This window comes from Streptomyces yatensis (assembly GCF_018069625.1).
Taxonomy (GTDB): Bacteria; Actinomycetota; Actinomycetes; order Streptomycetales; family Streptomycetaceae; genus Streptomyces; species Streptomyces yatensis.
This window is the reverse complement of the sequence record NZ_CP072941.1, coordinates 1,723,649-1,777,845: the sequence shown is the minus strand read 5'-3', so window position 1 is coordinate 1,777,845 and position 54,197 is coordinate 1,723,649. Positions and strand designations below refer to the sequence as shown.

54 protein-coding genes and 6 pseudogenes (2 of these 60 running past the window's edge) are annotated in these 54,197 nt (G+C 69.3%); 28 read left to right on the top strand and 32 right to left on the bottom strand.

The window, feature by feature from the left end; genetic code table 11:
* The 3 genes and pseudogenes from J8403_RS06725 to J8403_RS06715 form a co-directional block, all read right to left on the bottom strand.
* Positions 1 to 659 carry the 5' portion of a hypothetical protein gene (locus J8403_RS06725; protein ID WP_211122335.1) on the bottom strand. Its footprint begins 25 nt before the window's first position, so only the first 659 of its 684 coding nucleotides appear in the window; it begins with the start codon at positions 657 to 659; its stop codon lies off the left edge, out of view.
* Positions 659 to 949, bottom strand: a complete 291-nt coding sequence (locus J8403_RS06720) for a DUF6112 family protein (protein ID WP_211128112.1) — start codon at positions 947 to 949, stop codon at positions 659 to 661. Before J8403_RS06720 ends, J8403_RS06725 begins: the two co-directional genes overlap by 1 nt.
* A gap of 102 nt (positions 950 to 1,051) precedes the next feature.
* A pseudogene (locus tag J8403_RS06715) lies at positions 1,052 to 2,135 on the bottom strand (C40 family peptidase).
* A gap of 675 nt (positions 2,136 to 2,810) precedes the next feature.
* Here J8403_RS06715 and J8403_RS06710 point away from each other — a divergent pair.
* The 4 genes and pseudogenes from J8403_RS06710 (at position 2,811) to J8403_RS06695 (ending at position 5,882) form a co-directional block, all read left to right on the top strand.
* Positions 2,811 to 3,572 carry a DNA-methyltransferase gene (locus J8403_RS06710; protein WP_211122334.1) on the top strand — a complete coding sequence of 254 codons (762 nt, stop codon included), beginning with the start codon at positions 2,811 to 2,813 and terminating at the stop codon, positions 3,570 to 3,572.
* 76 nt (positions 3,573 to 3,648) lie between these two features.
* Positions 3,649 to 4,941 (top strand): IS256 family transposase, encoded by a 1,293-nt coding sequence (locus tag J8403_RS06705; RefSeq protein WP_246585728.1) that lies wholly within the window; start codon positions 3,649 to 3,651, stop codon positions 4,939 to 4,941.
* A gap of 193 nt (positions 4,942 to 5,134) precedes the next feature.
* Positions 5,135 to 5,461, top strand: a pseudogene (locus J8403_RS06700) (arsenic resistance protein); the annotation flags it as partial.
* A gap of 16 nt (positions 5,462 to 5,477) precedes the next feature.
* Positions 5,478 to 5,882 carry an arsenate reductase ArsC gene (locus J8403_RS06695; RefSeq protein ID WP_211128109.1) on the top strand — a complete coding sequence of 135 codons (405 nt, stop codon included), beginning with the start codon at positions 5,478 to 5,480 and terminating at the stop codon, positions 5,880 to 5,882.
* A 493-nt stretch (positions 5,883 to 6,375) separates the two neighbouring features.
* Here the strand turns inward: J8403_RS06695 and J8403_RS06690 are convergent, their stop codons facing one another.
* The 4 genes from J8403_RS06690 to J8403_RS06675 all read right to left on the bottom strand — a co-directional run bounded on the left by J8403_RS06690 (position 6,376) and on the right by J8403_RS06675 (position 11,165).
* Entirely contained in the window at positions 6,376 to 7,302 is a 927-nt protein-coding gene (locus J8403_RS06690) for a DUF5655 domain-containing protein (protein WP_211122333.1), read from the bottom strand.
* Positions 7,303 to 7,427: 125 nt separating this feature from the next.
* Positions 7,428 to 8,588, bottom strand: coding sequence for an acyltransferase family protein (locus tag J8403_RS06685; protein ID WP_211122332.1), 1,161 nt, complete (start codon positions 8,586 to 8,588; stop codon positions 7,428 to 7,430).
* 151 nt (positions 8,589 to 8,739) lie between these two features.
* Positions 8,740 to 9,777: a hemolysin family protein gene (locus J8403_RS06680; protein ID WP_211122331.1), complete on the bottom strand. Its 1,038-nt coding sequence runs from the start codon at positions 9,775 to 9,777 to the stop codon at positions 8,740 to 8,742.
* Positions 9,774 to 11,165 (bottom strand): hemolysin family protein, encoded by a 1,392-nt coding sequence (locus J8403_RS06675; protein ID WP_211122330.1) that lies wholly within the window; start codon positions 11,163 to 11,165, stop codon positions 9,774 to 9,776. The genes J8403_RS06680 and J8403_RS06675 overlap by 4 nt, the downstream gene beginning before the upstream one ends.
* 535 nt (positions 11,166 to 11,700) lie before the next feature.
* Here J8403_RS06675 and J8403_RS06670 point away from each other — a divergent pair.
* Complete coding sequence (locus J8403_RS06670; RefSeq protein WP_211122329.1) at positions 11,701 to 12,708, top strand: sporulation protein; 1,008 nt, start codon at positions 11,701 to 11,703, stop codon at positions 12,706 to 12,708.
* 129 nt (positions 12,709 to 12,837) lie between these two features.
* On the opposite strand, the gene J8403_RS06665 is transcribed toward J8403_RS06670, so the two are convergent.
* The gene (locus J8403_RS06665) at positions 12,838 to 14,046 is read right to left on the bottom strand and encodes an acyltransferase family protein (RefSeq protein ID WP_211122328.1); all 1,209 of its coding nucleotides are present in this window, start codon (positions 14,044 to 14,046) and stop codon (positions 12,838 to 12,840) included.
* 41 nt (positions 14,047 to 14,087) lie between these two features.
* On the bottom strand, positions 14,088 to 14,702 hold the full coding sequence (locus J8403_RS06660) for a TetR/AcrR family transcriptional regulator (RefSeq protein ID WP_211122327.1): 615 nt from the start codon (positions 14,700 to 14,702) through the stop codon (positions 14,088 to 14,090).
* Positions 14,703 to 14,897: 195 nt separating this feature from the next.
* Between J8403_RS06660 and J8403_RS06655 the strand changes: the two genes are divergently transcribed.
* Positions 14,898 to 15,161, top strand: a complete 264-nt coding sequence (locus J8403_RS06655) for a twin-arginine translocase TatA/TatE family subunit (protein WP_425519755.1) — start codon at positions 14,898 to 14,900, stop codon at positions 15,159 to 15,161.
* 94 nt (positions 15,162 to 15,255) lie between these two features.
* On the opposite strand, the gene J8403_RS06650 is transcribed toward J8403_RS06655, so the two are convergent.
* The 3 genes and pseudogenes from J8403_RS06650 to J8403_RS06640 all read right to left on the bottom strand — a co-directional run.
* A complete protein-coding gene (locus J8403_RS06650; RefSeq protein WP_211122325.1) occupies positions 15,256 to 16,179 on the bottom strand; it encodes an ion transporter in 924 nt (307 codons plus the stop codon).
* Between the two features lie 115 nt (positions 16,180 to 16,294).
* Positions 16,295 to 16,906, bottom strand: coding sequence for an ATP-binding protein (locus tag J8403_RS06645; protein WP_246585727.1), 612 nt, complete (start codon positions 16,904 to 16,906; stop codon positions 16,295 to 16,297).
* A gap of 249 nt (positions 16,907 to 17,155) precedes the next feature.
* Positions 17,156 to 17,413 (bottom strand): annotated as a pseudogene (locus J8403_RS06640) (TerD family protein); the annotation flags it as partial.
* 255 nt (positions 17,414 to 17,668) lie between these two features.
* Between J8403_RS06640 and J8403_RS43495 the strand changes: the two are divergent.
* Both J8403_RS43495 and J8403_RS43490 read left to right on the top strand, forming a co-directional pair.
* A pseudogene (locus tag J8403_RS43495) lies at positions 17,669 to 18,176 on the top strand (tellurite resistance TerB family protein).
* A 79-nt stretch (positions 18,177 to 18,255) separates the two neighbouring features.
* Positions 18,256 to 18,555 (top strand): ArsR/SmtB family transcription factor, encoded by a 300-nt coding sequence (locus J8403_RS43490; protein WP_246585726.1) that lies wholly within the window; start codon positions 18,256 to 18,258, stop codon positions 18,553 to 18,555.
* Between the two features lie 86 nt (positions 18,556 to 18,641).
* Here the strand turns inward: J8403_RS43490 and J8403_RS06630 are convergent, their stop codons facing one another.
* The 4 genes from J8403_RS06630 to J8403_RS06615 form a co-directional block, all read right to left on the bottom strand.
* Positions 18,642 to 19,571, bottom strand: coding sequence for a M56 family metallopeptidase (locus J8403_RS06630; RefSeq protein ID WP_211122323.1), 930 nt, complete (start codon positions 19,569 to 19,571; stop codon positions 18,642 to 18,644).
* 8 nt (positions 19,572 to 19,579) lie between these two features.
* The gene (locus tag J8403_RS06625) at positions 19,580 to 19,963 is read right to left on the bottom strand and encodes a BlaI/MecI/CopY family transcriptional regulator (RefSeq protein WP_211122322.1); all 384 of its coding nucleotides are present in this window, start codon (positions 19,961 to 19,963) and stop codon (positions 19,580 to 19,582) included.
* Positions 19,964 to 19,997: 34 nt separating this feature from the next.
* On the bottom strand, positions 19,998 to 20,300 hold the full coding sequence (locus tag J8403_RS06620) for a hypothetical protein (protein ID WP_211122321.1): 303 nt from the start codon (positions 20,298 to 20,300) through the stop codon (positions 19,998 to 20,000).
* Between the two features lie 1,154 nt (positions 20,301 to 21,454).
* The gene (locus tag J8403_RS06615) at positions 21,455 to 23,113 is read right to left on the bottom strand and encodes a recombinase family protein (protein WP_211122320.1); all 1,659 of its coding nucleotides are present in this window, start codon (positions 23,111 to 23,113) and stop codon (positions 21,455 to 21,457) included.
* A 125-nt stretch (positions 23,114 to 23,238) separates the two neighbouring features.
* Here J8403_RS06615 and J8403_RS06610 point away from each other — a divergent pair, with 125 nt between their 5' ends.
* Both J8403_RS06610 and J8403_RS06605 read left to right on the top strand, forming a co-directional pair.
* Entirely contained in the window at positions 23,239 to 23,862 is a 624-nt protein-coding gene (locus J8403_RS06610; protein ID WP_211122319.1) for a flavin reductase family protein, read from the top strand.
* Between the two features lie 41 nt (positions 23,863 to 23,903).
* The gene (locus J8403_RS06605) at positions 23,904 to 24,551 is read left to right on the top strand and encodes an HAD family hydrolase (protein ID WP_211122318.1); all 648 of its coding nucleotides are present in this window, start codon (positions 23,904 to 23,906) and stop codon (positions 24,549 to 24,551) included.
* 345 nt (positions 24,552 to 24,896) lie between these two features.
* Here J8403_RS06605 and J8403_RS06600 read toward each other — a convergent pair whose 3' ends face one another.
* On the bottom strand, positions 24,897 to 25,769 hold the full coding sequence (locus J8403_RS06600; RefSeq protein ID WP_211122317.1) for an undecaprenyl-diphosphate phosphatase: 873 nt from the start codon (positions 25,767 to 25,769) through the stop codon (positions 24,897 to 24,899).
* A gap of 294 nt (positions 25,770 to 26,063) precedes the next feature.
* Here J8403_RS06600 and J8403_RS06595 point away from each other — a divergent pair, with 294 nt between their 5' ends.
* Complete coding sequence (locus J8403_RS06595) at positions 26,064 to 27,569, top strand: MFS transporter (RefSeq protein ID WP_211122316.1); 1,506 nt, start codon at positions 26,064 to 26,066, stop codon at positions 27,567 to 27,569.
* A gap of 30 nt (positions 27,570 to 27,599) precedes the next feature.
* On the opposite strand, the gene J8403_RS06590 is transcribed toward J8403_RS06595, so the two are convergent.
* Positions 27,600 to 28,358, bottom strand: a complete 759-nt coding sequence (locus J8403_RS06590; protein WP_211122315.1) for a TVP38/TMEM64 family protein — start codon at positions 28,356 to 28,358, stop codon at positions 27,600 to 27,602.
* Between the two features lie 559 nt (positions 28,359 to 28,917).
* Between J8403_RS06590 and tuf the strand changes: the two genes are divergently transcribed.
* A complete protein-coding gene (gene tuf, locus J8403_RS06585; protein WP_211122314.1) occupies positions 28,918 to 30,099 on the top strand; it encodes an elongation factor Tu in 1,182 nt (393 codons plus the stop codon).
* Between the two features lie 84 nt (positions 30,100 to 30,183).
* A complete protein-coding gene (locus J8403_RS06580; RefSeq protein ID WP_211122313.1) occupies positions 30,184 to 31,029 on the top strand; it encodes a spermidine synthase in 846 nt (281 codons plus the stop codon).
* Here the strand turns inward: J8403_RS06580 and J8403_RS06575 are convergent.
* Both J8403_RS06575 and J8403_RS06570 read right to left on the bottom strand, forming a co-directional pair.
* Positions 31,016 to 32,317 carry an MFS transporter gene (locus tag J8403_RS06575; RefSeq protein WP_211122312.1) on the bottom strand — a complete coding sequence of 434 codons (1,302 nt, stop codon included), beginning with the start codon at positions 32,315 to 32,317 and terminating at the stop codon, positions 31,016 to 31,018. The two genes, J8403_RS06580 and J8403_RS06575, sit on opposite strands and share 14 nt — an antisense overlap.
* A 75-nt stretch (positions 32,318 to 32,392) precedes the next feature.
* Entirely contained in the window at positions 32,393 to 33,547 is a 1,155-nt protein-coding gene (locus J8403_RS06570) for a DUF8017 domain-containing protein (protein WP_211122311.1), read from the bottom strand.
* A 95-nt stretch (positions 33,548 to 33,642) separates the two neighbouring features.
* Between J8403_RS06570 and J8403_RS06565 the strand changes: the two genes are divergently transcribed.
* From J8403_RS06565 to J8403_RS06550, 4 genes are all read left to right on the top strand, one after another.
* A complete protein-coding gene (locus tag J8403_RS06565; RefSeq protein ID WP_211122310.1) occupies positions 33,643 to 34,095 on the top strand; it encodes a DUF4442 domain-containing protein in 453 nt (150 codons plus the stop codon).
* A gap of 150 nt (positions 34,096 to 34,245) precedes the next feature.
* Complete coding sequence (locus J8403_RS06560; protein WP_211122309.1) at positions 34,246 to 34,917, top strand: DedA family protein; 672 nt, start codon at positions 34,246 to 34,248, stop codon at positions 34,915 to 34,917.
* Positions 34,918 to 34,977: 60 nt separating this feature from the next.
* Complete coding sequence (locus J8403_RS06555) at positions 34,978 to 35,523, top strand: gamma carbonic anhydrase family protein (protein WP_425519754.1); 546 nt, start codon at positions 34,978 to 34,980, stop codon at positions 35,521 to 35,523.
* 23 nt (positions 35,524 to 35,546) lie between these two features.
* Complete coding sequence (locus tag J8403_RS06550) at positions 35,547 to 36,239, top strand: GAF and ANTAR domain-containing protein (RefSeq protein ID WP_211122308.1); 693 nt, start codon at positions 35,547 to 35,549, stop codon at positions 36,237 to 36,239.
* A 184-nt stretch (positions 36,240 to 36,423) separates the two neighbouring features.
* On the opposite strand, the gene J8403_RS06545 is transcribed toward J8403_RS06550, so the two are convergent.
* The 6 genes from J8403_RS06545 to J8403_RS06520 form a co-directional block, all read right to left on the bottom strand.
* Positions 36,424 to 36,705, bottom strand: coding sequence for a glutaredoxin domain-containing protein (locus J8403_RS06545; protein WP_211122307.1), 282 nt, complete (start codon positions 36,703 to 36,705; stop codon positions 36,424 to 36,426).
* Entirely contained in the window at positions 36,692 to 37,567 is an 876-nt protein-coding gene (locus tag J8403_RS06540; RefSeq protein ID WP_211122306.1) for a cytochrome c oxidase assembly protein, read from the bottom strand. Before J8403_RS06540 ends, J8403_RS06545 begins: the two co-directional genes overlap by 14 nt.
* Positions 37,567 to 38,121 (bottom strand): DUF2243 domain-containing protein, encoded by a 555-nt coding sequence (locus J8403_RS06535; protein ID WP_211122305.1) that lies wholly within the window; start codon positions 38,119 to 38,121, stop codon positions 37,567 to 37,569. Before J8403_RS06535 ends, J8403_RS06540 begins: the two co-directional genes overlap by 1 nt.
* 196 nt (positions 38,122 to 38,317) lie before the next feature.
* Complete coding sequence (locus J8403_RS06530; protein ID WP_211122304.1) at positions 38,318 to 39,091, bottom strand: VOC family protein; 774 nt, start codon at positions 39,089 to 39,091, stop codon at positions 38,318 to 38,320.
* A 71-nt stretch (positions 39,092 to 39,162) separates the two neighbouring features.
* Positions 39,163 to 40,350 carry an FUSC family protein gene (locus J8403_RS06525; protein ID WP_246585725.1) on the bottom strand — a complete coding sequence of 396 codons (1,188 nt, stop codon included), beginning with the start codon at positions 40,348 to 40,350 and terminating at the stop codon, positions 39,163 to 39,165.
* A 184-nt stretch (positions 40,351 to 40,534) separates the two neighbouring features.
* Positions 40,535 to 41,401, bottom strand: coding sequence for an EamA family transporter (locus J8403_RS06520; RefSeq protein ID WP_211122303.1), 867 nt, complete (start codon positions 41,399 to 41,401; stop codon positions 40,535 to 40,537).
* A 99-nt stretch (positions 41,402 to 41,500) separates the two neighbouring features.
* Here J8403_RS06520 and J8403_RS06515 point away from each other — a divergent pair, with 99 nt between their 5' ends.
* Together J8403_RS06515 and J8403_RS06510 are read left to right on the top strand one after the other, a co-directional pair.
* Complete coding sequence (locus J8403_RS06515; RefSeq protein ID WP_211122302.1) at positions 41,501 to 42,073, top strand: helix-turn-helix domain-containing protein; 573 nt, start codon at positions 41,501 to 41,503, stop codon at positions 42,071 to 42,073.
* A gap of 46 nt (positions 42,074 to 42,119) precedes the next feature.
* Positions 42,120 to 42,692, top strand: coding sequence for a YbaK/EbsC family protein (locus tag J8403_RS06510; protein ID WP_211122301.1), 573 nt, complete (start codon positions 42,120 to 42,122; stop codon positions 42,690 to 42,692).
* Between the two features lie 102 nt (positions 42,693 to 42,794).
* Here the strand turns inward: J8403_RS06510 and J8403_RS06505 are convergent, their stop codons facing one another.
* Positions 42,795 to 43,352 carry a TetR/AcrR family transcriptional regulator gene (locus tag J8403_RS06505; protein ID WP_211122300.1) on the bottom strand — a complete coding sequence of 186 codons (558 nt, stop codon included), beginning with the start codon at positions 43,350 to 43,352 and terminating at the stop codon, positions 42,795 to 42,797.
* Between the two features lie 93 nt (positions 43,353 to 43,445).
* Here J8403_RS06505 and J8403_RS06500 point away from each other — a divergent pair, with 93 nt between their 5' ends.
* The 3 genes and pseudogenes from J8403_RS06500 to J8403_RS06490 form a co-directional block, all read left to right on the top strand.
* Positions 43,446 to 44,495, top strand: coding sequence for a zinc-binding dehydrogenase (locus J8403_RS06500; protein WP_211122299.1), 1,050 nt, complete (start codon positions 43,446 to 43,448; stop codon positions 44,493 to 44,495).
* A 240-nt stretch (positions 44,496 to 44,735) separates the two neighbouring features.
* Complete coding sequence (locus J8403_RS06495) at positions 44,736 to 45,101, top strand: hypothetical protein (protein ID WP_211122298.1); 366 nt, start codon at positions 44,736 to 44,738, stop codon at positions 45,099 to 45,101.
* A gap of 162 nt (positions 45,102 to 45,263) precedes the next feature.
* Positions 45,264 to 45,512, top strand: a pseudogene (locus J8403_RS06490) (IS5/IS1182 family transposase); the annotation flags it as partial.
* An 18-nt stretch (positions 45,513 to 45,530) separates the two neighbouring features.
* On the opposite strand, the gene J8403_RS06485 reads toward J8403_RS06490, so the two are convergent.
* Positions 45,531 to 46,712, bottom strand: a complete 1,182-nt coding sequence (locus tag J8403_RS06485; RefSeq protein WP_211122297.1) for a helix-turn-helix domain-containing protein — start codon at positions 46,710 to 46,712, stop codon at positions 45,531 to 45,533.
* Positions 46,713 to 46,855: 143 nt separating this feature from the next.
* Here J8403_RS06485 and J8403_RS06480 point away from each other — a divergent pair, with 143 nt between their 5' ends.
* The 4 genes from J8403_RS06480 to J8403_RS06465 all read left to right on the top strand — a co-directional run bounded on the left by J8403_RS06480 (position 46,856) and on the right by J8403_RS06465 (position 49,787).
* Positions 46,856 to 47,275 (top strand): recombinase family protein, encoded by a 420-nt coding sequence (locus J8403_RS06480; protein WP_211122296.1) that lies wholly within the window; start codon positions 46,856 to 46,858, stop codon positions 47,273 to 47,275.
* A gap of 244 nt (positions 47,276 to 47,519) precedes the next feature.
* The gene (locus J8403_RS06475; RefSeq protein WP_211122295.1) at positions 47,520 to 47,996 is read left to right on the top strand and encodes a glycine-rich domain-containing protein; all 477 of its coding nucleotides are present in this window, start codon (positions 47,520 to 47,522) and stop codon (positions 47,994 to 47,996) included.
* Between the two features lie 403 nt (positions 47,997 to 48,399).
* Positions 48,400 to 48,852, top strand: coding sequence for a MarR family winged helix-turn-helix transcriptional regulator (locus tag J8403_RS06470; protein ID WP_211122294.1), 453 nt, complete (start codon positions 48,400 to 48,402; stop codon positions 48,850 to 48,852).
* A 113-nt stretch (positions 48,853 to 48,965) separates the two neighbouring features.
* Positions 48,966 to 49,787, top strand: a complete 822-nt coding sequence (locus J8403_RS06465; RefSeq protein WP_211122293.1) for a class I SAM-dependent methyltransferase — start codon at positions 48,966 to 48,968, stop codon at positions 49,785 to 49,787.
* A gap of 54 nt (positions 49,788 to 49,841) precedes the next feature.
* On the opposite strand, the gene J8403_RS06460 is transcribed toward J8403_RS06465, so the two are convergent.
* The 4 genes from J8403_RS06460 to J8403_RS06445 form a co-directional block, all read right to left on the bottom strand.
* Positions 49,842 to 50,249, bottom strand: a complete 408-nt coding sequence (locus tag J8403_RS06460) for a CoA-binding protein (protein WP_211122292.1) — start codon at positions 50,247 to 50,249, stop codon at positions 49,842 to 49,844.
* Positions 50,250 to 50,381: 132 nt separating this feature from the next.
* The gene (locus J8403_RS06455) at positions 50,382 to 51,233 is read right to left on the bottom strand and encodes a class I SAM-dependent methyltransferase (RefSeq protein ID WP_281427903.1); all 852 of its coding nucleotides are present in this window, start codon (positions 51,231 to 51,233) and stop codon (positions 50,382 to 50,384) included.
* A gap of 260 nt (positions 51,234 to 51,493) precedes the next feature.
* The gene (locus J8403_RS06450) at positions 51,494 to 52,429 is read right to left on the bottom strand and encodes a M56 family metallopeptidase (protein WP_211122291.1); all 936 of its coding nucleotides are present in this window, start codon (positions 52,427 to 52,429) and stop codon (positions 51,494 to 51,496) included.
* Between the two features lie 15 nt (positions 52,430 to 52,444).
* Positions 52,445 to 52,822 (bottom strand): BlaI/MecI/CopY family transcriptional regulator, encoded by a 378-nt coding sequence (locus J8403_RS06445; protein WP_211122290.1) that lies wholly within the window; start codon positions 52,820 to 52,822, stop codon positions 52,445 to 52,447.
* Positions 52,823 to 52,887: 65 nt separating this feature from the next.
* On the opposite strand from J8403_RS06445, the pseudogene J8403_RS06440 reads away from it, so the two are divergent.
* Positions 52,888 to 53,292: pseudogene (locus tag J8403_RS06440) on the top strand (DedA family protein); the annotation flags it as partial.
* A 77-nt stretch (positions 53,293 to 53,369) separates the two neighbouring features.
* A protein-coding gene (locus J8403_RS06435; RefSeq protein ID WP_211122289.1) for a glycosyltransferase family 4 protein crosses the window boundary here: on the top strand, positions 53,370 to 54,197 show its 5' portion. Its footprint extends 390 nt past the window's final position; the window shows 828 of its 1,218 coding nt (coding positions 1-828); the start codon lies at positions 53,370 to 53,372; its stop codon lies beyond the right edge, outside the window.

The following is a 54,197-nucleotide window of genomic DNA, read 5'->3' as shown; positions in this document are numbered from 1 at the left end:
CCGGAGAGAGCGCAGTCGTGGTCGGGTCGGCACTGGACGGCGAGCGTGGTCGACCGCGGCTCGGCCCCGGCTCCGGAGCCCTTCCAGGCAATGGACTGCTTGCCGGTGACGGTGACGGCGTAGACATACGCCTGAGTGATCGCGCCAGGGTCCTGGGACATGGCGCTCTTGAACGCTTCCGGCAGATGTCCCTCGTCCACCGATGCCGCCGCATGCTGCTGGTTGTCGTGCATCCGTGACCACAGCTGCTTGCTCGGTACCTGGTCGCTCACTGACTTCCAGTCGCGGTATCGCTTCTCGCCGGTCATCCACTCCTGGAGCCCGGTCAGATGCTCGGTGCGGGAGAAGTCTCGGGTGTCGTACGCCCACAGCGCGGTAGTCGCGGCCTTCGCGAAGGTGACCGGGTCGCTGGTGTGCGGCGGCCTCGCGACAGCGTCCTTCGCACCGGGATGCGGTGTCGCGCGCGGCATCGAGGACACGGGTTTCGAGCCGGATGGGGCGGGCTGCTCCGGGGCCCCGGGCCGGGTGAGGTAGCCGACCAGGCCGGCGACGGCCGCCAGCACGGCCAGGACGATGCCGACCATCGCCGTACGTAGCAGCGTCGACGGGGACTCGCCGACGGACTGCTTCGGCTGAGAGGAGAGTCGTTTCGTCGACATCAGTGGACCTGCGTCCCCATTGCCGAGAAGAACGTCACGATCCCGTTTGCCGCCCCCAGCAGCAGGGCGCATCCCGCCGCGACGACCGTGCCCTTCTTGCCGTTCTGCTCGGCCTGGTGGCCCCCGCTGTGGTGACCCCAGGCCCAGATCAGGGCCGAGAGGGCAAGGGCGCCGACGGTGGCGATGATGCCGAAGAGATTGATCGAGCCCATGACGTTCTTCAGTACGTCGAGGCCGGGCAGACCACCCCCCTTGGGGTGGACACCTGGGTTGTAGGCCAGGTTCTGCATGTGACGTGCGAGCTTCAAGGAAACTCCTGTTCGGGTTCGGGCATGCGAGAGCCCGGAGGTCGTGCGAGGGAGGGGAAGGAAGGGGAGAGAGCGGAACGCGCCTCAGACGATGCGGCGCGCGGCGAGGATGGAAGGGCGCCAGTCGGCGAGCCGGGTGATCTTCACAACGTCACCGGTGCGCGGTGCCTGCAGAATCAGGTCACGGCCGATGTACATGCCGACGTGCTCCGGCCGGGCGGCCGTCCCGCGGGTGAACAGCAGATCTCCGGCCCTCAGCCGGTCCAGACTGACTGCCTTGCCTTCCTTGACCTGGGTGTACGTGGTCCGCGAGAGGCGGATGCCGCCGGCCTTGTAAGACGCCTGCACCAAGCCGGAGCAGTCACACCGGCCCATCGGGTCCTTGCCGTGCGCGTGCGCGCACGACCCGCCCCACTGGTACGGCGTTCCGAGCTGGCCCAGGCCCCACCGAATGGACTTGCGCACCGGCTCGGGCACCGAGGCCGGGATCGTGTAGCCCTTCGGAACGGCCCCTTTCGGGTTCGGACCGAACAACGATCCCTCGTTCCCACACTCGCCGACAGCGGAAGCGCCGTCTTTGCCGCCCTTGTCGGTGCCATTGCCAGAACCTCCGCCGTTCTTGAGGGACTTGGCGAGGGCCTTCTGCAGGGTGTTGGCCAGCGGCTCCCACTTCGCATACGCGTCGGGATAGGCGCTCACCTGAACGGCCTGGGCGGCCTGGGCGGCGGTCATCGACTGCCACCCCGAGACCTCCTGTAGGTGTTCGTAGAACGAGGTCGAGGCGTGCACCGGGTCCCGCACCTGCTGGTTCGTGCCCCAGCCCTGGCTCGGCCGCTGCTGGAACAACCCGAACGAGTCACGATCGCCGTAGTTGAGGTTCCGCAGACCCGACTCCTGCAAGGCGGTGGCCAAGGCGACCACCTGTCCCCGGGGCGGGATCTTCATTGTGATGCCAGTGGCCTGGATCTTCTTGGCGTTCGGGACCTGCTCCTCCGGAGCATCGAGTCCGGCCACATGGACAGAGCTACTCTTGCTGCCTTTGAGGATTGATCGCACCTGCTTCGCGACCGCCGCAACTGCAACGTCACCTGCGGCGGAGTCTTTTGCAGGCCGTCTGGGAATCGTGCGCACCGGCCACCGTCATTGCCAGTGGAGCGATCAGCAGCATCGGCGTGGTCACCACCGTGCCGACGACCAACAAGGACTTGTTCACGAACGCGGATCGGTCGCAGGACGGTGAGCACGTCGCGTGCCCGGCCACGGAGATGGGTGTGAGAGAGAATGCCGCATTGGCAACTCCTTACGAGTAGGCGGTGGGCGCGGGGCACTCTCGTCGAAAAGGTCACCCGCACCACACTGGTCGAGGATCGAATACCCCGGGACAGGGGGGTGGCGGAACCGGTGCCCGGGACCGATAAGCCTCGAGCACCGGACCGCTCAGCCAAGAGCGGCAGCAAGCCGCTCAGGTAATCTCACACGCCACATATGAGCAATCTCTTTCTCCAGCCCGGAGGAGTCCCACAACACGCTGATTCGGATGGCAGCTTGAAAAATAAGGCAGCACGCATCGACACAGCCCAGATGGGTCAGAGATGTGTCCTGCCTGTCGAGCACACCGAGACTGTAGGCACGAAATCCGGCCGCACCAAACGAGCGGACGCGGCCGCCATAGGACGCCTTGTCATGGCTTGGTGCGGCCGGAATCACTCATTACTCTCCAGCGAATCAACAGCCCTCGATCTCGTCGAATCCGGTCAAGAGGGCTGAGCTTCCCCTGGCGCGCGCATACCTTTTGTGGATCGAAAAATGTGAGCGCCCGCTTGCTGAGAGAGAGCTTGCTGACATGCCCTACACCCTGCACCGAGGCGATGCACTTACCGTGCTGTCCGAACTCCCGGACGCCAGCGTCGACGCCTTGATTACCGACCCGCCCTACAACTCCGGCGGGCGCACCAGCTCGGAGCGGACCGGACGGACCGCACGAGCGAAGTACACCGCTGCGTCGGCTGAGCACAATCTCGCCAACTTTCCCGGAGAGAACCGCGACCAGCATTCCTACGGGTTCTGGCTCACCCTGTTGCTGACCGAGTCCTACCGGGCCACCGTCGAGTCCGGCACCGCCCTCGTCTTCACCGACTGGCGGCAACTTCCCACCACCACTGACGCCTTGCAGGCCGCCGGGTGGACCTGGCGTGGCATCGCCTCCTGGCACAAGCCGGTCTCCCGACCGCAGAAGGGCCGCCTCAAGCAATCCTGCGAGTACATCGTGTGGGGTACCAAGGGCCCGGTCGACGCCAACCGCAACCCCGTCTACCTCCCCGGTCTCTATACGGCGAGTCAGCCGAGGAAGGACCGGGTGCACATCACCCAGAAGCCCGTTGAGGTGATGCAGGAGCTGGTAAAGATCTGCCCGCCAGCGGGCACCGTCCTCGACCCATTCGCCGGGTCCGGCAGCACCGGTGTGGCCGCGCTGCGGGAGGGACGGCAGTTCATCGGCGTTGAGCTGTCCGACCATTACGCCGACATCGCCGAAGCTCGGCTTTTGGAAACGATGCAACAGACTGCACGGCGCGAGGACTTCATTCTTGCTGGTCCCGAGGAATAGTGACGTCCTGAGCGAGGCGAGTCCGGAGGGGACTGTAAGACGTTCGGTGTAACTCCCGATCATGGAAGATGCATCGATGACCAGTGAGAACGTGTCCGAGTCCGAGGCTGTCGAGCCAACGAAAGCTGCGTCGGCGAAGGCCGTGGACGACCAGCTGATCGAGGAGCTGGTGGGTCGGGCTCAGGCCGAGGGCCTGCAACTGACCGGCGAGGGCGGGCTGTTGCAGCAGCTGACCAAGCGGCTGCTGGAGTCCGCCCTGGAAGGCGAGATCACCGACCATCTCGGCTACGACAAGCACGATGCGGCCGGGAAGAACGGCGGCAACTCCCGCAACGGCAAACGCTCCAAGACCGTCTTGACCGACGTCGGCCCGGTGGAGATAACCGTGCCCCGCGACCGTGACGGCTCCTTCGAACCGAAGATCGTCAAGAAGCGGCAGAAGCGCCTGACCGGCGTCGACGAGATGGTCATCTCGCTGGCCGCGAAAGGCCTGACCACCGGCGAGGTCCAGGCTCACCTGGCGGAGGTCTATGGCGCCGACGTCTCCCGCCAGACCATCTCCACCATCACCGACAAGGTGCTGGAGGGCATGGCCGAATGGCAGAGCCGTCCCCTCGACGCCGTCTATCCGGTCGTCTTCATCGACGCCATCCACGTGAAGATCCGTGACGGCGCGGTGGCCAATCGGCCTATCTATGTGGCTCTGGCCGTCACCACCGAGGGCCGGCGCGAGATCCTGGGGCTGTGGGCCGGCGACGGCGGCGAGGGCGCCAAGCACTGGCTGCACATCCTCACCGAGATCAAGAATCGCGGCGTCACCGACGTGCTCATGCTGGTCTGCGACGGGCTGAAGGGCCTGCCCGAAGCGGTGGAGACCGTCTGGCCGAAGACGATCGTGCAGACCTGCGTGGTCCACCTGCTGCGGAACTCCTTCCGCTACGCGGCACGCCAGGACTGGGACAAGATCGCCAAACTGCTCAAGCCGGTCTACACCGCCCCGACCGAGGAGGCCGCCCTGGACCGGTTCGCCGAGTTCGCCGATGCCTGGGGCCGGAAGTATCCGGCCATCGTGAAACTCTGGGAGAACGCCTGGGAGGAGTTCGCCCCATTCCTGCGATTCGACACCGAGATCCGCCGCATCGTCTGCACCACGAATGCGATCGAGTCGGTGAACGCGCGGATCCGTCGGGCAGTGAAAGCCCGCGGGCACTTCCCCAACGAGCAGTCCGCGTTGAAGTGCGTCTACATGGCGATCATGTCCCTCGACCCCACCGGCAAAGGTCAGGCCCGCTGGACCATGCGCTGGAAGACCGCCCTGAACGCCTTCGACATCACCTTCGACGGCCGCCTCTCAGCGGCCCGTCAGTAATCCCAACTACCCAGTTACACCACTCGTTTGACAGTCCCGTCCGGAGCATTCGGTCAGGGGACTTACCGCTCACGCACCGGAGTGCAACAACGTTGCGTTGTATGCATCATCCGGAGTGGGTGGTGGGCGTGATCGAGGCTCCGGGCTCGGCGCTGCTCGTGTTGGTGGACGGTGTCGTGCCGTTGGACCCGGAATCGCGCTGCCGCTGCTGGTCTACTTCGCCGTGATGTGGACCGGGTCCATGGCACTGGGCAAGGCGGTGGGCCTGGACTATCCGCGCTCCACGACGCTGGCGTTCACCGCTGCGGGCAACAACTTCGAACTCGCCATCGCCGTCGCCATCGCGACCTTCGGCGCCTCCTCCGGACAGGCCCTGGCCGGAGTCGTCGGCCCGCTCATCGAGGTTCCCGTACTGATCGGCCTCGTCTACGTGGCCCTCGCCGCCCGCCGCTACTTCCCCCAGCCCACCCCCATGGCCGCCGAACAGGCTCCCGCCCAGGAAGGTTCCGCCCGTGTCTGACCCCCAGACCGCCGAGATGCCGTCCGTGCTGTTCGTCTGCGTCCACAACGCGGGCCGCTCCCAGATGGCCGCCGCCTTCCTCACCCACCTCGCGGGCGACCGCGTCGCAGTCCGCTCCGCCGGTTCGGCACCCGCCGAGCACGTCAACCCCGCCGTGGTGGAGGCCATGGCGGAAGTCGGCATCGACATCGCCGCAGAGATCCCGAAGGTGCTGACCGCCGAAGCCGTGCAAGCCTCGGACGTGGTCATCACCATGGGCTGCGGCGACGCCTGCCCCTACTTCCCCGGCAAGACCTACCTGGACTGGAAGCTCGATGATCCGGCCGGGCAGGGTGTTGCGGCGGTACGGCCCATCCGCGACGAGATCCGGGCCCGCATTCAGGGCCTCGTCGGTGAACTCACGGCTGGAGGCCACGGGTGACCCTTCACGCCGGAGACGGTCCGCATCACCGGCCTGACGGCCGAGCACGCCGATGAGGTCCTGGCGATCTACCAACTCGGCATCGACGAACGGAACGCCACCTTCGAGACCACCGCGCCCCGCTGGAAAGCCTTCGACATCGCCAAACTCGCGGACCACCGACACGTCGCGGTGTCACTGCGGATCGAACCTCGCTCGGAAGTGCCAGTACCTGCGCGATAGCCGAAAGAACCTGTGGAGAGTCCACCGCCTTGTCGGGCACCAGAAACTGAGCGACGGCATTCCAAGGCTGGACGCTGCCGGGTAGTGCTATCGGGGTAGGCGCCGTACAGGTCCAAAAGAAGTACACGCAACCGACCGGCAGGGTTGTTCAACCGCTCAACCATGCGGTCAGCCTACTCACACCCACCGACAGGACGAGCCGCATGCTTCGCTTACTCATCGTGATCCGGCAGGCGTCGAACCAGCGACACCACGCTTCGGAGTGGGAGGCTCAGGCCACCTCGACGCTGCGCTGCAGCAGGCCAGCGGCCCGGTCCAGGTCAGCACGGGTGCTGAGGCGCACCTCGACACCGTCGCGCACGCCCACACAGCCCTTGCCGCGGAGGTCGCGTGTGAAGCCCTCCTCCAACTCGACCATATCCGGGTCGAGCCGTAGGTTGACGACCAACTCCTGGTAACGAGGCTGCAAGCGCACGGTGGCCAGGTTCTTGATCCGCCGGTACGCGATGTAGTGCAGTTGCGTCTCCTTGCGCACGCCGTCGTGCCCGAGCAGGATCTCGTCGAGTGCCGCGTACAGATCCCGGAGGGACCGCGGTGCCCCGTCGAGGTGCTGCTGCACCGACTTCACTCCTGGCGAGCGCGTAGGGCCCGATGAACGGGCGTGGGTCGGCGCGGACCCGCGCGGTGCGGAGGCGCGACCGGGGACCGAGGCGACCATCTGCAACGTGAGCACATCGTCAAAGGCCCGGTAGGTCAGCAGATCGATCCGGTGGCCGATCATCTGGACTGCCCGCTTGTCGTGGTGCGAGAACTCACCCGCCACGCACACCAGGCGCGGGTTGCTCCAGTCCACCGACTCGGCTGCTTCGGTTCCCAGCTTCCCCTTGACCAGGTTCTCGAACTCGTGCCGATGGCCCTGGAGCCAGTACAGGTAGGAGAGCGCCTGGTTGGTGACGTTCCGGTCTCGCGAGCGCTTGTACTCCACGATCACAGGGGTTCCGGCCTCGTCCAGGCCGAGTGAATCGACCCGGCCTCCGTGCTGCCCCGTCGCGTGCTCCGTCGCCAGGAAGCGGATACCGAGCATGGTTTCCATGTTGGCCTCGACCAGCGACTGCAGCTCCCGCTCCACCGCCACCGGCCCACCAGGAATCTCCGTGGCCCGGCTGCCTCTGACCCGGAAGGCCTTCAGGTCGCTCATGCTCCTCCCCACTCCTGCACAATCACTGCTAAGCGGGAATCGGATTGGACACGAGTTTATTCCTGGTTGGTGAGCGTCAGTCGATCGTTCGCTGCGTTCGTGGCTGCGGTCGAGACGGATCCGAATCAGCGGCGTACCGTGTTGCGAGCGGCAATCGGCTCGGGCACCTCGGGGCGGAAGGCCCACTCCATCTTGGGTTCCATTGCGATCCGAAGGATTCGCTGCACCGGGGGAGTGCACAGCACCGTGATGAGGGATGCGGCGATGAGTGTGACACCGACCTCCCCGAGCGGCTGATGGAGCCAGTCGTGGTCGTACCATCCCCAGAAGCGGGAGCCCTTGGCCACGAAGCCGTGCAGCAAGTAGCCGTACAACGTTCCCGCGCCCAGTGCCGTGAACCACATGGTGCGCCGCGGCACCCAGGCGAGGAAGCACGCGACCAGGATCACCGAGCAGCCGAACATGGCGAGGGTCATCACGCCACCCGCCCAGCCGGGGGCCGCGAGTTCCTGAGCGCTGTCACGCCGATAGAACCACGCGGCATTCATCCGTGGAGCAGCCCAGTAGGCGACGGCCAACGCCCCGACGAACACCGGTGCCGCCAGGATCCGTGCCTGTCGCCGTCGGACCCACTGGAAATGCTTGGGCTCCAAACTCAGCCCGAACACGAAGAAGGGGAGGAACTGCAACACGCGCTGTAGGTCCAGATCGTCGCCGATGCTCGGCGTCATCGAGGCCAGCACGGCGATACCCAGCGCAAGCGACAGCGGCCAGCGGACGATGTCCCAGATAGGTGCGGTGAGCCGCCAGATGAACAGCGCGATCAGGAACCAGGTCAGGTACCAGGGGTCGAGCAGGCTGATCGGATAGTTCGGATCGTCGTCCGCCCAGCGTTTGAAGAGGGTGAACGCGATCTCGAAGATGACATATGGAACAGCGACGCCGGTCACGAGTCGTTTGATCTGGGCCGGTTTTGCCCGGAAACTGCGGGAGAAGTAGCCGGAGATAATGATGAAGGCCGGCATGTGGAAGGTGTAGACGGTCATATAGAGGGCGGCTGCAGCCCGGCTGTCCCCGCGCAGCGGCTCCCATGAATGCCCCATCGCCACCAGCACGATCGCCAAGTATTTGGCGTTGTCGAAGAAGGGGTCACGCTTCGACTTCTTCTCGGCACCGGGCCCTGGCCGAGGTCCGCTTTCCGTTGTCCCGTTCGCCCTCGAATCCTCGGCCGAGCCGGGAGGGGGCGACGTGTGATGGTTCTCGGGAGAATGCAGTGTGTCCGTCACAGTCCATTCCCCCAGTACATCGGGAAGGGGACCATGAATCGCATGTGGCCTCTGGAGGCCCAGGCACCGCGCAACATTCCCCGCACCATAGTCCCTTTAGCGACCGTCGTGTACCTCCGGATACCCGCGTTCCTCACGATTATGAGAAGGATCATTGATCACCAGAGTGTCCTGACGGGGTCATGGGTCCTACGAGTTCGTCCAGGAGGTCGGCCATGGTGACGAAGCCGAGGACGGTACCGCCGTCTCCGGTGACCGCTGAGAGGTGGCTGCCGGCGCCGCGCATCACCGTCAAGGTGTCGTCCAGCGGGGTGTTGGCGCGGACGCGGGTGATGGTGTGCAAGGCGGTGCGGGGGAAGGGACGGTCGCGGTCGGTCACGCCGAGGGTGTCCTTGATGTGGAGGTAGCCCAGGACGGTGCGGCCCGGGCCGGTGACCGGAAGCCGGGAGTAGCCGGAGGCGGCCGCGGCGCGCTCCAGCTCGTCGGGGGTGACCCGGTGGTCGACCGTGACCATCTCGCCGAGCGGGACGAGGATGTCACCGACCCGCCGGGAGCCCAGCTCCAGGGCGTCGCGCAGCCGCTCGCCGCCGGAGGCGTCGAGGAGGCCGGCATCGCTGGAGTCCCGTACCAGGCGGATGAGTTCGGCGTCGGTGAAGACTGATTCGACCTCGTCCTTGGGCTCGACCTTCAACAGCCGCAGCAGGCCGTTGGCGAAGGCGTTGATACCGAAGACGACAGGGCGCAGGGCGCGGGTGACGGCCGCCAAGGGCGGGCCGAGCAACAGGGCGGTGCGCTCCGGTGCGGCGAGGGCGATGTTCTTCGGGACCATCTCGCCGACGAGCATGTGGAGATACGTGGCAGCCGTCAGTGCGAGGACGAAGGCGATCGGATGCACCAGGGCTTCGGGGACGTGGACCGTCGCGAACACCGGCTCCAGAAGGTGCGCGATGGCCGGTTCGGCGACCGCGCCGAGGACGAGCGAGGAGATGGTGATGCCGAGCTGGGCGGTGGCCAGCAGGACCGAGAGGTTCTCCAGCGCCCACAGCACGGTTCGGGCACGTTTCCCGCCGTTCTGGGCGTGGGGTTCGATCTGGCTGCGGCGGACTGTGATCAGGGCGAACTCGGCGCCGACGAAGAAGGCATTGGTGAGCAGTGTGAAGGCCCCGATGGCCAATTGCAGAAGGGTCATCGGGCGTCCTGCTCCTTCGTGGCTTCCTCAGCGTTCTTCTCGGTGTCGTCGACGCTCAGGCTGTCGCCCCTCTGGCTCTCGTTCGTCCGGCTCTCATTCGTGGGCGTGGGAGCGGTGAGCCTTACGCGGTCGGCGCGGTGATGGTCCACCCGGAGCACGGTGATCTGCCAGCCGTCGGCTTCGGCACTGTCCCCGGTCACAGGTATCCGCTCCAAGGCGGTGGCCAGCAGGCCCGCGACGGTTTCGTACGGGCCCTCGGGGACTGTGAGCCCGATGGCGGTCAGCTCATCCAGCCGTACGCCGCCGTCTGCCTCCCAGGCGCCGGGGCCGACGGGCACCAGGGCAGGAGTCCGGTCGGGGTCGTGTTCGTCGCGGACATCGCCGACGATCTCCTCGACGATGTCCTCCAGGGTGGCGACCCCCGCCGTACCCCCGTACTCGTCGATGACGACGGCCATCGTGTGCGCCCTGCGCAGCCGGTCCAGCAGCCGGTCCACCGGGAGGCTGTCCGGGACCAGCAGCGGGGCGGAGGCCAGCTCGGTGACCGGGGTAGTGGCCCGGCGGGCGGCCTCCAGCGCGAGAACGTCGCGGATGTGCACGGTGCCGACCACCTCGTCCAGGCTGTCGCGGTAGACGGGGAACCGGGAAAGACCAGTGGCCAGCGTGAGGGTGGCGGCATCGGCGGCGGTGGCGTGGGCCTCCAGCGCCTGGACGTCCACGCGCGGGATCATCACGTTCTCGGCGGTCAGTTCGCCCAGGTGGAGCGTGCGGACGAACAGCTCGGCCGCCTCCTGCTCCAGCGCGCCCGCGGAGGCCGAGTGGCGGGCCAGCGCGACCAGTTCGTCTGGCGTGCGCGCGGAGGCCAGCTCCTCGGCGGGCTCCAGGCCCAGGCGGCGCACCAGGCAGTTGGCCGTGTTGTTGAGGTGGTGGATCAGCGGGGCGAAGGCAGCGGTGAAGACGCGCTGGGGGCCTGCGACGACCTTGGCCACGGCCAGCGGCCGGGAGATCGCCCAGTTCTTCGGCACCAACTCCCCGACCACCATCAGGATGATGGTGGACACCGCCACGCCCAGCACGGACGCCACCGAGGAGGCAGCCGGACCCAGACCAATGGCCCGCAAGGGGCCGCTCAGCAGGTCGGCCAGCGAAGGTTCGGCCAGCATGCCGATCACCAGCGAGGTCACGGTGATGCCCAACTGGGCGCCGGAGAGCTGGAACGTCAGCTTTCGGGCGGCCTTCAGTGCGCCGTCGGCGCCTCGCTCCCCCTCGGCGGCGGCGCGTTCCAGCTCTCCGCGCTCGACCGTGGTCAGCGAGAACTCCGCGGCCACGAAGACCGCACAGGCCAGGGTCAGCGCCAGAGCCAGGAGGATCAGAAGGATCTCGGTCACCGTGCCGCCCCCGCTTCGTTGCTCGGCAGGCGGAGGGATATGGCGCGGCCGGTACTGGGAGGGTCACCCATTGCGGTGCTAGTGTCCTTCGTCGCTCGGAGGGGCCGGGAGTGTTCCCCTGACTCACGGTGCAGGAGTGGTGAAGTGCAGCTCGCGCCCGAACGGCTCCGCGGGGGCCCTTTCGGACTTCCCCCGCCGAGTCGCCGAGATCAGCACTCCCAGGGGTGCGCTACACCATATACTTCTACGCGCCTGTAGAAGAGTGGGGGGCGCCCAGCTGTACCTGGGCCGACTTTGAGGGCGGAAGATCCCATGAGGAGGGCGCACAACGGTGAGCGGTGACCCAGTCCACCGACTCGGAGAGCCATCTGTCAACGTGCCAGCGCCAGAGAAACTTCCGTCTGGCGCGACCTGCCGCGGTCACGGGCCCGGCACCTGGCACGCACTCTCACTTATCCACTGACGTGCCGTTTCGGGACCGGTCCACTGCCGGGGGCTCACAGAACAGAACGCAAACGAAGGAGTGAACGCCGCGATGGTGTTCAAACGACTGCTCGGCTCGCTCGGTGTCGGCGCGCCCTCCGTGGATACGGTGCTGGACACCGTCCCCGTACGCCCCGGAGGGCCGCTGACCGGGCAGATCCACCTCCAGGGTGGAAACTCGGACTACTACATTGAGCAGATCAACCTGGAGCTGGTGGCCCGGGCGGAGGCCGAGCACGAGGACGGGGAACACGAAGGCGTGGTCCTCTTCGACCACTTCACCGTCGGTGGCGGATTCCGGCTCGCCGAGGGTGAGCATCGCAGCCTGCCCTTCACGGTCCACCTCCCCTGGGAGACGCCGATCACCGAGCTGTACGGGCAGCCACTGGGCATCATCCTCGGGGTCCGCACCGGTCTGGAGGTCGCAGGCGCGAAGGACAAAGGGGACCTGGATCAGCTGACCGTGACTCCGCTGCCGGCCCAGGGGGCCGTCCTGGAGGCCCTGGGGCAGCTCGGTTTCGGCTTCAAATCCGCCGACCTGGAACTGGGGCACATCGGCGGGACGGCGCAGAGGCTGCCGTTCTACCAGGAGATCGAGCTCACCCCCGCCCCGCAGTACGCCCACGCCATCAACGAGCTCGAGGTGACCTTCCTCGCGAACCCCGGTGGCATGGAGGTCGTCCTGGAAGCCGACAAGCGCGGCGGGCTCTTCTCCGGCGGGCATGACGCTCTCACGCTCTTCACCGTCAGCCACGAGGGCGTCGAGCACCGCGACTGGAACACGGAGGTCGACGCCTGGATCCGGCAGCTCGTCGACCACCGTGCATCCCACGGCCCCTATGAGCACGGTGGCTCTTACGGACACGGCGAGTCCTACCCGCACGGCTACGGCCACGGTCACAGCGACCATCATCACGACGGCCACCACCGCTCCGGCCCCAGCACAGGAGCAGTCGTCGCAGGCGTCGCGGCGGGTGTCGCGGTCGGCGTTGTCGGCGGCATGGTCGCGGCGGAGGTCGTCGACGAGATCGGTGACGCCTTCGAGGAAGAGGAGGACTGAGCCGCCGCCGCTCGGTGTGTGGTCAGTGGTCGAGCGGGGTGTGCCGCACCCTGGCACGTCCCGCTCGGCCGGTGACAGTGGGGGCAGTCTGCGGGACCCGAAGCACGCGGGCTCACCAGCCGATGTACGTCACAGCACCTTGCGGAACGCGGGAAGTCGGCGCAGTCCGCCTGCCAGCATGAAGGTCACCACGGTGGTGAGCACGCTGGTCGTCGCCCAGGCACCGACCGCGGGCAGCTCGCGGTCCGCCAGGTAATACTGCACGATGACGACCAACGGCACATGAGCGATGTACACGGCGTAGGAGTCCGCCGCCAGTTCCGCCGACAGGCGGCTGCTGCCGGTGACCACTTCCCGGAAGAGGGTGAGCAGCCCGACGCACAGGGTCACGCACAGCGCGCTGTCGTACGCCGCCCACGCCAGGGCGGGCCCGTTGAAGCCGCCAGGACCGAAGCAGTCGGCGTCCGCGCCGATCAGGAACAGCACGGCGACTCCGGCCAAGCCGCTGCCCAGCCATGTCCATCCGACGCAGGCGTTGAACCTCTCCAGCCAGTCATATCGATGGGCGAGCACACCGAGGATGAAGAAGGCCGCGTACTGAGGCACCCGGGCGGGCTCGATCTGTAGGAAGTCGAGCAGGGGAATCCATGTGTCCAGCGGGTACCTCAGTCGAATGAGGAAGGTGGCGGCTGCTATCGCGGCGGTCAGCCACAGCAGCGTCCCATGTCCGGGTGCTGGGCGCTGTTCGCGAATCCGGGTGTCGCGTCGGAGGCGCCGCAGCGCACGGCCGGCCCGGCTGCAGACGACGTACAGCACGGTGTAGGCCAACAGGTTCTGGATGAACCACAGATGCCCGAACTGCAGGTCCGGCCAGGACGGCCCCGTCCAGTCCGCAGGCTTTTCCCCCAAGCCGAGGTAGATGTCGGTGAAGTAGCGCGGGAAGGAGAGGGGCGGGTAGCCGCGGTAGTGGACGTAGTACGCGTACATCAGACCGGGCACGATCGTCAGCGCGCCGACCACCACAGGGATACCGAGCCGGATCAGTCGGCTTCTCAGGAACCGTCGGGCGCCGCTGCGCCGATAGGAGCCGGGCTGGAAGACGGCGGAGACGAAGAAGAACAGGCTCATGAAGAACGAGCCGTCGACCGCGGACAAGGTGGTCAGGGCAGGTGTGTGCGGCTGTCCTTCGACGTACCACCAGTCGGCGGGGCCATAGGGCTGGGCAGCATGGTGCACCACGACCAGCACCGTCAGCGCGATCCGTAAGTTGTCCAGCCAGTTCAGGCGATGAACGGGAGGTACCGCAGAGGGATACGTACCGGCGTCGGTTGTGTACATGTGTAGAGAATGCTCAACATGTGTACACCAACGCACTGGGGTTATCCCCCCGCTCCGTCCTCCAGTGAGCCGTAGAACCCCTGTAGGAGCACGCGCTGATTGGCCGCACTGCGCTGGGCCAGTACCTGCGGATCGAACATCGGCTCTTGGTGATGGGGCTGCATCACCCGCTCCAGCAGCAGGGGTCCGAGAACCAGGCACAGCACCTGGAACGGGGCCCACTCGGCGACCGGTGCCTGCTTGCCGTACTCCGCTGACAGCCGCCGCACCTCCGCTCGGGCTCCGCTCAGCAGCCGACCGAACAGCTGAGCACTGGCCGCGCTGTCCTCCAGCAGGATGTGCCGCAGGTAGCCGCGCAGCACCGGGTCCGCCCCGAAGAGCTGGGCCGACGCCTTGCCGAGTGACTCCATCAGCCCGACATCCGGATCCAACTCGGCCAGCCCCTTGCCGATCCGGTCCAGCACGTGCTCGTCAACGGCCGCTCGCAGCCCCTCCTTTGAGCCGAAGTGCCGGGTCACCAGCGCCGGCGACAGCCCCGCGGCCGCTGCCACCGCTCGCGTCGACGTCGCCTCGAAACCGTGCTCGGCGAACAGTTCCAGCGCCGCGTCCCGCAACCGTGCCCGCCCCGTCAGATCACTCTTGTCAACCGCCGTCATGCCCGCAGCGTAATCACCCGCCCACCAGCGGCACTTCCACTGTCCCTGTCCGCGCCCCACCCACGGACATCTACAGTGCTGTAGATTTTTATCGCGGTTCATCGAGCACCAGAGCCGCGTTCAAAAGGGCCCGCCGCGATGTCTCGGCGTGCTGCGACGCCACCACCCCACCATCCATGGAGAAAGCAGGCCCCCGTGCTAGGGATAAGCGAGCTGGCCCTCCTCCTCATCGTCGTCATTGTCGTTATCGGTGCCAAGAAGCTCCCCGAACTGGTCCGTTCCATGGGCAAGTCGGCCCGTATCTTCAAGAGCGAAGCCAAGGCGATGGCATCCGATGACGACAGTCAGCGGGACCGCTCCGGTCCGAGGGTGATCCAGGCTCAGCCCGGCGACGTGATCAGCTCCCGGACAACGGACACCGAGCCGGGCAGCGGGAGCGGCGGCGCCGGACCGCGCTGATTCCGCCAGGAGGGGCGGGTCGGGTACGGCGCTGGTGTGGCCTGGTCGGCACGTCATCGTGCGGCCTGTTCTCATCATGGGGCTTACGCCGCGCCTATCCGCCCGGGACGCGAGCCCGTCGCCCCTCATCCTCGTCGGCCGGCGCCAGACATTGGCAGGCACCGCGCGTGGTGCCCAAGTCCGCTTCGAGGTCGTCCAGGGCCTGCCGGGCGGCCGCGATCCTTGCACGCAGCGGCTCCGGAGTGGGTCCGATGGGTGCGGGGCCCGGCGGTTCGGCCTTCTCTGCTTCCTCCATGGCGCGGGCTTCCTCGAGGGAGTTGATGACAACGCCGATGAGCAGGTTCACCAGGACGAACGAACCCAGCAGCACGAACGAGGCGAAGTAGACGATGGTCCAGCGGGAGATCTCCAGTCCCGCCCGTACCGCGTCCCCCAGCCCGTCCAGGGTGATGAGCAAGAAGAGCGTCAGGACAGCCCGACCGATCGAGCCGTAGTGCTCCGGGTCGTCATCGGCGAAGAACACCCAGCCGACCATGGCGTACACATACAGCAGCAGAGTGCCGACCAGCAGGAAACTCAGGGTGCCGGGCAGGCTCTTGCCGATGGCCGTGATCACCACCCGTATCTGTGGCAGGAACCGCGCGGCCCGCAGCACCCGTGCCAGGCGCAGCAGCCGCAGAACCGTCGCGTTCTCGCGTGTGACGGGCAGGAAGGCCAGCGCCACGACCGCCACGTCGAACAGGTTCCAGGGATCGCGGAAGAAGTCCCCAGGCCGGTCCCCGTGGGCCACTATCCGCAAAAGGATCTCGGCTGTGAAGATCGCCAAGAACCCGTGTTCCAGCGCCTTCAGTTCAGTGTGCCAGTCCTCCACCACGCCGCTGTACGTCTCGACGCCGAGGACCGCGGCATTGGCCATGATGACGCTGAAGACCACCACACCGAACCAGCCCGAGTCGACGACCCGGCGGGAACCCTCCACGAGGGCGTGCACCTTGGGCGCGACAGTACCGTCCACCATCTCGCTTCCACTACATTCTGAGCTGCCACCCGAAGCCGCGGTGACGGGGCATGGCGCAGGGAGATTCCTGGTCCGCGGCCGCGACCTCCCGCGCCCGAGGCTGCCCCGTAACCACCTATGGCAACAGGCCGAACACCGCTGCTCCCACGTGCTTTCGCGATATCCGGTCGAGCAGAACCATGGAAGCCGCTTCCGCCACCGGTTCGGGGACCGGCCTCACGGCGTCGTCCGGGTATGCCGTGTCAGGCCCGGACACCGCGCGCAGCAGGCGGTCAAGACCCCGCTGGTGCCGGGCGAAGACGCATGGTGGAGCCCACCGGCCCCGCGCCTTCTGCCCCGTCAGCGCCTCGTCCACCCCCACGTCCAAGAGCACCACGTGCAGCTCCCGTTGCTCCCGCCGGCTGTGCCGGGCCAGCCACCGACGGAGCCAGGGTCGGCTGCCGCAGTCGTGCACCAGCAGCGGGGACATGCGGCGAATCCGCCGACGCAGCCATTGGAAATGCCTGAGTCGAGCCCAGGGTCGGTATACGCCGTACGGCAGCCAATCGGGCATGGCCGCCTCGCATGCGAGGCGGACCGCCCTCGGATCGATGGCGGGCGCCGCATTGGACCAGCGTTCCATCAACGTGCTCTTCCCGCTTCCGGGCAGGCCGGAGACGACCACCACGGCGTTGGCCGGGTAGACCAGGACGGCGGGGGCGTCCTCCCTCCCGCGCAGGTCGACCATGCCCTGCGGCCGAAGACATCTGCCTGGCCAACGGCTCCGTGGTGCCGTTGTGCCCACCTCGTCGACCGTGCTCACGGATGCCTCTTATTCCGCGGTCAGTGACCGCAGCGTTGTGTGAACGGTTGGGCAACCCGTAGGTATGACCAACCGGCGATTCGCCAGGTGGTCGCGGTGTGACCGCACCGCAGTGTCACGTCAGCGGCTGGAGGCTCTCACACATTGACGCCGTAGTCCTTGGCGATGCCCACCATCTCCCTCACCCTCGCCGGTCCTGTTGTCACCGGTGTGCCGAACGGCGTTTTCGGGAGTTGCCCGGTTGTTGAAGAAGACGAAGTGCTGGTCCGACAGGACCCGGCCGTCTGCCCCCAGTACGAGGGCGCTCGCATCGAGGTCCACGTCCCCGGGGCCGGTGTTCACCTTCCAGCCGAGGCCCGCGACGACGCTGGCGATGCCGGGCTGGGAGCGGGTGAGGGAGAGATTGCCGCCTTTGGACAGGCTCACAGTCACAGGGCACAGCTCCTGGGGTTCAGGTGACCAACACACGGGGTGGGCAGGCGTGAACGCTCGCAGAAGTAGGTTTCTGCTGTCGCCACTGCCGGATCCGGCCGTAAATCTACAGCACTGTAGAAGCGTGGGTGCGCCGCAACCGATCATTTGAAGCCAGGGGAAGCGAGGGTGCCGCTGCGGCCCGCGAGGGGCTCTACAAATCTGTAGATTCTGTTTTCTCCCCACAATGGAGGTACTACTGAGAAGGAGATGCAGATGACGCTGTGGGACCGCCTCAAAGACTCGGTTCAGACGATGCAGGCTCAGCTCACGGCGAAAAAGCATGAGTTGCAGAGCGCGGCGTTCCGGGACGCGAGCATGGCCATGTGCGCCTTGGTGGCGGCGGCGGACGGCACGATCGACCCGTCCGAGCGGCAGTGCGTCGCCCAGCTCATCGCCACCAACGACGTGCTCCAGAACTTCCCACCGGATGATCTGCACCGCCGCTTCGAGGACCACCTCGACGAGCTCACCACGGACTTCGCCCTCGGGACGGCGAGCGCCATGCGGGAGATCGGCAAGGCGAAGCGGAGGCCCGCCGAGGCGCGGGCCGTCGTCTAGATCGGCAACGTCATCAGTTGCGCCGACGGCTACTTCGACGAGAGCGAACGGGACGTCGTCCGCGAGGCTTGCTCAGCCCTGGACATCCCCCCCGGCCGAGTTCGATCTGTACCGGCCGCTCCGCGTCCCCCGCCCGTACCGGGCCCCGGACGAGCTCCCATAGGCGGCCGGCGAGCGGGTGTCCGGGCGGGCGGACTTCGGTACGGGGCGGGCGATACGGCCCGAGGCCGCCGTACCCGGCGATGACCTCCAGGTCTTCCTCAAGGTGCTGGCCAGCGGAACCGCCAGAGGCTCTTCGCACACTTCGCGACGGGGAGGAACTGACCGTCGGTGAGGTTGCCGAGCGCGCCGGGCTCGGCCCGTCGACCACCTCCGAGCACCTCGCGGTCCTCCGGCGCGGCGGCCTGCTCCAGTCGACGCGCAGCGGCAAATTGGTCCGCTACCGCGCCGACCGGGAAGGCATCGCCGAAATGCTCGGCCAGCTCCATTCCTATCTCCTCGCCCCCTCCGAACCGCAGGACACCCCTGTTACCCAGGGCTAGCGCATGACGAGCGGTCGGCCTCCCGACCTGCCCACGATTGCTGCACACAGCGGGCAGATCCAGCGGTGCGGCGCATGCCTGCCTGGCTAGACCGGGGTGGCCGCGTGCAGGATGACGAACAGCGTGACCGCCGAGTTCGCCGAGGAGAGCGCCGACGCCGTGGTACCCATAGCGGCCCCCCATGCGGCCAGACCCACCGCCGTGAAAACGGGGGGCCAGACGCGCCCGGCGGGGGCCGGACCCAGCAGAGCGGCCACCCGGCGCGGCACCGGTCCCATGACTGCGAAACCCGCCAGCGTGGCGACCGGCGCCCCGCGGGAGATCAGCGCGGACCTGCCCACCGCCAGCGCTACGGTGCGCCGGCTGCCGACCGCTTGGGCCGCCTCCTCGTCCGCCCACCGCTCGGCCGTGTAGGCGACCGCGGTCCGCAGCGGGCGCAGGAACGGGTTGGCCCGCGCCGCGAGTTGCACGGTGAGCAGGAACCGATGGTGGCGGCGGGCCAGATGCGCGCGCTCGTGAGCGAACAGTGCCCGGCGCTCGGCCGAATCCAGCCCGGTGAGCATCCCGGTACTCACCACGACCCGGTCACGTCTGCCCGGCAGCGCGTAGGCATACGGCAGTTCGTCGCGCAGCACCGCCACCGGCGTGGCGGGTAGACCCGCAAGCGCACGCTCGGCGCGGCGCCGTACGCGCTGATGACGCCACACCGTCCGTGCGCACGCGGCGAGTACGGAGAGCAGAGCGGGGATGGCGGCCTTGCCCGCCACCTCGTCGTACGGGACGGCCTCGCGCACCTCCTTGTCCGACCAGCCGTCCGGCAGCGGGTTGCCGGGCAATTGCGCGGTGCCGACCACCATCAACAGCGCCAGACACAGCGTGCTGCACACCGCGAACACCCCCGCGACCGCCGACAGCAGCCAGGTCGCCGCACGTGGGTGCAGATGCTGCTCCGCCAGGCGGGCGATAGGCCACGCCGTTAGAGGCAGCACCAGCGGCAGGAAGACGAAGACCCCCATGAGCTCCTCTACTCCTCGGCTTCCCGGGCCTGCTCCAACAGGCCCCGCAATACCTGCTCATCCTGCGGCGGCAGGCCGGTCACGAAGCTGGCGAGCACAGCCTCGCGGTCACTCTCCCCGTCCAGCAACCGCCGCATCCTCAAAGCCGCCAAGCCCGCTTCGTCGGCGGTCGGGGTCCAGACGAACGACCGGCCCGACTTCTTCCGAGTCACTGCCCCCTTGGCCAGTAGCCGCGTGAGAATGGTGATCACGGTGGTGTAGGCGAGAGTACCGCCGAGTCGCTCCTGGACCCATGTCGTGCTCGCCGGCCCCGGCGCCTCGTGCAGAGTCGCCAGCACCTGCGACTCCAGCTCGCCCTGACCGCGCCGTCCGCCGTGCTCCTGGTCTCTCACCCCGCCACCCTCCACTCGCGTCAGCAGGCTGTGATCAGGCCGTGCGGTGTGGGGCGTCGGTGGCCTGTCTCCCGGGCCTCTTTCTATCGCGCCGACGCAGTTCGTCGCGTACGAAGTCCGAGACCGGCGCGGAACCGTCGATGATGTCGGCGTATCGCTGCTCGGCCTGCTTCCGGTAGCGGCGTTCGCGCAGCTTCCGTAGGAACTGCCAGGGCTTGGGGTTGTAAGCCAGGTCGTGTCGAGCGGCAAACAAAAAGTCCACCTGCGCCTCGGTGTGATCTGTGAACACGCTGATGTAGTCGTCCGGGCGGTCCTCGAAGCGGTGAAGTGCGCCCATCACGTTCTGCGCTGCTTCTCGTACCGGGGCTGGCGCGCACAAATACACCCTCATCAGGACAGCGTGGAGTTCAACTTGGGCCTGCATCATCCTTGTGCGGGCGCCCTCAGCAGACCGATGACGGTACAGGCGCCAGATAGGCTGCCGAAGCAGGGATGGACGGGTGGCCTCTCTCCGGCGCAAGAAGTACTCGAATATGGTGAATGTGCACCGCTGCGCGGCTTCCATGAAGCGGTGGTAAGCCTGGGCACGGTCTTCGGCGCTGCCGATGCGGGCTATACCTATGGAGCGGTTGCGGCCGAGGACGGCACTGGCGATGCTCCCGGAGGCCCGGAGGCCCGGAGGCCCGGAGGCCCGGAGGCCCGGAGGCCCGGAGGCCCGGAGGCCCGGAGGCCCGGAGGCCCGGAGGCCCGGAGGCCCGGAGGCCCGGAGGCCCGGAGGCCCGGAGGCCCGGAGGCCCGGAGGCCCGGAGGCCCGGAGGCCCGGAGGCCCGGAGGCCCGGAGGCCCGGAGGCCCGGAGGCCCGGAGGCCCGGAGGCCCGGAGGCCCGGAGGCCCGGAGGCCCGGAGGCCCGGAGGCCCGGAGGCCCGGACGGCGGCGGGGGTGACGGGATCCATGGCGGCTTTTCTACACGCCTCGGTGATTGTCACGCTTGGAGATTCCAACCGTCGGCCTGAACTGCCCGCGGTCTCCAAGGTGTCATCTCGTCGCACCGCGTCGAGGGGGTCCCTGTCGAAGTGGCAGGCTGGACTGGGCGGTTTGGTACGCGTTCAGACGTGTGCCTCCACTATCAGGAAGAACCGGCCAACCCAAAACGGGACACCACCGCCATCATCGACGCACCACTCCCCGCCGTTAACAGAACGGATCCCCATGAATTGTGAACACGTTGAGCGTGGTGGAGATGGGCAAACTTCTGATGAGCCTTCCCACGTCCCTCGTTTCGTCACCTCCTGTGTGAATGCGACAGATCCTGATGAACCGCTGGGGGCCGCTCGGAGGCTCGGGGCTCCTGGGCAGGAAGCATGGATTCGACGATTTCTCGAGGAAGCCCCCTCGATGAACGCTGGAGAAACGCGCAGGCTGCGCAGCCTCCTCAAGCGTATGTGCGTGTGAAACTCCTTGCCCCCGGGTCGTCAGCCGGGGGCAAAGCGCTTATGCTGCGATCTCCTCACTGGACTTCCAGTGGGGACGCAGCCGTTCCTGGACGAGGTGGCTGCGGTTGAACGCCTTCGCCTTGATCGGTGGCCGCACGGCTATCCCGTGCAGGTACCTCCTCAGCAGGGCTCGGCGCTGGTGGAGTGATCCAGTGCGCCAACCGTTCAGCAGTTCCGCCTTCGGGGCCTCGCGGGTGGGTGTTCCCTCTGCGGCGGTGACCGCGTCCCGGAGCCGTGAGATCTTCTTGTTGAGACCGGACAGCATGGCGAAGAAGTCCTCCTCCGTCAGCTCTGTGTCGTTCAGGGCGCCTTCCGTCCAGCGGCGCAGAAGATTCTGCTTGCGGGTTGATTCGTGTTCGAGCGTGGCGCGCAAGGTGGTGAGCTGCTCTGGTGTGCCCAGCTCGTCTTCCAGCGCGGTATTCATGGCCTTCTCCAGGAAGGCGATCATGGCGCGCTCGACGGCCTCCTCAGCGGCGTCTGCCGCGATGCTTGTGCCGCCGCACCCTCCATGGGCAAGCGGGGGACACCGATAGGTGCGGCGCCCTTCCGCCCGCGACCTGTGCCCTACAAGCCCCTTCCCGCAATGTCCGCACGTGAGGATGCCGGAGAGAAGATATCGGCAGGTGATCGAGGGGCGACTTGTGCCCTTGGTGATGCCGCTGTTCTGGCGGCGCAGTTGGAGTTCGAACTGGACCTGTGACCAGACCTTGGGTTCGACGATGCGTTCCCAGGTGCCGAGCAGTGGGTGGCCGTCCTCATCGAAGAGCACTCGGGACCATCCGTCCCAGGCCAGTGCCGGGTCGATCCGGTGCTTACCGGCGTAGGAGACCATGCCTGCGTACCGGGGGTTCCGCAGCATCTTATTGATCATGTTGGAGGACCAGAGCTTCGCCGCGGGTGGCTTGACGCCGTTCCGGTTGAGTTTGGTGGCGATGCTGTATGAGGTCTCGCCGGTGAGGCAGTCGTCGAAGATGTCGACGACGACTCGTGCCTCGTCGGGAATGCGCGTGCCCTTGTCCGGTCCCTTGCGGACCCAGCCGTAGGCGATGCGGCCCTGGACCCTGCCGGCCTGGGCACAGGCGAGGTGGAGGCGGGCGACGCGGCGTGAGGTGTCCTCGGAGGACTTCAGCGCCATCACGCACATCATTCGGGCCATGTGCCGGTCGCTGTCGTTGATCAGGTTCATCCGGCCGCCGGTTGCGCCTACGGCCGGTCGCTGGACGTACTCGACGATGTCGATCAGGTCTTCGAGGTCCCTGGGCTGGCGGACCAGGCGGTCCAGGTCGTAGAAGACCACTCCGTCGATGACACCGCTGGCCAGATCAGCCAGGAGTTCGCGGAACTTCGGACGGATGACCACCCAGTCGATCGAGCCGTCGTCCCGGATCACCTTGCGCTTCTTGAAGGCGGAGGTGTCGTTCTCCTTGTAGATCTTGGCGAAGGGGCCCCAACCCAGGCGCTGGCGGGTGTCCTCGGCGTCTTCTTGCTGGCGGTCGACGCCTGCCTCGAGCCCGAAGCGGTCGGAAGAGATCCGCAGGTAGGCGCCGGGTCGCTTGGGAATGTACGCGGAGAGCTGGTCGTACAGGTTGAGGGTGACGCGGCTGCGGTGGGCCTGGGGTGGGATCTGGAGGTCGTCCCACAGGGACAGGACGGACATGGTGGTGCTCAGCTCCGGATGGTCGTGTCTTCCGACACCGGGCACCTTCCGTGGAACTCAGGGGCTGGGTGAGACCGTGGGCCGTCGCTAGGATGCGTCGCCGCGGCCAGCGGATACTGGGGCGCATGCGTATCGACTTCGATCCCGAGACCATGGGCTCCACCCCCTTCTACAAGCTGCTGACCTCGGTCGTCGTGCCTCGACCGATCGCTTGGGTTTCGACGATCAGCCCAGACAACTGTTCTCCGAACCTCGCCCCGCACTCGTTCTTCACCGTCGCTGCCGTGGCTCCGCCCATCGTGCAGTTCACCTCCGTGGGGCGTAAGGACTCGCTGCGGAACGTCGAGGAGACCGGGGAGTTCGTGGTGAACCTCGCGCCCGAGGGGCTGTTCGAGCAGGTCAACGCGACCGCGACGGACTTTCCGCACGGGGTGAGCGAGTTCGAGGCGGTGGGGGTGGCGCAGGAGGCGAGTGCGCGGGTGAAGCCGCCTCGGGTGGCGGGGTCGCCGGTGGCGTTGGAGTGCGTGGTGCACAGCACGATGGGGCTCGGCAATTCGACGGTGGTCTTCGGGCGGGTGGTGCATGCCGCGATCGACGACGCGGTGATGGTCGACGGGCATGCGGAGATCACCAGGCTGCGGCCGCTGTCCCGGCTGGGGAAGAACGAGTGGGGCACGGTCGGTGACGTGCTGGACCTCGCCCGGATCCGTTACGCGGACTGGGAGGGCCAGGGGCCCGAGAAGGTGTGAGGGGCAGGGGCCGGAGGAGGGGGCCGGAGGAAGGGGTCGCGGTGATCGAGAGCGTCGTGTTCGACGTCGGCTCGACCCTCGTCCGCGAGGACCGCTACTGGGGTTCCTGGGCCGACTGGCTCGGGGTGCCGCGGCACACCCTGTCCGCGCTGGTGGGGGCCGTCGTCGCGCAGGGGTGGGACGACAAGGACGCGATCCGTCTGGTGCGGCCGGGCGTGGACGTCGACGCCGAGTGGCGGGCGCGGGAGGCGGCGGGGCGGGGGGAGTGGCTGGACGACTCCGACGTCTACCCCGATGTGCGGGCCGCGCTCGGCGCGCTGCGGGAGTCGGGGCTGCGGGTGGTCCTGGCCGGGAACCAGACGCTGCGGGCGGGTGAGCTGCTGCGGGAGCTGCGGCTTCCGGTCGATGCCGTGGCGACGTCCAGCGAGTGGGGGGTCGCCAAGCCCGATCCGGAGTTCTTCCGGCGGGTGCTGGAGCTCGGCGGGGCCGCGCCGGGGGACACGTTGTACGTGGGTGACTATCCGGCCTTCGACATCCGGCCGGCGAAGGCCGCCGGGCTGCGGGCCGCGCATATCCGCCGGGGCCCGTGGGCGTATCTGTGGGCCGATACCGCCGACGCGGCGCTGGCGGACTGGCGGATCGACTCGTTGAGTCAGCTGGTGGAGATCGTCACCGAATCGTCGGTGTGACCGCCCTGGTGGCGGCCGGCCCGCCGGCTCAGGGCAGGGGCGTGCGCTGGGTGAGGAATTCACACCCGGTGTGATGCGAGTGCTTGCATATATCTACCGCACACCCTTCCCGGGTGCCCTGCAGAGCGATTGACTCGTCCCATGCCGCTCAGGGGGCGCCAGACCTGAGCGAAGGGGCCGCCGGACTCCTCCCTCCTCGGCCGGCGGCCCATCTCCCTGTCTGTGGGGATCCCTGTCCGTGGATGGATCCCTGTCCGTGGATCCCTGTCCGTGGATCCCTGCCCGTGGATCCCTGTCCGTGGATGGATCCCTGTCCGTGGATCCCTGTCCGTGCGGAGAAGCGCGTCAGCCCGCCGACTCGGCCGCGTGGGCGCTCAGCACACCGAGGCCCACCAGTGCGAAGAGCGCGATGCCCAGCAGAATCCGGTAGATCACGAACGGCATGAAGCTCTTGCTGGAAATGAACTTCATGAACCACGCGATGACGACATAGCCGACGACGAAGGCGATGACGGTCGCGAAGATCGTCGGGCCCCACGCCGTATGCCCCTCGGACGCGTCCTTCAGCTCGAAGACGCCCGAGGCCAGTACCGCCGGCACCGCGAGAAGGAAGGAGTAGCGGGCCGCCGCCTCGCGGGTGTAGCCCATGAGCAGTCCGCCGCTGATGGTCGCGCCGGACCGGGAGACGCCCGGCACCAGCGCCATCGCCTGGCAGACGCCGAATATGAGGCCGTCCCGGATGCTCAGCTCCTTCAGCGTCTTGCGCTGGTTGGCGACGCGATGCCGGCCGCCGGACTCATCGCGCGCCGCGCGCCGGTCCGCGAAGCCCAGGACCAGGCCCATGACCACGAGGGTCGTGGCGATGAGCCGCAGATCGCGGAACGGACCCTCGATCGCGTCCTGCAGGGTGAGCCCGAGCACGCCGATGGGCAGTGAGCCGACGATCACCAGCCAGCCCATCTGGGCGTCGTGGTTGCCGCGCCACTCCTTGCTGAAGAGGGAGCGGAACCAGGCCGACACGATGTTGACGATGTCCTTGCGGAAGTAGATGAGCACCGCGAGCTCCGTGCCGATCTGGGTGATCGCGGTGAACGCTGGCCCAGGGTCGTTCCAGCCGGCGAACGCGGCCGTGAGCCGCAGATGGGCGCTGGAGGAGATCGGAAGAAACTCAGTCAACCCCTGGACCAGCCCGAGGATGAATGATTCAAACCACGACATTGAGTCTTCGCTATCCAGAGGCTGATCGTGCGCTGATCGGTTTCTGGCCAGAGATGGCCAGGCGTGACCGATTCAGGCGGGGTGGTCGGTGGGAAGCCGGCGGTCGAGGATCAACTGCCGGGTGTGGGCAGCGTAGCGTCCCCGGGTGCGTGGCCCATCAAGGGCCCGGTCGGACCATCGGTTCATCGCTTCGACCTTGGGTACTCGGCGCTCGGCCGCCCGGTCGCGGGCGCCCTGGTGAGGATCAGCCGTGGACAGCTGTGAACAGCCTGAACAGCCGAGGAGCCGAACCGTATGACCGCGATCGGGCACGACGGAGGACAGGGAGGCCGAGGGGACGGGCCCGGCGGGACGATCACCACCAAGGTCCCGGCACGGCTGGACCGGCTGCCCTGGTCGCGCTGGCACTGGATGATCGTGATCGGCCTCGGCACCGTATGGATCCTGGACGGTCTCGAAGTGACCGTCGTCGGCAATATCGCCAGCCGCCTCTCCGAGCCCGGCAGCGGGCTGCCCATCACCGACGCGCAGGTCACCGGCGTCGCGGCGGCCCTCTATGTGGCCGGGGCCTGCACCGGGGCGCTGGTCTTCGGCTGGCTCACCGACCGCTACGGCCGCAAGAAGCTCTTCCTCATCACACTCGGGGTCTATCTGGCCGCCACCGCGCTCACCGCCATCGCCTTCTCCGCCTGGTGGTTCTTCCTCTTCCGCTTCCTCACCGGCTTCGGCATCGGCGGGGAGTACGCGGCCATCAACTCCGCGATCGACGAGCTGATCCCCAGCAGGTACCGGGGCCGCGTCGATCTGGTCATCAACGGGAGCTTCTGGCTCGGCGCGATGGGCGGCTCGCTGCTCTCCGTGCTGATGCTCAACACGCATTTCTTCGCGCTCAACGTCGGCTGGCGGCTCACCTTCGCCCTCGGCGTCGTTCTCGGCCTGGTCATCCTGCTGGTGCGCCGGAACGTCCCGGAGAGCCCGCGCTGGATGTTCATCCACGGCCGGCCGGAGGGCGCGGAGGAACTGGTCGCGGAGGCCGAACGGCGGATCGAGGAAGAGACCGGGCGGCGCCTGCCCGAGCCGGACAAGGCCATCACCATCAAGACGCGGAAGAGCACCGGCTTCATCGAGATCGCCCGGACGCTCTTCCGGGCGTATCCCCGGCGCGCGGTCCTGGGGCTGGCCCTCTTCATCGGGCAGGCGTTCCTCTACAACGCCATCACCTTCGGCTTCGGCTCGATCCTGGTGCAGTTCTTCGATGTGCCCAGCGGCGACACCGGCTACTACTTCGCGGTCATCGCCTTCGGCAACTTCCTCGGGCCGGCCCTGCTGAGCAGGCTCTTCGACACGGTCGGCCGTCGCCCGATGATCTCGGGGACCTACATCCTCTCCGGTGTGCTGCTGTTCATCACCGCCTGGATGTTCGGCAACGGCTGGCTCAGCGCGACCACGATGACCGCCTGCTGGTGCGTGGTCCTCTTCTTCGCCTCGGCCGGTGCGAGCTCCGCGTACCTGACGGTCAGCGAGGTCTTCCCGATGGAGACGCGCGCCCTGGCCATCGCCTTCTTCTACGCCATCGGCACGGCGGCCGGAGGCATCACCGGTCCGCTGATCTTCGCGGATCTGACGCAGAGCGGAGTCGTCGCCGACACCGCGCTGGCCTTCTCCATCGGGGCGTCGCTCATGGTCGCCGCCGGGCTCGTCGCCGCCTTCCTCGCCATCCCGGCGGAACAGCGCTCGCTCGAGGACATCGCCGAGCCGCTGTCCGCCCGCGCCGCCGCCCATGGACCGGGTGACGGCTGAGCGGGTCCCCCGCCTCCGGTCCGCCGCTCGTCAGGCCGACGGCGGCGTCCCGCCCGCGGCCGGATCCTCGGCGAGGCGCTCCCCGGGGCCCGCGGGCCGCAGCCGGCCGCGTTTGCGCCAGGCCACCAGCGCCCCCGCGACGGCGGGCACCGTGATGAAGGCCAGCGCGAGGAGGAAGGCGGGTGAGGTGGGGGTGGTGGCGCGGCTGCCCGCGACCACGTACGCGGCGGTGTTCGGCACACTGCCCAGCCCCGTGGCCAGCAGGAACGACGGCCAGCCCATCCGTGAGACGGCCGCGCAGTAGTTGGCGGCGGCGAACGGTACGCCGGGGAACAGCCGGATCGCCAGCATGGACCGGAACCCGTGGTGGCTCAGCTGCCGGTCCGCCGCCGTGAGCCAGCGGCCCCGCAGCAGCGGCCGCAGCGCGTCCTGCCCCAGCAGCCGGCCGAGACCGAAGGCGATCCCGGCGCCGATCACCGTGCCGCCGACGGCCGTGACCAGCCCGGCCTGGATGCCGAAGAGCGCACCGGCCGCCAGGTTCAGCAGCGGCCGGGGCACCAGGGCGGCGGTGCCCACTCCGTACGCGGCTGTGAACAGCACCACGGCCGTCGCGCCCGACAGCTCCGGCCAGCCGTGGGTCAGCAGCCGCTGCGGCTGCCACAGCCAGACCGCGATCGCGGAACCCGTGAGCAGCGCGGCGAGCAGCCCCAGCCGCGACCACGGCGAGAGGAGCACGGCGCGGGTGCGGCGCGTGGCCGGTTTCGCGGGCGGTGCGGCGACATCGAGCATCGGTGGAGCGTAACCGACCAAGCCGGGCGGGCGCCGTGATGTCGTCGCGTTGTCGTCCGATTGTCGGCAGACCGTCGACAGAGGGTCGGCGGACCGTCTCAAACCAGTCGGCGGGCGGTCCGAAACCAGACGGCGGACGGTCGAAGACCAGGCGCCGGGCCCGGGCCGGACACCGGAAACGAGCAGGCCGGACGCCCGGTCATCCATCCCTGTGCCCCCGGGCGTTCGCTCCCGGACCACCGGCCCCACCGGTCCCGTACGCACCGAAAACCATTCGACGCGGACCGTACAGTGCGCGAAGATCACAGCATGTTCCGGCTCGCCTTCCTCACGCCGACGTCCGCGGTCGCGGACGCGCCGAAGGCTGCCGTCCCCTCTCTCGCTCCGGCCGCGGTCGCCGCCCTCACGACGGATCCGCCCGCCGCCGTTCCCGCCGTCTGCCTCCACGGCGCCCGAAGCTGACCCTCCTCGGACAACTCCGACGGATCCCCCAGGGGGAGGGTCGGCGAGGTTCTGGGGTCCGCGCTTCCCACCCCCGCTGACGAGGAGAGACCGTCGCATGTCCAAGCAGACCTATGTGCGCACCAAGCCGCATCTGAACATCGGCACCATGGGCCATGTCGACCACGGCAAGACCACGCTGACCGCCGCCATCACCAAGGTGCTGAGCGAGCGCGGCACCGGCGGCGCCTACGTACCGGCGGACCGTATCGACCGGGCGCCGGAGGAGGCCGCGCGCGGCATCACCATCAACATCGCGCATGTCGAGTACGAGACCGAGACCCGCCACTACGCGCATGTCGACATGCCCGGCCACGCCGACTTCATCAAGAACATGGTGACCGGGGCCGCCCAGATCGACGGGGCGATCCTCGTCGTCTCCGCGCTCGACGGGGTGATGCCGCAGACCGCCGAGCATGTGCTGCTGGCCCGTCAGGTCGGCGTCGACCACATCGTGGTGGCCCTCAACAAGGCCGACGCGGGCGACCCCGAGCTCACCGACCTCGTCGAGCTCGAGGTGCGCGAGCTGCTCTCCGCACACGGCTATCCCGGCGACACCACACCCGTCGTACGGGTCTCCGGGCTGCGGGCGCTGGACGGCGACCCGCGGTGGACCGGGGCGATCGAGGCGCTGCTGGACGCCGTGGACATCTATGTGCCGACGCCCGTGCGCCTCACCCGGGCCCCGTTCCTGCTGCCGGTGGAGAACGTGCTGACCATCACCGGACGCGGCACGGTCGTCACCGGCGCCATCGAGCGCGGCACGGTACGCGTCGGCGACCGTGTCGAGGTGCCCGGCACCGAGGTGGCCACGGTGGTCACCGGGGTGGAGACCTTCGGCAAGTCCATGGCGGCGGCCGAGGCGGGCGACAATGTCGCGCTGCTGCTGCGCGGGGTGGCGCGGGACGCGGTGCGCCGCGGCGATGTGGTGGCGGCGCCCGGCAGCCTCGCACCCAGGCGGCGGTTCACCGCGCGGGTGTACGTCCTGTCGGCGGCCGAGGGCGGGCGGCGGACCCCGGTGTCCACCGGCTACCGCCCGCAGTTCTACCTCCGCACGGCCGATGTGGTCGGCGCCGTGGACCTCGGGCCCGTGGCGGTGGCGCGCCCCGGTGACACCGTCACCATGACGGTCGAGCTTGGCCGCGCCGTACCGCTGGAGCCGGGCCTCGGCTTCGCGATCCGCGAGGGCGGCCGCACGGTGGGCGCGGGCACGGTGACCACCGTGCTCGACCAGCCGTAAGGATCAGCGGTCCCGCTCGCCCGCTTCCTCGAGCAGGAAGCGGGCGAGCGGGAGCCAAGGAGCCCGTGACGGCACAATGAGACGGTGAACGAGCCGATACCCGTAAGCCGCGCCGTGGACGGCGGTACCGCCAAGCTGATGCCGGACCTGGACCGCCCGCACGCCTGGCTGCTCACGGTGGACGGCGCCCCGCAGTCGTACGTCGACCTGGACGATCCGGTCCATCTCGAATTCGAGTACGCGCGGCGGATCGCCCATGTCCTGGACGCGGCGGCCGATCCCGGCGACCCGCTCGACGTTCTGCACCTGGGCGGCGGGGCGCTGATGCTGCCCCGCTATCTGGCCGCCACCCGCCCCGGCTCGCACCAGGTGGTGATCGAGGCCGATCGGGGGCTGCTGGAGCTGGTCGCCGAGCATCTTCCGGCGCCGTCCGGGGCGGGTATCACGGTGCGGCCGCAGGACGCCCGGACGGCGCTGGAGTCCGCGCCCGAGGGGTCCGCCGATGTCATCGTGGCGGATGTCTTCGGCGGTTCGCGGGTGCCCGCACATCTGACCTCCGTCGAATACGCCCGCGCCGCGGCCAGGGCGCTGCGGCCGGGCGGGTGGTACGTGGCGAATCTGGCCGACGGGGCGCCGTTCGCCTTCCTCCGCTCCCAACTGGCCACCTACCGCACGGCGTTCGCGCATCTCGCCCTGATCGCCGAGCCGTCCGTGCTGCGCGGCCGCCGGTTCGGCAACGCCGTACTGGTCGCCTCCCAGTCCGAACCGCCGGTGGCCGTGCTGGCCCGCCGTGCGGCGGCGGACGCCTTCCCGGCCAGGGTCGAGTACGGGGCGGCGCTGGAGCGTTTCATGGGCGGCGCGGCGCCGGTACGGGACGAGGACGCCACACCGTCGCCCGAGCCGCCGGACGGGGCGTTCAGCGTGGGCTGACCGGCTCCGGGGCGGCGTCCGTGGCGGCGGGGCCGCCCTCGATGACGGGCGTGCTCTCGCGTCGGTGCAGCCGCCGTACGTCCGGGACCGTCAGCACCGCCAGCGTCAGCGCCAGGATCAGCGCCGAACAGCCCCACAGCGAGGCCGACCTGCCGAACGCCTCCTCGGCCGGGCCCGCGAGCGCCGTGGCGACCGGCACCATGGCGACGGAGCCGAACCAGTCGTACGCCGAGACCCGCGACAGCTTGTCCTCGGGAATCTCCTGGTGCAGCGCGGTCATCCAGGACACCCCGAACACCTCCACCGACACCCCGACCAGGAACATCACCACGACCAGGGCCGGAATCGCCACCGGGACGGCCAGCGCGGCCGCCGGCAGGGCGAGCGGCAGGATGCTCAAGGAGCCCGCGAGCAGCAGTCGGCGCGGCCGCCAGCGCATCATCAGCAGACCGCCCAGGACGGTGCCCGCGCCGAACGCCGCGAGCGCGAACCCCCAGGGCCGCGCGCCGCCCAGATGGTCCTCGGCGACCAGCGGGCCGAACACCGACTCGGCCGCTCCCACCACGGCGTTGACGACGGCGAACTGCACGATGATGGACCACAGCCAGGGACGGCCGATGACTTCGTGCCAGCCCTCGCGCAGATCCCGCAGCATGCCGCCCCCGGGTTTCCGCCCGGCCACCGCGCTGACGTCGAGCAGGGCGCGCAGGGAACCGGCGATCGCGAACGCGGCGGCGTCCACGGCCAGCATCCAGCCGGGGCCGACCACCGCGATCAGCGCGCCGCCGAGCGCGGCCCCGCCGATCTGCGCACCGTTCATGCCCATCCGGAACAGCGCGAAGGCGCGGGCCGCCTGTTCGCCGGTGACGCTGGAGAGCAGCATGCCCTCGGCGGCGGGGGAGAAGAACGCCTGCCCGGTGCCGCCGAGCGCGGAGAGCACGGCCATCTGCCACAGCCGCGCCTCGCCGGACAGGACGAGCACGGCGAAGACCGCCTGCGAGGCGCAGTTGAGGCTGTTGGCGGCGACCATCACCCGGTGGCGGGGCAGCCGGTCCGCCAGCGCGCCGCCGATCAGCAGGAAGACCACCAGCGGAACCGTGCGGGCCGCCGCCACCAGCCCGACGTCGCCGCCGTCCCCACCGGCCTCCAGCACCGCGAACGCCGCCGCGATGAGGGCTCCGGCGTTCCCGAGGCCCGTCACCACGGCGGCGGCGGTCAGCAGGGTGTAGTTGCGGCCGGCCCACGCGGGGCGGCGCGATCGGAGGCCCGGGGCCGGAGGAGTCGTCACATCGGGACTATCCCTGGGGGCGGGCCCCGGCGTCCAACCGTATTCCGGCCGCCGTCACCGGTGGTCAGGCGGTGGTCAGGAGACCTCCGACTTCACCGGCCGCAGCGAACTCATGATCTTCTTGATCGTGGCGTCCGGGACCTCTTCCTTGGTGCCCTTGACGGAGTAGAGGACCCACGTCGCGAAGTCACCGTTGGTGTCCGTGTAGGTCACCGTGACGGACTTGCCGTCGGTGGTGCACTTGTCGGTCTTCTTCACCCCGGTGACGGTGGCCGAGGCGGTGTAGCCCTTGAGGCCGTGGGCGCTGGTGAACTTCTTGGCGTCGGTGACCTTGCGGGTCCCGGTCTGGTCCTGGTCGAAGGCGGCGAAGACCCAGTTCTCGGCCTCGACCTTGGCGGCCGACGCCTCGTTCTTCGCGCCCTGCGCACCCTTGGAGCCCGCTCCGGCGGCGTGGCTCTTGTTGACGTAGCCGTCCTTGTCCTTGACCGAGCAGTAGTCCTTCTTGTACCTGGCCGGAGCGGACATGACAACGAGCGGCTTGCCCTTGTCGTCCTCGAAACCGGTGCTCAGCCCCGGCGATTCGACCGTCCACTCCGGGGGGACGTCGAAGGCGTTGTGCCGCTTGGGGCTGACGACCGGCTTCCAGCCGGGTATGACCGCCTTGACGTCGGTGGCGTCACCGCCGGCGCGCGGGTTGTCCGCACCGCCGCCGCCCGGGTCCTCGGTCGGCTCGTCGGAGGTCGGGGCGGACGAGGAGACGGCGGGCGTCTTGTCCTTTCCCTTGGACTCGTCACCGCCGTCGCTGTCGTCCTTGCCCAGGACCAGCGCACCGGTGATGGCGGCGGCCGCGACGACCGCGATCGCCGCGACGATGGCGATGGTCGTCGTGCGCTTCTTGTTGTCGCGCGGCGGCTGCGGTGCGCCGGGCGGGCCGGACGGAGCGCCCCACTGCTGGCCGGTCGGCTGCGGCGGACCCTGTGGCGGGCCGTACCCGGGCTGCTGCGGCTGGCCGTAACCCGGCTGCTGCCCGTACCCCGGTTGCTCCGGCTGACCGGGCTGTCCCGGCTGCTGCTGAGGAGGCTGCTGATAGGGATTCGGCTGCTGGTATCCCGGCTGCTGATACGGGTTGGACTGGTCGTATCCCGGCTGCTGGTACCCCGGCTGCTGATAGGGGTTCTGACCTTGCGGGTTGTTCTGCTCGCCCCCGGGCGGCTGCTGTCCTGGCCACATGGCGAGTAACGATAGAGGGGGCCGACGACGGCTGCTACGGCTGCCCCGTGAACCGCCCCTTCCGCCGTTTTCTACTGGGTGGTAACTTCCGTGGCATGTCAGAAACTCAGCCTTCCGTCGGTGAGATGCTCGCCGCCACGGTTCCCATGGTGCGCACCCTGAACCTGGAGTTCATCGAGGCGTCGCCCGAGCGCGCGGTGCTGCGCCTGCCCGACCAGTCCGACTTCCACAACCACGTCGGCGGCCCCCACGCGGGCGCGATGTTCACCCTGGCCGAGTCCGCGAGCGGCGCGATCGTGCTGGCGGCGTTCAGCGATCAGCTCGGCCGCGCCGTACCGCTGGCCGTGCGTGCCGAGATCGGCTACAAGAAGCTCGCCAAGGGTCCGGTCACCGCGACCGCCACCCTCGGCCGGACCGCCGCCGAGGTGGTCGCCGAGCTGGACGCGGGGAAGCGCCCCGAATTCCCGGTGAACGTCGCGATCACCCGGGAGGACGGCGCCGTCACCGGCGAGATGTCCATCGTGTGGACCCTACGTCCCCAGTCCTGAGCGGTCATCCCTTCGCCGGACTCGACGCGAGCGGGAGCACGACCTGGGGATGATGGCGACCGCGTGCCGATTGAGTAGTCTTCCCGGGGTGCGCCGCGCTCCCGTCCGGCGCACGCCGGGAAGCGATCGCCACATGGGGAGGAACCGGCGTTGCATATCGAGGAATGGCTCGAGACCGTACCCGCGGTCAGCGTGTATCTGCTGGTGGGTCTCGTCATCGGCCTGGAGAGCCTGGGAATCCCGCTTCCCGGTGAGATCGTCCTCGTCAGCGCGACGCTGCTGGCGGCCTCACAGGACCACATCAACCCCTACGTCCTCGGCGCCAGCGCCATCGCGGGCGCGGTGATCGGCGACTCCATCGGCTATCTCATCGGCCGCAAGGGCGGCCAGCCACTCCTCACCTGGCTGGGCCGCAAATTCCCCAAGCACTTCAGCGCCGAACATGTGGCGACCGCCGAGCGCTCCTTCCAGAAGTGGGGCATGTGGGCGGTCTTCGTCGGCCGTTTCATCGCACTGCTGCGCATCTTCGCGGGTCCGCTCGCGGGTGTGCTGCAGATGCCGTACTGGAAGTTCCTCATCGCCAATGTGCTCGGCGGCATCATCTGGGCCGGTGGCACCACCGCGGTCATCTACTCCCTGGGCAAGGTCGCCGAGGACTGGCTCAAGCGCTTCTCCTGGCTCGGGCTCGTGCTGGCCCTGCTCTTCGGCCTCGGCTCGATGCTCGTCATGAAGTGGCGCTCCAAGAAGGCCAAGCCCACCGCCGCGGTCACGACGGCCGATTCCGAGACGGCCGAGCCGGAGCCGGTCCGGGCCGGCGACTGAGGCGGTCGCCTGCCGAAGCGGTGGACCGGCCAGGGCGGGGAACACGAAGAGGACAACCAGGTGGGAGTAACGGTGCGGGACGCCTTGATCTTCGGTATCGGCGGCAAGGAGCCACAGATCGCCCCCGAGGCGTTCGTGGCTCCCACGTCGGTGGTGATCGGCGAGGTCGTGCTGGCCGCGGGAGCGAGCATCTGGTACCAGGCGGTGCTACGGGGCGACGGCGGCCCCATCGTCGTCGGCGCGGACAGCAATATCCAGGACAATTGCACGGTGCACGTCGACCCCGGATTCCCGGTCTCGATCGGTGAGCGGGTCTCCGTCGGGCACAACGCGGTCGTGCACGGCTGCACGGTCGAGGACGATGTGCTCATCGGCATGGGGGCCACGGTCCTCAACGGCGCCCGGGTCGGTGCCGGATCGCTGGTCGCCGCCCAGGCCCTGGTGCCGCAGGGCATGGAGATACCGCCCGGCTCACTGGTGGCCGGGGTGCCGGCGAAGGTGAAGCGCGCCCTCACCGACGAGGAACGGGAAGGCATCAAGCTCAACGCCCAGGTGTACGCGGACCGGGCCGAGCAGTACCGGGAAGCGCTCAGAGGCGGCGAGTAACTCGATGTGATCGGATGGTGGTCATGGACTGGGAAGTCTTCGCCGAACGCATGGCCACCATGGCGCGGGACCTGCTGGCGCAGGAATCCGTGGAGGCCACTCTCGAGCGGATCTCCGAGTGCGCGGTGGACATCGTGGACGGCTGCGACGCGGCCGGCATTCTGATGCTCCGCGGCAAGCGGGTGGAGTCGCTCGCCCCCACCGACAGCCTGGTGGTCCGCTCCGACCGGCTGCAGGAACGGCTCGGCGAGGGGCCGTGCTTCGACGCGGCCCGGCGGCTGGGCGGTGAGCGGGTGTTCCGGATCAAGGACTTCACCCAGCCCGAGGAGCGCTGGCCGGCCTTCGTCAGCCAGGCCCGCGACCTCGGCATCGGCAGCATGATGGGATTCCTGCTCTACACCGAGAAGGAGAACCTCGGCGCCCTGAACCTCTACTCGGCGCGCCCCGCCGCCTTCACCAAGGCCAGCGAGACGGCCGGCTGGCTGCTCGCCTCGCACGGCGCGGTCGCCTTCTCCAGCGCCCGCACCGCCGACCAGCTCCAGCAGGCGATCGAGACCCGGCACACCATCGGCGAGGCCATGGGCATCCTCATGGAACGGCTGAAGATCACCGAGGATGACGCCTTCGCGCTGATGCGGCGGGTCTCCCAGGAGCGTAACGTCAAGCTGCGGGATCTCGCCCGGCAGATCTGCGAGAGCGGCGGTATCGACGGCTGAGGCCGGTAGTGACGGCTGACGGGCGATATTGGCGGCTGACGCATCGGCTGGGGCCGACGCATCAGCCGGGCGGCTCTTCCGGCCCGTGGTCTGGACCGGAAGGGCCTGGCCACCGTGTTCCCCCGGGGGTACGCCGACGGCTTGCGAGGCGGGTACCCCGGCCCGCCCGGTACGACACCCCTCATCAGTCCTTGGACAGGACGTGCGGGGCGTGGGTCCTGACCGCCTCCATCAGCTCACCCATCGACGGGTTCACCATGGGCCGGCCGGCCACCGTCACGGTCGGCACCGTCTCGTTCCCGTCCGCGACCAAGCGGACGAACGCGGCCGCCTCCGGATCCCGCCAGATGTTCACCTCGGTGTGCCGCAGCCGGGCGAGGCGCAGCCGCGTGCGCAGGTGCATACAGAACGGGCACAGCGGCCGCCAGTACACCACCACTCCGTCTCGGTCCTCATGCTCCGCCATCACGCATCCCCTCCTCGAGCCGCCCGGTCGGGCGCCGCACCGAGCGTAGCCGTGTCCCGTACGCACTCCGAGGGGTCCGTACGGGACGCCAGGTGGCGACGAGGGCCGCGGCCAGCAGGAGCTCGGCGACGTCGCCGCCGTAGTACATGATCTCCGCGCCGCCCTGGACCTCGGCGATCGGCGCGTGGACCTCGACCCAGAAGCCCCCGTACATCAACTGGGCGATGGTGGCGTGGGCCGCGATGGCGAGGCCGAGGACCACCAGTCGGGCCGGCACACCCGGCCGGGCGGGCGCCGGGTCGGGACCGGCGATGACATAGGCGAACAGCCAGCCCGAGAGCAGGAAATGGGCGTGTGTCAGCCAGTGCCACCCCGGTCGGCCCATGACGGTGTCGTAGAGGGGGGTGAAGTACAGCAGCACCAGCCCACCGGTGGTCAGCAGCAGGGCGGCGACGGGGTGGGCGAGCAGCCGCGCGGGGCGGGTGCGCAGCACCGCGGTCAGCCATCGGCCGCGGTGCGGGGGCAGGGCGCGCAGCAGCAGGGTGACCGGGGCCGCGAGCACCAGCGCCAGGGGTGCATACATCCCGAGCAGCAGATGCTGGACCATATGGCCGCGGAAGTCCCGATGGGCGAACGGCGCGAGGGGCGGAAGCAGCGCGAGGGCCAGGAGGGCGAGCCCGGCCGCGAAGCTCACCGATCGGGCGGCCGGCCAGCCCTGGGCGGGGTTGCGGCGACGGGCGCGGCGGACCGCCAGCGCGTAGGCGGCGGCGCACACCAGCAGGGCGAGGCCCGGCAGCCATACGTCCAGGGGGCCGCCGCCCCCGCCGTGTCCATGGCCGGGATGCGCCGCGCCGCCACCCATCACCTGGGCCCGGTGGCGTGGGGTGCCTCGGGGCCGGAGGGCGCCCCGCCGCGCTGCAGCAGATAGCCGCCGGCCACCAGAAGGGCGCCCAGGATCAGGAAACCGGCGTCCCACCACGCCTGCTCCGGGCCGCCGCGGACATGGTGGATGCCGAGGATCTGGTGGTCCAGCACCCCCTCGACCAGGTTGAACAGGCCCCAGCCGACCAGGATCCAGCCCCACAGCACGCGCGAGCCCCACACCCGGCGGCGGTCGTGGGTGACCCGGGCGTAGAGGATCGCCAGCCCCAGCAGGACCGCGATCCAGCACACGGCGTGGAAGATCCCGTCCCACACGGTGTTCATCTCCAGCCCGGGGACGGTGTGCGGGTTGTAGTACCTGACCCCGATGTGGTCGTGGTCGGTGCCGCTGAGCATGTGGTGCCACTGCAGGAGCTGGTGCAGCAGGATCCCGTCGAGGAAGCCGCCCAGCCCCACGCCCAGCACGATCCCCGGGAGCCGGATGGTGTGCGGCGTGGGCAGACCGGCCCGGGTTTCGTCCGCCGTGGTGGCCATCACCGCTCTCCGTCCTGCCGACAGTGCGGACGGCAGGGTGTTCCCGCGCGCCCGTCGCCACCACGGCTTCCCGGCCGGACCGGCTTCGTCACCGGTCCGCGCCGTCTTTCCGCCATACGCCGAGCCGGGGCGGGGTGGCGTGGACTCAGCCGGGCCGGGGCGAGGTGAGCCGGAGCGGGCCGCTTCGGGCCGTCCGTCAGGCGGCGGTGACGGTGAACAGCCCGCCGTCCGGGTCGCGCAGGATCGCCTGACGGCCGGCGGGGGAGGCGGTCGGCGCGAGGGCGACCGTGCCTCCGGCGGCACGGGCCGCCGTCACCGCGGCCGTCACATCCGGGACGCGGAAGTGGACGTACCAGCGCGGCCGGACCTCCGGGTCGGGGGCCTGCTCGACGGCGCCGCCGTGGACCACCGCCAGCTTGCGCCCCGCCTCGCGCACGATCACCTCGTCGTTCTCGTACTCCACCGAGCAGCTGCCCTCCGGGGACGCCCAGCCGAAGACCTCGCCGTAGAAGAGGGCGACCGCGAACGCGTCGCGCGTGCGCAGCTCCAGCCAGGCCGGGGCGCCGTCCGGACCCGACGGCCAGCCGGGCAGCGCCTCCCCCGCCCAGAAGCCGAAGACGGCGCCGTCGCGGTCGGCGGCCAGCGCGGCGCGGCGGCCCGGGCCGAAGGGGAGCGGGCCGACGCCGACGGTGCCGCCCCGCTCATGGATCCGTGCCGCGGTGGCGTCCGCGTCCTCCACGGCGAAGAACGGTGTCCAGGCGGCCGCGCTCCGAAGGCTGTTCGCGAGTGCTCCGACCCCGGCCACCGGCGCGCCGCCGAACAGCGCCGTACGGAACTCCTCACCCATCCCGGTGGGGCGCCAGGTCCACCCGAGCACCGCGGTGTAGAACTCCTGCGCCGCCTGGATGCTGGGGGCGGCGAGACTCACCCAGCAGGGGAATCCCGGCCGTGCGTGGCCGATCGGCTTCATGGGCACCACTCCTCACACTCCGCCCCGACACCACCGCGGGGACTGCACCGGTGTACCCCGACGGCCGGGTGCTATGCCCCGGCGGTGGCGCGGGGCCAGGTCTCCGGGGCGATGTCATGCCAGATGTTCTGGGCCTGGATCAACAGGGTGCCCAGCACGGCGGTGGTGGCGGCGGAGACGCTGCGCTGGTCGCAGAGGTGCTTGTGGAGGGCGTCGTGGCGCCGTTCGACCGAGTCCAGGGCCTCGTCGAGTCGGGTGTGCGTCTCCTCGTCGTCGGGGGCGGAGGGCAGGCAGATCAGATCCGCGCGGGCCCGGCACGCGGCCGCCAGGGCACAGAGGAGGCGGCCGTAGTCGCCGAGCGCCTGGTGGTCGGGGGAGGGGATGGTGCGGTTCTCGTCGGCGATATCGATCATGGTGTTGGTGATCCCGCCGATCTGCGCGACGATCGACCCCCATCGCTGGTCCTCGCTCTCGTCGGGGACCGGCGGCAGCTTCCGGCGCCCCCTCCACGGCAGCCTGGGGTTCAGCCGGAGGCTCTCATGGCTCCACAGCCGTGCCGATCGCAGGCTCTCCTGCCGCTGTTGGAGGCGATTCGACAGCCGCCGCCAGTCGGCGGCCGTCTCCTCGGACCAGTCCTCCTCGCTCAGCCGCTCGGCCATGCACGCGAGGGCGTCCTCCGCGCCACGGGCCAGACCGCTGAGGTTCTCCCGTATGTCCCGCAGATGGACCGGAGGGAAGATCAGCGCGTTGACCGCGATGCCGATCGCGGCGCCCAGCACCGCCTGCAGCAGCCGGTGGGAGACCGTGAGGCTGGACACGGGGCCGGAGGTGAGGGTGAACAGCGCGGTGGTGGGCCCGTAGATGCCCTGGTCGCCGAGGCGGGGCCAGTTGCTGAGCAGCATCACGACCGGCAGGACCAGGGCCACCGAGGCCAGGGTGTTCCCCGTCAGGGCTTCGGCCCCCGCCGCCAGGAGCGTGCCGACGGCGATGGCCACCAGCTGCTGCAACCCCTTGAACAGCGAACGGAAGACGGTGGCTTGCACCAGGACCACCGCCACCCACGGCGCCATCAGCGCCACCGGATCCCGCAGCCACCACCCCGACACCGCCCAGGCGAGGGTGGCCGCCCCGGCGGCCTTCAGCGACTGCACGACCAGGTCCCGCTCCCGCCCCGGCCCGCGGCACGCCCGGACCGCGGCCTGTGCGACTCCTCGGGCTCCGGCCCGCACCCCATACAGGTTCTCGATCATGTGCGCCATGGAGTAGGGGGTTCCTGGGACGCGTCGGCTTATGCATGGTGGGACGGGACCGGGCCGCTTACGCGGGACGGGACCGGGCCGCTTACGCGGGACGGGACCGGGCCGCTTACGCGGGACGGGACCGGGCCGCTTACGCGGGACGGGACCGGGCCGCTTACGCGGGATGGGCCGGGCCGCGGTCCGCTCAGCCCGTGGCCAGCAGCAGCGTCCCGACCAGGGCGAGTCCGGCGCCCGTGGCCTGCACCACCCGCAGCCGCTCGCCGAGCAGTCCGCGGGCGGCGAGGGCGGTCACCACGGGGTACAGGGAGGCGAGCACCGCGGCGACGGTGACCGGGCCGTGGTGGGCGGCGAGGTTGTACGTGCCGTTCGCGGCCACGTCGGCGAGGCCCACGAAGGCGAGCGCGGGCAGCGACGCCCACACCACGCCCATCCCGCCCTCGGGCAGTCCGGGGTTTCCCCGCCGTACGGAGAAGAGGAGCGCGGTGCCGCCGACCGCCACATTGCACACCCGCTGGACGAACAGCGCGAGGAAGAGCCCGGTCAGCGTGGTCGACGCCTCGGCGATCAGCGCCATCACCGAGCCGAAGCCCAGCGCGGCGACCAGGGTGAGCAGGAGCGTCTGCCGCTGGACGGGCGCACCGCCGGTCTGCGGACCGCTCGCCAGGACCACGCCCGCGACCGCCACCACGACCCCGGAGACCTGCAGCAGCCCGGGCCGCTCGCCGAGCACCAGCGCGACGCCGAGCGGCACGATGACCCCGCCGAGCGCGCCGAGCGGGGAGACGACGCCCATCGGGCCGAGCGCGAGGGCCCGGTAGAAGCACAGCATCGCGGCCGGGCCGACCACACCGGCCGCCGCCGCGAACCACAACTGCGGCCCCGCCTCGGACCATCCGCCGGTGGCCACCACGATGGCCCCGAGGACGGTCACCGCGATGATCTGGGAGGCGACGACCACGGTGAGCGCGGGTGTGCGCCGGGTGAGCAACCCTCCGCCGAAGTCGGCCAGCCCCCAGAGCAGGCTGGTGGCAAGCGCGAAGAGTGCGGACATGGTGAAACCTCGCCGTACAGTGTGGTGGACGTGGGAGTACAGCCCACAGTAGTTCACTGCACTCGACTACGCCATTCACTATTATGGACGGACCGGACCGTGACGGACCTCGATCAGCTCACGCAGTCGCTCGCCCGCAACCTCAAGCGGTGGCGCAACGAACGCGGCTTCACCCTCGACGCCCTCGCGGCCCGCGCCGGGGTCAGCCGGGGCATGATCATCCAGATCGAGCAGGCCCGTACGAATCCGAGCGTGGGCACCACGGTCAAGCTCGCGGACGCGCTCGGCGTGAGCATCACCACCCTGCTCGACTACGAGCACGGGCCGCGGGTGACCTTCGTCCCGCCCGAGCAGGCGGTACGGATGTGGTCCACCGAGGCGGGCAGCTACACCTCCCTGCTCGTCGGCACCGAGGCGGGCGGTCCGCTGGAGATGTGGGGATGGCGGCTGATGCCCGGCGACGAGAGTGCCTCCGATCCGCATCCGTCCGGCACGGTCGAGCTGATCCATGTGACGGCGGGCGAGCTCACCCTGGTGCTCGGCGGCGAGGCGCACACCGTCCCGGCCGGCACCTCCGCGGCGTTCGAGGCGAACACCCCGCACACCTACCGCAACGAGGGGTCGGCACCGGTGGAGATGACCATGGCGGTGTCGGTACCGCCCGCCCGCTGACGCCACCCGGCCCTTCGTACCCCGCCCGGCCTGCTAGTTTGACGGCATGAGTACGCCGATGGATGCCTTCGACGAGGTCCGTCCCGCCGTCGAGTGCCTGGATCTGCTGACCGCCCCCGTCGCCGAGGCGCTGCGCGACTGGCGTGGCTCGGAGCCGGTGGAGCAGGTGCTGTTCGTGGACACCGACCCGGACAAGGCCGACACCGCCGTACTCGTCGAGAACTACGGCCCCTGGCTGCTGGAACAGTCCGCCAACTGCGTGGTCGTCGCGGGCAAACGGGGCGGCGAGACCACTCTCGCCGCCTGCCTGGTCCTGGCCCACACCCGCGCGGACGTCAACGGCGTGGTGCGCCGCCAGCTCGGCGCGCGCAAGGCGTCGTTCGCCCCGATGGACACGGCCACGGGCGAAAGCGGCATGGAGTTCGGTGGCATCACCCCCATCGGCCTGCCCGCCACCTGGCCGCTCCTGGTGGACTCCGCCGTGGCCGACATCCCCTACGCCCTCATCGGCAGCGGCACCCGCCGCGGCAAACTCATCGTCCCGGGCAAGCTGCTGGCCGGGTTGCCGGGCGCGGTGGTCCTGGAGGGCCTGGGCTCGCCGGGTGCCGTCGGCGCCTGAACCCGCCCACGCCGCGACGCCCGGCCAGGCCCTGTCCGGTGGATCAGATCATGGCCGGGGTCGCGATGCCCATCACGCATACCCCGCCCTGTCGAAAACGCTCTACTGACCGTGCGACAGGCTGGCTTGAACCAGGACTCGGGCCAGGTCAGTACTCTCCGGAAGGCTGTCGAGCGAGAGCGGCTGCGTGGCGACAGCACCCTCGTGCAGCACGAGCAGTTGGGTGGCCAGGGTGGCCGGGTGCGAGCAGCCCGCCGTGGCGGCGAGTTCCTTGAACAGGTTCAGCAGCCAGAGCTTCTGGTTCGCGGCGATGCGGTATGCGGAATGCGAGGGATCCGGGAGCTCCGCCAGTGCGTTGATGAAGGCGCATCCGCGGGTGTTGGTCTCGCTCCAGGTCCGCAGGGCCTCGAAGGGGGCGGTGACGGCCTCGGCCGGGGTGTCGCTGGCGTCAACGGCGGCACGGACGAGTGACCGCCAGCGCTGGTCGCGTTCCGTGAGATAGGCCGCCACGAGGCGGTCTTTCGAACCGAACTGGTTGTACAGGGTCCGCTTGGTCACGCCCGAGCGCTCGGCGATCAGGTCCACACCGACCGCCGTGATGCCGCGGTTGTAGAACAACTCCTCGGCGGCCGCCACGATGCGGCGGCCGGCCGGTGTCATAGGCCGCGCTCCCTGCACGACGGGCCCCTTCACAGATCGGTGTACGGTGGGGAAAGGTTTACAGATCAGTATACCTGCGAGGAGGTTCAAGCGATGGGTGTGTCCGAGCTCATGCGAGCGGTGCGCATCACCAGGCACGGAGGACCGGAGGTCCTTGAGCTGGCGGAGGTCGCCGTCCCCGCCCCTCAGGCAGGGGAGGTGCTGGTCCAGGTCGGCGCGGTAGCGCTGAACAACACCGACCTGTGGACCCGGGAAGGCGCCTACGGCCGTCCGGACAACCCGAAGGCGCTCTCGGGCTGGCGAGGCCCGATCGACTTCCCGCGCATCCAGGGCGCCGACGTGGCCGGCCGGGTCGTGGCCGTCGGGACCGGCGTCACGGGGGGCCTCGTAGGACGCCGAGTGGTCGTCGACCCCGCGATCTACGACACCGAAGGGCCGGACGCCCACCCGGTGGGCCTGATGGGGAGCGAACGCGACGGCGGATACGCCGAGTACGTGACGGCGCCGGTGGAGCGTGTACACGACGTGACGGAATCTCCGCTTACGGACGAGCAGCTCGCGACGCTGCCGACCGCGTACGGCACGGCGCTGGGCATGATCGAGCGCGGCCGGCTACGGAAGGGGGAAACCACCCTGGTCTCGGGAGCCTCCGGTGGCGTCGGCCTCGCGCTGGTGCAGATCGCCCGTGCACGCGGCGCGAGGGTGCTCGCCATCAGCAGTGGACCCAAGATCGACGCGGTGCGCGAAGCAGGCGCGCACGACGTCATCGACCGTGCAGAAGACATCGCCGGACAAATCCGCGCCGCCGCCCCGGAGGGCATCGACGTCGCACTCGACGTCGTGGCCGGCGAACTGGTCGGCGAGGGGCTGCCGCTGTTGCGCGAAGGGGGCCGGTGGGTCATCGCCGGCGCACTCGGTGGCTACGAACTGACCTTTGACGTGCGCCGCCTCTACCTGCACAACGTCCAGGTCATCGGGTCCGCGATGCACACGCCCAGGCACTTCGACCTCCTCATGGACCTCGCTCGTCGGGCAGAGGTCCAGCCCGTCATCGCCGCGACCTTCCCCCTGGACCAGGCCGCTCGGGCGCAGGAAGAACTCTCCCTCAGGGGGCACGTGGGAAAGATCGTCATGCACCCCTGAGTTCCATCCGACGGATCACGGGTGGAGCCCTAAGCGGACCGCCGTGACGGTGACGGTGCCTTGGAAGACGTAATGGTGCGTGGTTTCGTTTGGATCAGCGGGCGGACCATGGAGCGAAACTGCCCAGGTGTGGGAGACAAGGAGTTGGGCAGGACCCTGATTCTGCTCCTGATCACAGCCGGAGCAGCGGGGTCCGGTAACCACTACCGCCCTTGGACGACGAGTACGGAACGGTGAGCAATGAGCATGCCCGGCGGCACCGGCAACACCAGTGGTCGCTACCCCATCCGGGGTGACTACTACGACAAATATCTCACGGAACGGCAACTGACCGACACCGTCACGATCGTGTGGGGCTCTGTGGGCCTGGTCTTCGGCGTGTTCATCGGAATGGGGTTGTCGTCACTCTTCGGGCTGTCGACCGTATTCCGCGCCGTGCTGATCACTGCACTAGTCCTCGTCGTCGGTGGGGGCACCGCATGGATCGCCCGCCGGATAGCGCGGCGCGGAACGGAGGACAAGCGGGTCGCAGAGTTCCACGCGGAGTACGGAAGCGCGGAGAGCGACAGCGCCGACAGCGATACGCAGCGGGACACTGAGCGATGAGTAGCCGTGGCGGCCTGCGCTCCTCGGGCCCGGCTTCGTCACTGCCCTGAGGCAGACGACGCTTGGCCTCCCGGCGGCGTGATCGGCTCCTGTCCGTTCTCCGGCCCGGCACGCACGGCCGTGGACCGAAATGGGTCCGTGGCCGGAGACGCCGTCGTACACCACCTCGCCGCCGATGCCCGCTGCCGGCCCCTCGCCTTCGTTCTCACCGCCGGACAAGCCGATGATGCACCTGCCTTCACCGAGGTCATGGCCCGTCTGCGCCTTCCCCGTCGGCGAGGACGTCCCCGCACCAGGCCGGACCTGGTCCTGGCCGACAAGGCGTCGACCTACAGGCAGCGCAACACGGTCGAGCGGTGCATCAACCGCCTGAAGCAGTGGCGCGGCATCGCCGCTCGCTACGAGTCAAGCGGGAGCTTTTCGCGTGGGTCAGGACGCTAACCCCGACCGCTTCGCCATGGCCAGGAGGTCCCGGCGGCTGCGCTGGTGCATGGTCCACAGAACGCGCATCACCTCCCGCGCCATCGGGTGGATCTCCGCCATCTGCGGGGCGACGCGGAAGGCTTGCTTCAGGGCCTCCTCCGCGCCGACGAGATCCTTCGTCGCGAGCCGAGCGCGGGCGGCGTCGATGGCCAGTCGGCCGATGCGTGACGGCTTGAGGCCTGCGGGAGGCGCCGTCAGCAGCGGTGTCGCGACCTCCGCCGCCTTGTCCGGCTGGCCGAGTTCGATGCGGGCGGCCAACTCGTACAGCGCTGTGTTGCCGGGGCCGAACGTCAGATTGTGCTGCAGGACGTCAGGGCCGGTGATCCGCTCAGCGAGTGCCGTTGCCCGACGGACATGGGCCGCGGTGGCCGCCTTGTCCTCGTGTCTGGACGCCAGGACGACGCCGCGCAGATGCAGCGAGCCCAGATGGACGACGCGCTCCAGGTCGTCACCCGGAATCATCTCGTAGCGAACGATGGCGCGTTCAATGATCGCCAATCCGTCGGAGTACTCGCCGGCCGACTGGTACGTCCCCGCCTCATTCCACGCGGCAGCCGCTTCGGCCGACGGGTTCCACGTCTGATGAGCCGCCCACTGCTGACGGCTGACGATCATGTCCGCGAGGTCGGGCTGGCGAAACCGATGGGCGCAGGCGTACGCGCAGCTATAGACGTCAGCGACTTGCCCCCACGCCGTGGCGTCGCCGTCGCTCTCCATGGCCGTCGCGGTGACCTGGCCGAGTAGCCTCGGGAGGAGCTGGAGCAACTCCAGGTAGTTCGTATCCGCCCGAAGCTGGGCGGCGCGCTGCAGCGAGGCAGCCAGTTCACTGGGCGGCGGAACGTCCTCGCGCGGCAAGGTGTGGCGGCGGACGACGGTGCGGAGAGCATCCATCAGTTCGTGTTGCTTCGATGGATCGCTGAACGGATCGCCGTAGACCCTGGCCGTTGTGACGCGCAGCGCGGAGGCCGCAGCTGCGACGAGAGGCGGAGTCGCCGGGCGCAGCCCTGTCTCGATCTTGCTCAGATACGACAGGGAGATGCCCATCTGTCGGGCCAGGCTCGCTTGACTCGTCCCGCGGACTTTCCGGAGTACCGCGATGTTCTCACCGGCTGACGGTGCGCTGTGCATGGCTCCACTGTCGCACGCCAATTCGCCTGCGTCCGTGCCCCGCAGGACTTCTGACGGTCCGTTGTGCAAGCTTTGTGTCAACTGATCACGGGGCGCCGGTAGTTATCTGGTCACACAGGGGAAACAAGTGACCGGGAGCCGGGATGACCACCCACGACGAGCCAAGGACCCTCGTATTCATCTACGACCGGGAGGAGACGACGCAGACGGATCGGCTGAACACGCGCATTGCCCTGTGCCGAGCCTTCGCCGCCCAGATGAATTGGGAGGTGGTCGGCCAGTGGGTTGATCGCGGAGATGCTGCCGTATCCGAGCGTCGGCCGTTCTGGCAAGGCATGATCGCGGCGATGCGCCATGAGGGCCGGGGCCGGCGCTTCGTATGCCTCGTGGCGAGCTGGGAGCGTATTGCCTACGACCCGGTCACCAGTGACAGGCTGCGGCAGCTCGTGAGCAACATCGACGGGGTGTGCGTAGCGGTCAACGACGCGGCCTGCGAGGTGCCGCCCGGGATGCAACCCGCGGCCATTCGCGGCGTCGACACGAACGGCAAGCCGCGTACCTGAGTTACTCCCTCGTCCCTCATCCGCCAAAGCCCCTGCCTGTCGTGGTGCTGGAACGTCAGGGCAGACAGGAAGCGGTCCGGGAGTGCTTTGGTCGGCTCCGTCCCGGGCCGTGGCCCCCGCTCCGATGCCCGTTGTGCGGCGAGTGGAGGAGTGGGGGCCGCACACAGCCTCGCCCCAGTCGCGTGCTTGGAGGCCAGTGACCAGGGCGAGGGCAGCGCACCACTCACAGAGAAGAGGCACGCGCATGAATCACGGTACAGCTCTGCTGCCCGACGAGGACCGAGCGGCCGTCGTCGACACGGTTATGGTCAACAATCCGGACATGGCGCCGCAACTGGCGGGGCGCATCGTCGATGAGGCGGTGAAATACCTCGCAGCCGTCGCAACCGCTCCCGAACCGCTCACGCCGTCAAGGCTCGTCGACGAGGAATGGCACGCGTTGATCCTGCACACCCGCGTCTACAAGCGGCTGTGCGACAAGATCGGGACGTTCGTTCACCACGTGCCGGAGCGCCCGGCCCCCGGGAGCCGGGGCCCCCAAGTGCTGACGAAGACTCAGGCTCGGATCGTCGCGGCGGGGCACACCGTGGACGACGCTCTGTGGCTCGCGCCGACCGATGCGTCCATCCCGGTAGCCGCCGGCTGTCAGCACAGCCCCGGCGGTCCGGAGGGAAGTTGCACCGGGGACCCGGACGGTGACGGTCCGAGCGGGCCGAACTGACGACTGACTGACCGGCGCTTCGGCGGCACGTAGCATCGCCACGGGAGGTGTCTATGTCGACACGGTGGGTGAATCCCAATCAGAAGGGGCTCGTGGCCGTCGTTGATCAGCTTCGAGGCCCGAAACCTCGTCCCGCGAACGCCTGCGGGTGTACGGGGGAGCGTGGCCCGAGGCTGACGGCAACGGTCGTCGTGGTCGGCGGGATCGCTTACGTCGTCCCGTGCAACAGGTGTGGCGGTAAGGGTGTCGTTCCGTAGATCATCGGCCCCGACGGCGACCCGTCCGTGCGCTTCCCTCGTGGCGCCGGGCGGGGTCGTGGCCTGTGCTCGTCCCCGGCGGGCGGGGCGGTGGCGGGTCGGTTAGGGAATTTACTGTTAAGGCCTTAACTGATAGCGTTCGAGGCATGGACCAGTCGGAACGCGCCCCCGCCAGTCCGCTTGAGCGGCTCAAGGTCATCAACTGGGCTCAGGTGCAGGCCGGACAGGATTGGATTCGCTCCCGGGGACTCACCCTGCAGCAGGCATTCGTGCTCAGCTACCTCGCCGAGAACCCCGGAGCCATCCAACGCGATATCGCGCAGGCGACGCGTACGACCGCGGCGAATGTCTCGGCTGTCTTGCGTGGGCTCGAAGCGCGGGATCTCGTTGAACGCCGCTTTGAAGACGGCGATGAGCGCAGCAAGCGCGTCTTCGCCACCGATGCCGGCACGGAGCTCATTGCCGGACATGAGGAGGCGATGACCGCCGTGGACGAGTCGATCCTCGCGCCGCTCACCAAGTCGGAGCGAGCCGCCCTCCAGGCGCTGCTCGACAAGATCACCGCTCATCTGTCGAACCCGGGCCCGGGCGACTCGTAACACGCCCGGCCGAGACGCCGAAACCACATCCCATTGCCCCCGTGTCGGCATCGGTCGACACATGCGCGAACCTGCCTGGACAAGCGTGCCCAGCGAGCAAAGGTGCCGTCACCATGACGAAAGCAGACCAGATACTGACCATGGTCCGAGAGGTGTGCGCCCTCGGACGTGTCGAGTTCGAACGACCGCACACCGCCGAGGGCGACCCCGACGCCGGGCGGGCGCTCGTAGAGGGGTTGCAGGCGATCGAGCCGGGCGGTGGTCCCAGTGACATCTCCCTGTCACTCGGACTGCTGGCGCCCCGTGCTCCGTACTTCGACCAGCTCGTGCTGGACGCTGTCGCGACGGGAATTCCCCAGGTCGTCAACCTCGGTGCGGGCTACGACGACCGCGCTGTGCGGTTCCGGCATTCCGGCGTGCGGTTCTTCGACCTCGATCTGCCTGACATCGTCGCCGACAAGGCTCGTCGACTCGAAGCGATGGACACCGAGACCGCCCACGTCACCCTGGCCGCAGTGGACTTCGGGACCGACGATGTCGCCGAGGTACTGGCCCGCGCCGGGCACGACGCTCAGCGGCCGACCCTCTTCATCGCCGAACATCTTGTTCTGTTCCTCGAACCGGGCGACGTCGAGCGGCTCCTCGCCGGGGTTTCCGGCCGCGCCGCGAGGGGGAGCACCCTGGCCCTCACCGCCGAAGTGCATCCTGCCGGACTCGACTCCGGCCTCGTCGTCTCGGCTGTGGACGACGTGATGTTCGCCGGTGCCAGTCCCCTGCACACGATCCAACCCCGTGAGGCCTGGCTGGCACTCTTCGAGCGGAACGGATGGCGGATCGAGGACGCCGACGAGGTGACGGCAGTCGATCACTTCGAGCTTCCCGTAGCCGGCCAGTCCGTCCCGATCCAGACGCAATTCCTCACCGCGACGGCGTGACGCCTGCGTGCCCGATCGCATACGGAACTGCCCGCATCGGGTGCGGGGGTGTGCTCAGCCCAGCCGGGGGATCTCGATGGCCGGGCAGCGGTCCATCACCATGGCGAGCCCGGCGGCGCGGGTGCGCTCGTAGGCGGCCTCGTCGATGACGTCGAGCTGGAACCACACGGCCTTGGCGCCGATGGTCACGGCCTCGTCGGCGACCGGGCCCGCCAGCTCGCTGTTGACGAAGACATCGACCACGTCGACCGGGAAGGGGATCTCGGCGAGCGAGGAGTACCCCTGCTCGCCGTGCACCGTCTCGGCCTTGGGGTGCACGGGCACGATGCGCTTGCCGAAGCGCTGGAGGACGTCGGCGACGCCGTGGGCGGCACGCCGCTCGTTCGTCGACAGGCCCACGACGGCCCAGGTGTCGCCCAGCTCGGTGAGGATCTTGCGGACCGTCGACGGGTCGCCGTACATGCTTGCCTCCTACGGGCGGGAGAAAGGCCCTGTTCTCGGCACAACAGGCACCACATTCGAAGGATTCCCCAACACCAGGCCTCGACGAACGGGGACGGCCCAGGACGGTGTCTTCCCAAAAACCGGGAGGCGCTACCGGCGGACCGCCGAGATCAGTCCGCCGGGCCCCTCCTCGCGCTGCGGCGGGGTGCTGATCGGACGGCCGTAGGCGGCGGCGCGCTCGCGCAGGGTGTGGCTGTCGGCCTCCCAGCCGTGCCCGGCCAGCCAGCCCACCGGGTCGTCGGGCATCTCCGAGACCCACATGGACGCCGCCGATCCCGGCGCGGCGTCCGCGCCGAAGCGCTCGATCACGCCGCGCGAGCCCAATGTCAGCCCCATCCGACTGCCTGGCGCCGACTGCGTGCTGATCCGGGCCAGCAGCAGCTCCACCGCGTCCGTGGGCAGATAGATCAGTAGTCCTTCGGCGATCCACGCGGTCGGCACGGTCGGGTCGTGCCCTGCGGCGGCCAGCGCGCCTGGCCAGTCCGCACGCAGATCCACCGCGACGGTGATCCGCTCGCAGCGTGCGACGGCCCGCTCCTGGCGCAGCACCGAAGCCTTGAAGTCCAGTGGCGCGGCAGTGTCGACCTCGAACAGCCGGGTGCCCTCGGGCCAGTCGATGCGGAAGGCCCGGCTGTCCATGCCGGCGCCGAGCAGCACGACCTGCCGGACTCCGGACGCGGAGGCCTGCCGCAACAGGTCGTCGAGGAACTTCGTCCTGATGACGATGGAGTACGACACGGCCAGTCGGCGGCGTCGCGCCGCTTCGTCATCCGGTAGTGGTGGCGAGGAGGGCCACAGGCCGCCGGCGGTGGCGAATGCCCGTGCCAGTGGGTCGCGGAACAGCGCGTTCTCCCGCTCGGTCTCCAGTGCCCGCACCCTGGCCACCCCCACCGCCGTGGCCCACACTCCCGACGGCTGCACCCGCTCCTGGTCATCAGTCACCGCGCCAGCCTAGATGTTCAATTTCCAGGGGCCTGATGAGGGAGCCAGGTTCCTGTACGGCAATGGCGGCCATGGGTCGGCCCGGCACCAGTCAGGGGTGGCGTTGAGGGCCGGGTGGGCCAGGAGCGGGTGCCGACGCGGATGGCCGCGATCGCCTCGGTGAGGTCGTCGCCGCGCTGTCCTCGATCTATCGCCTCGGTGAGGTCGTCGCCGCGCTGTCCCCGATCTTCGGTTCGGCTTTCCCGGGTGGCCGTCTCGGGCTATCGGGCGCTTACGGCTTCCAGCAGCAGGTGGAGGTCGTGGGCGGCTTCAACGGTGGACAGGGCCGCGGTGGCGAGGACCATGGCTGCCACGGCGGCGAGGATGGAGTGGCGGCCGAAGGGAGGGGCGAGGAGGGCGGCGACGCGGCGGGGCACGGGTCCGGCGGCGGCGAGGGCGGTGCGGCGGCCGAGGATGCCCAGGGAGGCGCCCGGGGCGCGGGTGGGGGTGTGGTGGGCGGCGAGGGCGGCCTTGCCGACGGTGTGGGCGACCCGCTTGCGGTCGCCCGTGGCGGTGGCGGCGTTCTCGTCGGCCCATCGTTCGATGGTGTACGTCACGGCCGTGGCGAGGGGGCGCAGCAGTGGGTTGGCTGCGGCGCCGAGCTGGGCCAGGGTGACGAAGGCGTAGTGGTGGGATGCCAGGTGGGCGCGTTCGTGGGCGAGCAGGATGTCGCGCTCGGTTTCGTCCAGGGTGCGCAGCATGCCGGTGGAGACGACGATGCGGCCGGGCAGGCCGGGGATCGCGAAGGCGTCGGGGGCCTCGTCCTCGACCACGACCAAGTCGTCTTCGGTGGGCATGCAGGCCGCTTCCAGGGCGGCGGCGGTGAGGGTGCGGGTACGCCGCCAGAGCATGCGGGCGGCCATGAGGACGGCGGCGCCGAGCAGGAGGGCGGCGAGCAGGGCGACGGACAGTTCGGCGGGGTCGTCGCGCTGCGCGGTGTGGGCCGACCAGTGGCCGAGGCTGGCCAACTGGGGGAAGCGGATCAGTCCGGTGATGGCCAGCAGGCCCAGTGAGATGGTGGTCGCTGCGCCCATGGCGAGAGCCGAGACGGTGAGCAGCCAGGTCGCCAGGCGGGGTTCGCATCGCTCCGACAAGGGGCGTGCTCCGAGAGGGGCGAGCAAGGAGAGCAGCAGGGGGATGTAGACGGCGATGCGCATCTGGGTGGCCTCTTCCTACTGGTCGGGGCCGAGCAGTTGGCGCAGCAGGTCCGCGTCGTTGGTGGACAGCTCGTCGGCGAAGCGCGCGAGGACGTCCTGGCGGTCCGATCGCTCCTCCAGGACGGAGCGCATGCGGCGGGCGGCGAAGCCGGGGTCGTCGGTTACCGGGGCGTAGGCATGGGCCCGGCCGCGCGGGGTGCGGGTGAGCAGTCCCTTGGTGTGCATGCGGGTGAGGATCGTCAACACGCTGTTGTAGGCCAGTCCGCTACCGAGGCGTTCGGTGACCTCGCGGGGGGTCAGCGCGCCGTCGGCCCGCTGCAGCAGTTCGAGGATCTCCGCCTCGCGTGCCCCGTTGGGCCGCTTGGGGCCGTGTCCTGGCGTGCGGGTGCCCATGGAGTTGGCGTCCCTTCCCTCATCTCCTACACTCGTGTAGGACTCCTACACGAGTGTAAAAGTCACTGTCTCCCCAAGTGTGCCATGCGCTCATACCACCAGAACTCTGCTCTGGGCGGCGTACGGCCGGAAAGGACCCTGCGGTGCCTTTGGCTCTCAATCCGCTGGATGCCGCCCAACTGCTGAATGTGCCGTTGCCAGGTGTACTGCTCGCCGCCGCGGCCGGGGTGCTGCTCGGCGCCCAGGCTGGCTATCCGATCGGCCGCCGAGCCGGGCGGGTCCTGCCGGCCGGTACCCGCGGCCGGCACCTGAGTGACGGAGTGCGACGCGCGGAGGAGTTGCTCGCCCGCTACGGCCATGGCAAGGCGATCGTGCTCGCCCGGTTCATCCCGGTCGTGCGGACCGTGCTCAACCCGCTCGCCGGGATGGCCGGCGTGCCCGCCCGCACCTTCGCGCTGTGGCAGGTCTCCGTGCTGCCACTGGCCCTGGAGGCGCTCGGCGTCCGCCGGGCCCGTACCGCCGCGGAGCAGGCCCCGGGGTGCGCCAAGTGAAGATCACTTTTCTGATCCACAATGTGTACGCGATCGGCGGCACCATACGCACCACGCTCAACCTCGCCGCCGCGCTCGCCGACCGGCACGAGGTGACGGTCGTGTCGATGCTGCGCCACCGCGCCCGCCCGCGGTTCGTCGTCGATCCGCGGGTGACAGTAGTGCCCCTGGTCGACCTACGGGAGAACAGCGCGGACGCGAACGACCCGCTGCTGCACCAGCCGGCCGAGGTCTTCCCCACCGCCGAGAAGCGGTACGGGCAGTACAGCCGTCTCACCGATCAGCGGGCGCGGGAGTACCTGCGGACCTGCGAGGCGGAGGTGATCATCGGCACCCGGCCGGGCATCAACGTGTACCTGGCCCGTTTCGCCCCGCCCCGGGCGCTGCGCATCGCCCAGGAACACCTCACCCATGACACGCACAGCAAGAAGTTGCGTGCCCAACTCGCCCGCCGGTACCGCGACCTGGATGCCGTGGTCACCACGACCGAAGCCGACGCGGCCGTCTACCGGGCGAAGATGCGGCTGCCGGGCGTTCGCGTCCTGGCCATTCCCAACAGCGTGCCCGACCCTGGCCCGCAGCCCGCCGACGGCAGCGCCCGTGTCATCGCCGCGGCCGGACGTCTGGTGCGCGCCAAACGGTTCGACCTGCTCATCGAGGCGTTCACCGATGTCGCCGCCAAGCACCCCGACTGGTCGCTCCGCATCTACGGCTCGGGCGCCGACAAGGAGCGGCTCCAGCGACTGATCGAGGAGCAGGGCCTGGGGGGCCGGGCGGCGCTGATGGGCGCGGTGTCCCGGATCGAGGCCGAGTTCGCGAAGGCG

What these genes read in the sequence shown, in the direction of transcription:
- J8403_RS43490 (WP_246585726.1), top strand. Translation starts at nt 18,256, where the DNA reads ATGACCTCCAGGTCTTCCTCAAGGTGCTGGCCAGCGGAACCGCCAGAG.
- J8403_RS06600 (WP_211122317.1), bottom strand. Translation starts at nt 25,769, where the DNA reads ATGTCGTGGTTTGAATCATTCATCCTCGGGCTGGTCCAGGGGTTGACT.
- J8403_RS06615 (WP_211122320.1), bottom strand. Translation starts at nt 23,113, where the DNA reads ATGTCCGTCCTGTCCCTGTGGGACGACCTCCAGATCCCACCCCAGGCC.
- J8403_RS06535 (WP_211122305.1), bottom strand. Translation starts at nt 38,121, where the DNA reads ATGGCCACCACGGCGGACGAAACCCGGGCCGGTCTGCCCACGCCGCAC.
- J8403_RS06645 (WP_246585727.1), bottom strand. Translation starts at nt 16,906, where the DNA reads ATGGTCGACCTGCGCGGGAGGGAGGACGCCCCCGCCGTCCTGGTCTAC.
- J8403_RS06720 (WP_211128112.1), bottom strand. Translation starts at nt 949, where the DNA reads ATGCAGAACCTGGCCTACAACCCAGGTGTCCACCCCAAGGGGGGTGGT.
- J8403_RS06445 (WP_211122290.1), bottom strand. Translation starts at nt 52,822, where the DNA reads ATGGGCACCCGCACGCCAGGACACGGCCCCAAGCGGCCCAACGGGGCA.
- J8403_RS06660 (WP_211122327.1), bottom strand. Translation starts at nt 14,702, where the DNA reads ATGACGGCGGTTGACAAGAGTGATCTGACGGGGCGGGCACGGTTGCGG.
- J8403_RS06520 (WP_211122303.1), bottom strand. Translation starts at nt 41,401, where the DNA reads ATGTCCGCACTCTTCGCGCTTGCCACCAGCCTGCTCTGGGGGCTGGCC.
- J8403_RS06595 (WP_211122316.1), top strand. Translation starts at nt 26,064, where the DNA reads ATGACCGCGATCGGGCACGACGGAGGACAGGGAGGCCGAGGGGACGGG.
- J8403_RS06450 (WP_211122291.1), bottom strand. Translation starts at nt 52,429, where the DNA reads ATGCGCATCGCCGTCTACATCCCCCTGCTGCTCTCCTTGCTCGCCCCT.
- J8403_RS06670 (WP_211122329.1), top strand. Translation starts at nt 11,701, where the DNA reads ATGGTGTTCAAACGACTGCTCGGCTCGCTCGGTGTCGGCGCGCCCTCC.
- J8403_RS06590 (WP_211122315.1), bottom strand. Translation starts at nt 28,358, where the DNA reads ATGCTCGATGTCGCCGCACCGCCCGCGAAACCGGCCACGCGCCGCACC.
- J8403_RS06470 (WP_211122294.1), top strand. Translation starts at nt 48,400, where the DNA reads ATGGACCAGTCGGAACGCGCCCCCGCCAGTCCGCTTGAGCGGCTCAAG.
- J8403_RS06510 (WP_211122301.1), top strand. Translation starts at nt 42,120, where the DNA reads ATGAGTACGCCGATGGATGCCTTCGACGAGGTCCGTCCCGCCGTCGAG.
- J8403_RS06540 (WP_211122306.1), bottom strand. Translation starts at nt 37,567, where the DNA reads ATGGGTGGCGGCGCGGCGCATCCCGGCCATGGACACGGCGGGGGCGGC.
- J8403_RS06465 (WP_211122293.1), top strand. Translation starts at nt 48,966, where the DNA reads ATGACGAAAGCAGACCAGATACTGACCATGGTCCGAGAGGTGTGCGCC.
- J8403_RS06480 (WP_211122296.1), top strand. Translation starts at nt 46,856, where the DNA reads ATGACCACCCACGACGAGCCAAGGACCCTCGTATTCATCTACGACCGG.
- J8403_RS06650 (WP_211122325.1), bottom strand. Translation starts at nt 16,179, where the DNA reads ATGGTGGACGGTACTGTCGCGCCCAAGGTGCACGCCCTCGTGGAGGGT.
- J8403_RS06565 (WP_211122310.1), top strand. Translation starts at nt 33,643, where the DNA reads ATGTCAGAAACTCAGCCTTCCGTCGGTGAGATGCTCGCCGCCACGGTT.
- tuf (WP_211122314.1), top strand. Translation starts at nt 28,918, where the DNA reads ATGTCCAAGCAGACCTATGTGCGCACCAAGCCGCATCTGAACATCGGC.
- J8403_RS06475 (WP_211122295.1), top strand. Translation starts at nt 47,520, where the DNA reads ATGAATCACGGTACAGCTCTGCTGCCCGACGAGGACCGAGCGGCCGTC.
- J8403_RS06505 (WP_211122300.1), bottom strand. Translation starts at nt 43,352, where the DNA reads ATGACACCGGCCGGCCGCCGCATCGTGGCGGCCGCCGAGGAGTTGTTC.
- J8403_RS06545 (WP_211122307.1), bottom strand. Translation starts at nt 36,705, where the DNA reads ATGGCGGAGCATGAGGACCGAGACGGAGTGGTGGTGTACTGGCGGCCG.
- J8403_RS06610 (WP_211122319.1), top strand. Translation starts at nt 23,239, where the DNA reads ATGCGTATCGACTTCGATCCCGAGACCATGGGCTCCACCCCCTTCTAC.
- J8403_RS06630 (WP_211122323.1), bottom strand. Translation starts at nt 19,571, where the DNA reads ATGGGGGTCTTCGTCTTCCTGCCGCTGGTGCTGCCTCTAACGGCGTGG.
- J8403_RS06485 (WP_211122297.1), bottom strand. Translation starts at nt 46,712, where the DNA reads ATGCACAGCGCACCGTCAGCCGGTGAGAACATCGCGGTACTCCGGAAA.
- J8403_RS06665 (WP_211122328.1), bottom strand. Translation starts at nt 14,046, where the DNA reads ATGTACACAACCGACGCCGGTACGTATCCCTCTGCGGTACCTCCCGTT.
- J8403_RS06550 (WP_211122308.1), top strand. Translation starts at nt 35,547, where the DNA reads ATGGACTGGGAAGTCTTCGCCGAACGCATGGCCACCATGGCGCGGGAC.
- J8403_RS06705 (WP_246585728.1), top strand. Translation starts at nt 3,649, where the DNA reads ATGACCAGTGAGAACGTGTCCGAGTCCGAGGCTGTCGAGCCAACGAAA.
- J8403_RS06570 (WP_211122311.1), bottom strand. Translation starts at nt 33,547, where the DNA reads ATGTGGCCAGGACAGCAGCCGCCCGGGGGCGAGCAGAACAACCCGCAA.
- J8403_RS06500 (WP_211122299.1), top strand. Translation starts at nt 43,446, where the DNA reads ATGGGTGTGTCCGAGCTCATGCGAGCGGTGCGCATCACCAGGCACGGA.
- J8403_RS06680 (WP_211122331.1), bottom strand. Translation starts at nt 9,777, where the DNA reads ATGACCCTTCTGCAATTGGCCATCGGGGCCTTCACACTGCTCACCAAT.
- J8403_RS06525 (WP_246585725.1), bottom strand. Translation starts at nt 40,350, where the DNA reads ATGGCGCACATGATCGAGAACCTGTATGGGGTGCGGGCCGGAGCCCGA.
- J8403_RS06690 (WP_211122333.1), bottom strand. Translation starts at nt 7,302, where the DNA reads ATGAGCGACCTGAAGGCCTTCCGGGTCAGAGGCAGCCGGGCCACGGAG.
- J8403_RS06495 (WP_211122298.1), top strand. Translation starts at nt 44,736, where the DNA reads ATGAGCATGCCCGGCGGCACCGGCAACACCAGTGGTCGCTACCCCATC.
- J8403_RS06620 (WP_211122321.1), bottom strand. Translation starts at nt 20,300, where the DNA reads ATGGGCGCACTTCACCGCTTCGAGGACCGCCCGGACGACTACATCAGC.
- J8403_RS06530 (WP_211122304.1), bottom strand. Translation starts at nt 39,091, where the DNA reads ATGAAGCCGATCGGCCACGCACGGCCGGGATTCCCCTGCTGGGTGAGT.
- J8403_RS06710 (WP_211122334.1), top strand. Translation starts at nt 2,811, where the DNA reads ATGCCCTACACCCTGCACCGAGGCGATGCACTTACCGTGCTGTCCGAA.
- J8403_RS06695 (WP_211128109.1), top strand. Translation starts at nt 5,478, where the DNA reads ATGCCGTCCGTGCTGTTCGTCTGCGTCCACAACGCGGGCCGCTCCCAG.
- J8403_RS06460 (WP_211122292.1), bottom strand. Translation starts at nt 50,249, where the DNA reads ATGTACGGCGACCCGTCGACGGTCCGCAAGATCCTCACCGAGCTGGGC.